Source organism: Actinacidiphila sp. bgisy145, from assembly GCF_057708125.1.
In genome coordinates, this window is sequence record NZ_JBYIRL010000022.1 from 54,896 (window position 1) to 109,678 (window position 54,783).

A 54,783-nucleotide genomic window follows, 5' to 3' on the forward strand; every position below is an offset into this window, starting at 1 on the left:
CAGCAGACGGCACATCGAGGACACGGGAGAGACACGTGGCGAAGATTCTGTTCGTGATGACCGGAGCCGACCGGTGGACGCTGGCCGACGGCACCGCCCACCCCACCGGCTACTGGGCCGAGGAGGCGGCGGTCCCGTACGAGATGTTCCGGGCCGCCGGCCACGAGATCGCCGTCGCCACCCCGGGCGGCGTGGTCCCGCCGGTGGACGGCGCGAGCCTGGCGCCCGCCGTCAACGGCGGCGCGGACAACGCCCGCCGGGTGCGGGACATCCTGGACGGCGCCCCGGAGTTCGCGGCGCCGATCGCCCTGGCCGACGCGGATCTGGAGGGCGTCGACGCGGTCTACGTCCCCGGCGGCCACGGCCCCATGGAGGACCTGGCGGTCGACGCGGACTCCGGGCGGCTGCTGACCCGGGCCCTGGAGCGCGGCCTGCCGGTGGGCGTGGTCTGCCACGGCCCGGCCGCGCTGCTCGCCGCCGTACGGCCGGACGGCACCAACGCCTACGCCGGCCACCGGATCACGGCCTTCACCAACGCCGAGGAACGCCAGGGCGGACTGGCCGACCAGGCCAGGTGGCTGCTGGAGGACCGGCTCAACGCGGCGGGGGTGGAGGTCTCGGTCGGCGAGCCGTGGGCCCCGCACGTCGAGGTCGACCGCAATGTCGTCACCGGCCAGAACCCGGCCTCCTCCGGCCCGCTCGCGGCCGAACTCCTCAAGAAGCTCTGACCGCGCCGCGCCGCGCCGAGAACCGCTGAGCCAGCCGCGCTGACCGAGCCGCCGCCGGCCGAGAACCGCTGACCCACCGCACGACCGCGAAGGACCCCGTCATGACCACGCAGAACGCGATCAACTGGCCCGAGAAGTACCTGCCCGGCACCGGCGACAACTTCGTCTCCAACGAAGTCGTCGTCAGGGGCGTGACCGCCGCGCAGGTGTGGCGCCTGCTCACGGACACCTCCACCTGGGAGTCGTACTACGACAACGTCGCCGACATCTCCTTCCCCGGCGGCGGCGGCCCGGTGCTCGCGGACGGCCGGGACTTCCGCTTCGGCACCTTCGGCTTCCCGCCGCTGGCCGCCCGGGTCGTGGAGTTCGCCGCCCCCGCGGCGGGCACGCCCGGCCGGCTGTCCTGGACCGCCCGGCAGGACGGCGGCCCCGACGAGCGGCTCGACGTGCTGCACGCGTGGCTGGTGGAGGACCTCGACGGCGGGCGGGTCCGCGTCCTGACGCAGGAATCCCAGATCGGCCGGCCCGCCGCGGAACTGGCCGGGCAGGTGCCGAACCCGATGCTCAACGGCCACCAGGCGTGGCTCGACGGACTTCTCCGCGCCGCCGCACGGTGACAGCCCGCCGCACCGGGGCGTACCTTGCCCGGCACGGGGCCGACCGGGGCGCCGCCGGACGGGCAGGGGGAAGCGCCAGGTGGGCACGGTAGCCGTGGGCGGGGTCACCATCGGGTACGACGACAGCGCCGGGGAGGGAGACGCGCCCGGCGGCGGCAGCACCGGGCCGGTGCCGCTGCTGCTCGTCCACGGGCACCCCTTCGACCGCACGATGTGGGCCCCGCAGGCCGCCGCGTTCGGCGCCGCGCGCCGGGTGGTCGTCCCCGACCTGCGCGGCTACGGCGCGAGCACCGTACAGCCCGGCCGCACCGGACTCGACGTGTTCGCGGGCGACCTCGCCGCGCTGCTCGACGCGCTCGGCATCCCGCGGGCCGTGCTGTGCGGGCTGTCCATGGGCGGCCAGGTGGTGCTGGAGTTCCAGCGGCGGTTCGCCGGGCGCGTGGCCGGGCTGGTGCTCGCCGACACCTTCGCGCAGGCCGAGACCGAGGCCGGCCGCAAGGAGCGGTACGACCGGGCCGCGGTGCTGGAACGCGACGGCATGGCGGCCTACGCGCACGGCGTGCTGGACTCGATGGTCGGCCCCGCGACCGTACGCGACCGCCCCGAGGTGGCCGCGCACGTGCTGCGGATGATGCTCGGCGCGCCACCGCTGGGCGCCGCGGCCGCTCTGCGCGGCCGGGCCGAACGCCCCGACTACACCCCGACGCTGGCCCGGATCGCGGTGCCCACGCTGGTGGCCGTCGGGCGCGACGACGTCTTCACACCCGTCTCCGACGCGCGGTTCCTGCACGAACACATCGCCGGCTCGCGGCTGGTGGTCGTCGAGGGCGCCGGGCACCTGCCCAACCTGGAGCAGCCCGCCGCCTTCGACGCCGCGCTGGCCGAACTGCTCGCGGCCGTCGACGCGGCAGCCGACGCGGCAGTCGACGGGGCCGGGCCGGGCGGGAGTTGACGGGCCGCGGCCCGCCGCCGGTGTGAGGAAGGACGGAATCGGCCGCCGCCACTGGCTTTCGGCACCTGCGCGTGCTCGAATCGTTGCATGGACAACCAGACGGCCGGGCCCGCGGCGGACGCCGCGCCCGGCCCCGAGGACGGCCGCGGCACGCCGGTCGGGCGGCGGGTGGTGCTGGGCATGCTCGGCCTCGGCGCCGCGGGCGTCGCGGTCGGCGGCGCCGTGCAGGGCCGGCTCGACTCGATCCTCGCCTCGGTCAGCGCGAAGGACCCGACCGGGGTGACCGGACTGCTGCCCGGCGGTGGCGGTTTCCGGTTCTACTCCGTCTCCGACTCCATCCCGCACCGCGGCGAGAGCGACTACCGGCTGACCGTCGGCGGCCTGGTGGACCACCCCGCCTCCTACGCGCTCGCCGACCTGCGCGCGCTGCCCCAGGTGCGGCTGGTGCGCGACGTGCAGTGCGTCACCGGCTGGCGGGTGCCGAAGACCGCGTTCTCCGGGGTGCGGCTGTCCACCCTGCTCGACGCCGCGGGCGTGAAGTCCCCCGGCGCCGCGGTGCACTTCACCTGCTTCGACGGCGTCTACACCGAGAGCCTCACCCTCGCCCAGGCCCGCCGCAGCGACATGCTGGTGGCCCTGACCATGAACGACAAGCCGGTCACCGCCGCCCACGGCGGCCCGGTGCGCCTCTACGCGGCCCCGATGTACTTCTACAAGTCCGCGAAGTGGCTGTCCGGCATCACCGTCACCGAGCACGTGCAACGCGGCTACTGGGAGCAGTACGGATATGACGTCGACGGATGGGTCGGAAAGTCCAACGGCCGCCATGACGCGCCGACGTCGTGACCGCCCGGCCCCGCCGGGCACGGTACGGCGCTTCACCCGCGCCGAGACCTGGGTGCACCGCACCCTGAACACCCTCATGGCGGTCTGCGTGGCCAGCGCCGCCTGCCTGTACTTTCCGCCGCTCGCCGAGATCGTCGGCCGCCGCCGGCTGGTGGTCACCGTCCACGAGTGGTCCGGCATCCTGCTGCCGGTGCCGCTCCTGCTCGGCCTCGCCTCGCGCGCCTACCGCGCCGACACCCGGCGGCTGGGCCGGTTCTTCCCGCACGACCGGGCCTGGCTGCGCACCGCCCTGCGCGAGCGGCGCCGCGACCGGCTGCACGCGGGCAAGTTCAACGCCGGCCAGAAGCTCTACGCGGCCTTCGCCGTCGGCGCGGTCCTGGTCATGCTGGGCACCGGGCTGCTCATGTGGTTCCCGCGGCTGAGCCCGCTGGTGTGGCGCACCGGCGCCACCTTCGTGCACGACTGGCTCGCGCTGCTGGTGGCCGCCGTCATCACCGGGCACGTCTGGTTCGCCGCCGCCGACCCCGAGGCGCGCCGCGGCCTGCGCACCGGCCGGGTGGAGCGGGCCTGGGCCCGCCGCGAGCACGCCCTGTGGCGCGCACAGCCGCCCGCCCCGGGCGAGGGCGCGCAGGACCGGGCCGAGGACGCCCGCTGACGGTGCTCCCGCCGCACCGCGCGCCCCCAACTGCCCTGGTTCCGCCGCCCGTTCCGTTCCGTTACAGCCAGGACACCGTACGGCCGCCGGACAGCCACCGGGGTTTCGCCGCCCGCACCTAGCGTCACCGCATGACCACGTCGCAGTTGACGAGCCGAGGGGCCGCCGGGCCGGCCGAGCCCGAGGCGCGGTCGACACCGCCCGCCGCCCCGCCCGAGCCCTACCGTGCCCGCCGCCGGCTGCGGCTGCGGCTGACCGGCCCGGGCCTGCTCGGCGCCCGCGCGGCGCTGGCCGTCCTGCTGCTCGCCGCCCTGTGCGCCACCGCCGTGATCGGCGCGGTCACCGTCCGCGGCGACACCTCGCGACTGCGCACGACGGTGTCCGAACGCGCCGCCGTCGCTGCCCAGTTGAGGTTCGCGCTGGCCGACCTCGACGCCCAGCACGCCGACACCCTCGCGCCCGGCATGTCCGCCGACGGCAGCGGCGCCTACGTCGGCAACCAACTCGAAGCGCTCATCACCGCCCAACAGCGGCGCACGGAAGTCAGCGACGCGCTACGGCAGTTGAGCGGCGACAGCGCCCACAGCGACCAGGTGGGCGCACTCCTCGACGGACTGAGCCGCTACGACGACCTCAGCGGCCGCGCCGCCTTCGTCGACGAGCAGTCGCCCGACCGCCTGGCCGGCCACCCGCCCGCCGTCACCGTGGCCATGAACGCCCAAGCCGGCGCCGTCATGACGCAGACCCTGCTGCCGACGGCCGACAAGCTCGCGGCGGACTACCGGCAGCAGGCCGGCCGCGCCGCCGCGAAAGTGCACACCGACACCCGCCGCTGGATCGCCGTGGTCGGCGCGCTCGGCGCCGCCGCCCTGCTCTTCCTGCTGTGGTGGCAGCGCGAACTGGCCCGCGCCTACCGGCGGTTGCTCAGCCCGCCGCTGGTCGCCGCGACCGCCGCGGTGCTCGCGGTGTGCCTGGCCGGCACCGTCGCCCTCAGCTCCGGCGCGGGCGCCGCGGGCACCGCCGACAGCCAGGGGCTGCGGCCCTGGTCCCGGCTGGCCGAGGCGGGGGCGGTGGCCGCGCAGGCGGCCGCGGCCGAGAGCCGCTGGTTCGTGCAGGGCGACGACCTCGGCCGCAGCGACGCGGCCCGCTACACCGCCCTCACCAAGCGCCTCGACACCCTGCTGGCCCCCGACGGCTACGCCACCGCCGCCGAGCGCCCCGCCTACGAGGACGTCCTCACCCGCTACCGCCGCTTCCGCGCCGACGACACCGCGCTGCGCCGCCTGAAGGACGCCGGGCGGACCGACGAGGCGGCGGTGCTGCTGACCACCGTCGGCCGCGGCGACATCGCCTTCGACTTCTGGGACTTCGCGACCACCCTGGACCAGCTCGCCGCCCGCCGCCTCGACGACTTCGCCCACCACGCCGGCGACGCCCGCGGCGCCCTCGGCGGGTGGCCGGCCGTGCCGGCGGGCGCGCTCGGCGCCGCCGCGGCGCTGGTACTGCTGGCGGTCCGGCCGCGGCTGGCCGAGTACCGCTGAGCGACGGCCCCGGGCCCGCCCGGCACCCCGGTTTTCCGGGCCGCTGCCGGAGCCCGCGCCACCGGGCGCCGCACGAACGTATATTGGATCGAAGCCGTACCGCCTGGGGGAGGCGTGCAGCCCGGCACCTCACCCCGGCCGTCCTGGACGAGATGAGAGCCCGCCCGATGACCACAGACTCCGCGCCCACCCCGGAAGGGGAGTCGTCCATCCCGGACGAGGTGTGGGAACAGTTCCTCTCCGACAACGAGCGGGACATCCGCGCGTCCGCGCCCAAGGAGCCGTCCGCGCGCGCCCGGATCGTCGCGCGCCGGCTGCGGGAGCAGCAGGAGCAGGCCGCCGCGCAGGGCGGCCGGCGGCGCCGCGGCCGGCGCAGGACCGCGGCCGCACCGGCCGACACCTCCTGGCGGACCGGCCGCACCGACGAGGGCGACCGGCGGACGCTGCGCCGCGGCCGGCTGCGCGGGGTGGCCGCTGTGCTGCTGCTCGTGGTGGTCCTGCTGGTGGTGCTCTCCCCGAGCCACGCGTGGTCGCTGGTCACCGGCAACGGCTGAACCGGCAACGGCTGGACCGGCAACGGCTGGACCGGCAACGGCTGAACCGGCAGCGGCTGAACCCGCTGCGGCCGCGGCCGGTCCGGCGGCCATCCGGCCCGCGCGCCGCCGCGGTCAGTCGGCGGCGGGCGGGGCGGGCTCGCCGGCCACGATCAGGTCCGGCAGGTGCTCGGCGATCTCCTCGCGCAGCACCTCGGGGATGCCCGCGTCGGTGACCAGGGTGTCCACGTCCTCCAGGGCGGCGAAGGAACTCAGGCCCACCGTGCCCCACTTGGTGTGGTCGGCGATCACCACCACGCGCCGCGCGGAGCGGACGAACTGGCGGTTGGTCTCGGCCTCCGCGAGGTTCGGCGTGGACAGCCCCGCCTCCACCGAGATGCCGTGCACGCCCAGGAAGAGCAGGTCGAAGTGGAGCGACTGGATCGCCCGGTCCGCGACCGGCCCGACCAGCGTCTCGGACAGCGTCCGCATCCCGCCGGTGATCACCACGGTCGCCGCACCGGCGCCGTGGGCGCCGCCGGCCGTGCGCTGCCCGGACTGGAAGACGTCCGCGACCCGCACGGAGTTGGTCACCACCGTCAGGTCCGGCACGTCCAGGAGCTGCTGGGCCAGTGCGTAGGCGGTGGTGCCGCCGGCCAGCGCGATCGCGGCGCCCGGCGGCACCAGGGTGGCGGCCGTCCGCGCGATCGCCTCCTTCGCGCCCAGCTCCAACCCGGACTTCGCCTCGAACCCCGGTTCGTGGCTGCTCGGCTCCACCACCGGCACCGCGCCGCCGTGCACCTTCTCCACCACGCCTTGGCGGGCCAGCGCGTCCAGGTCGCGGCGGACCGTCATGTCGGAGACGTTCAGCCGGCGGGTCAGCTCGTTGACCCGCACACCGCCGCGCCGCCGGACCTCGTCCAGGATCAGGGCCCGGCGCTGCTCCGCGAGCAGGTTCTGGTTGTCGCTCACCCGTGACCTCGTCCCGTCCGTGAGGTTGTCCTATGGGCCGACCGCTTATCTTAGGCCGACTCCACCGCCGGGTCAGCCGTCACGTCAGGTTGGGGAGATCTTCGGGGTACAGCAGCTGGAGTTCGTCGTGGGTGGGATCGTCGACGTGCGCCATACGGACCGCGTGCCGCTCGATCATGCCCTCGAAGGTCTGGCGCGCGGTACGGCCGTTGCCGAAGGCGGGACCCTTGGGGATCGCGCTGAAGTACTTCAGCAGCGCCTCGGCGGCGTCATCGCCGAGCCGGTACTGGTGCTCGGTCGCCTGCGCCTCCACGATCTGCAGCAACTCCTGCGCGGTGTAGTCGCCGAAGGTGATCGTGCGGGAGAAGCGGGACGCCACACCCGGGTTGGAGGCGAGGAACCGCTCCATCTCGGCGGTGTAGCCGGCCACGATCACCACGACCGCCTCGCGGTGGTCCTCCATGAGCTTCACCAGCGTGTCGATCGCCTCGCGCCCGAAGTCACGGCCGGCGTCCTCCGGTGCGAGCGCGTACGCCTCGTCGATGAAGAGCACCCCGCCGCGCGCCCGGTCGAACGCCTCCTGGGTGCGGATCGCGGTCGAGCCGATGTGCTCGCCGACCAGGTCGACCCGGGCGACCTCGACCAGGTGCCCGCGCTCCAGGACGCCGAGCGACGCCAGGATCTCCCCGTACAGCCGCGCCACCGTGGTCTTGCCGGTGCCGGGGGAGCCGGTGAAGACCAGGTGGCGGCGCGGTGAGGGCGCCTTGAGCCCGGCCTGCTCCCGGCGCCGCCCGACCGAGATCAGGTCGATCAGGGTGCGCACCTCGCGCTTGACGCTGTCCAGGCCGACCAGCGCGTCGAGGTCGCCGAGCACCACGTCGCTCTCCCGCGTGGCCACCCGCACCGGCGCGTCCTGCGGCGGCACCTCGGCCGGCCGCTGCGCCGGGACGCCGCCCAGCAGGCCGTACGACTGCGTGCCGGTGCTCAGCGCCCGAGCCGGCGGCGTACCGTCCGCGGCGGACCCGCCGGCGGTGTGCGCCGCGGACGGTACGGGCGCGGGCAGGTCGTCGGTCGCGGCGCGGTCGCTGGTGCAGTCCTCGGTGACCGGGCCCGGCTCGGCGAACTCGTAGCCGCCGCGGGCGCACCGCTCGGTGCGGCAGCGGGTCAGGTGGGAGCGGCAGCCGTCGATGATGTGGAAGCCGAAGCCGCGGCTGCCGACCACCCGGCAGCCGGTGAAGGCGCCGCGCCCGCCGGCCGAGACGTACACCCCGGCCTCGGCGGGGTTGGTGACGGTGCAGCGCTCCAGCGCCGGGTCCGCGCCCTTGGTGACGATCACCCCGGTCGCGGTGTCGTCCACGGTCACCTGGGAGAGGGTGCCGCCGCTGCCGTGGTCGCGGAACCACGCGCCGGTGGCCGCCTCTTTGATCCGGCAGTCGTCCAGCTGCACGCTGGCGCCGTCGCTCACCGACACCGCGGTGTTGCGGATCTGCGTGAAGTCGCTGTCCACGACGTCCGCGCGCGAACCGCGGTCCAGCACGAACAGCGCGTCCGGCACGTCGTGCACCCGGCAGGAGTCCAGTATCGTCACCGCGCCGTCGCTCACCCACACCGCCGGGTAGTCGCCGGTGCTGTCGTGGATCTCGCACTGGTTGGCGTCCGCGCGGGTGCCCGGGTCCCAGACCGACAGGCCGTTGCGGCCGAAGCCGCGGATCGTGCTGCGGGTGAGGGTCAGCACCGAACGGGCCCGCAGGTCCACCGCGTTCTCGGGGATGTCGTGGATGACGCAGTCGGACATCGCCAGCACCGCGTCGGTGTCCAGGGTGATGCCGTCGCCGGTGGTGCGGTGCACCTGGCAGTCGGTGAACTGCCCGCTGCCCTGCGCCGACAACTGCACGCCGGTGCCCCGGACTTCGAAGACCTCGCAGCTCACCGCCTCCAGCGAGCTGCCCTCGCCGGTGACCGACAGGCCCGCGCCGGTGGCGTGGTGGACCCGGCAGCGCTCCAGCCGCGGGGTCGCGCCGCCACGCACCGCGAAGCCGTTCTGCCCGGCGGAGACCACCTCGCACTCCTCGAACAGGCCGCCCGCGCCCTCCAGCAGGCTCACCCCGACCCCGGCCGGGTTGTCCACGGTGCAGCGCCGTACCGTCGGCCGGGCGCCGTCGCGCACCTCCAGGCCGACCGCCGAGCGGGTGCTGATCCGCACCCCCGACAGCTCCGGGGCGCCCGCCTCGACCAGCAGCGCGGCCGACGTGACGTCCTGGCACTCGACCACCAGGTCCTGCACCAGCGCGGCCCCCCGCAGCGTGAGCGCCACCCCCGAGGTGGGGGCGAGCCGCACGGTGCCGGGCCCGTCCGCGCAGCGCAGCGTCACCGCGCGGTCCACCAGGAGGTTCTCCCGGTAGGTGCCGGCACCCACCGAGAGCACGTCGCCGTCGCCGGCCGCGTCCAGCGCGGCAGCAAGGGTCTCGTACTCACCTGTGCGGCGGCGCCACCGAGAACTGCTCGGATTGGTCACCTGCACCACGCCATGTGCCATCGGGCTGCTCAGCCCCCACCCTCTTGCGTCGCCGACCGGGGATCAAACCGTAGCGCGGCCGGAGGCATGCTGGTGACGCGCGGCCACCCGGTGGACATCGTAACGGGCTTGCGGCAGCGCGCCGGTGGGCGGTTTCGCGCCCCCGCGGACGGGTCAGCCGCCGGCGCCGGCGCGGCCCCAGTCCTGGCCGACCCGGGCCCACTCGCGCGCCCAGGACTCCAGCCGGCGCAGCATCAGCCGCCACATCAGCAACTGGCGGGAGAGCACCAGCAGTCCGGCCGCGGCCGACCCGGCGGCGACCCCGGCGAGCACCGCGTGCGTGCCGGCGGTGGCGGAGTCCAGCGGCGGCGGCGCCAACCTGCCGGCGCGGTCGGTCCAGACCTTGATCCGGCCCTGCTGGAGCACCTCGATGTCGGAGGAGACCGTGGCGGTCCGCGTGCTGCCGTCGGGGCCGGTCCAGCGCAACTGCTCGGTGGGACGCGTCTTCGAGCCGGACGCCTTGTCGCGCGCGAGGGTCGCGGTCACCAGGGTGCGCTCGGCGTGCTCGGTGGCGACCTCGTGGCTCAGCACGCGGCCGACCGATCTGTCCGCCCACCAGCCCAGCAGCGGTGTCGCGCACAGGGCGACGGCGAAGAACAGCGCGAGCCATGTCTCGACCACGTCCGTGCGCCGGCGCAGCGGATTGCGCCGCCAGCGCCATCCGCGCACGGTGCCTGTCGTGCGACCCCTCATCGGCGGCCACCCCCTTCACACCCATCAACTACCGCAACCGGCGCGGTTCAATGCACGCCCTTTCCGCGGGGGTGCGGAAAAGGCGGGTGGAACGTCAGTCCACCACGCTCAACGCGTCGCCGACGTGCAGGGTTCCTGACGACTCGGGCACGAGGTTCTGGCCGAAGACCAGCCGGCCGTCGAGGTTGCGGTGCCGGCCCAGGGAGCGCAGCGGCTCGCGGCCGCGGACGCCGGTGCGCTGGTCGGTGGTGGTGATCACGCACCGCCCGCAGGGCTTGGGCACGCGGAAGACGACCTCGCCGATCCGGACCCGCTTCCAGCCGTCCTCGGCCCACGCGGCGGTGCCGTCCACGACGGCGTTCGGCCGGAACCGGTCCATCGGCAGCGGGCCCTCCTTCGCCCGGTCGCCCGCGGCGATCAGCTCGTTGAGCGCGTCGAGCGACGCGGTGGTGGTGACCAGCAGCGGGAAGCCGTCGGCGAGGCTGACGGTCTCGCCGGGCACGGCGTACTCGGGCGCGATCGGCCGGCGCAGGTCGGGCCGGTCGAGGTGGACCAGCCGCACCGGGGTGCCGAGGTAGCCGGTGAACCACCGCGCGGCGGCGTCGCCGGCGGCGCGCACCTCCAGCGATCCGGCGAAGATCCGCGCGGTCTCCAGCGGGCCGGGCGGCGGCACGTCGACATGCAGGGGCGCCCGGCCGGGTGCGGACAGCCGCAGCCCGCCGCGGTCGTCGAGCGCGGTGTCCACCAACGCCAGCCGGGCGTCCTCACGTTGCGTGACCGCCTTGCCGGTGGCGGCGTCGACCAGCATCCAGCGGCGGTCCCCCGCGAGCCCCCACGGCTCCACGACCGCCGCCGGCGTGCTGGTGGCACGCATCGACTTGACCGGGTAGAGGTGCAGCGCGCTGACGGTGGGCATGGTCATGCGACCATCGTGCCATCCGGTCAGCTGCCGCCCGCAGCCCGGCCTGCTGTTGGGCTCAGCCCTGGTAGTAGCCCCCTCCGGGCTGTGCCGGCGGGACGCCGAGGCCGAGGTTGCGGCGCTGGTAGTTCTCCTCCGGGTGCCCGACCGGGCCCTGCCGGGGCGCCATCGGCCGCGGCGGTGCCGGGCGGGCCGCCTGGTAGCCGGACGGCGACGCCTGCTGCGGTTGCGCAGGGTAGCCGCCGTAGCCGTTGGCCGGCGCCGGGCGCTGCATGGCGGCCTGCTGCGGCGCATATGCCGCGGGCTGCTGCTGGTAACCCCCGCCCTGGTACCCGCCCGGCCCCTGCTGGTGCTGCGGCTGGGGCTGCTGGTGTTGCTGGCCCATCTGCCCCGCCGGGGCCGAGGGGCCGGCCGGCAGCGCCGGGAGCGCGGCGGGCAGGGCAGGCAGATTCCCGCTGCTGCCAAAGGAGTTGTAGCCGCCGGAGTCGTACGAGGGGTACGGCGCGGGCACGCGGATGGGGGCGATCTGCGGGGTGCCGCGCTCGGCCACGAGGCTGTCGTAGATCGGGGTGTCCGGGAAGGACGCAGACGAAGGGTAGTAGCTGCCGTAGCCGCCACCGTACGAACCGCGGGGGGTGGTCATGGGCCATAAGTTAAGCCCACGATGTGGTCGTTGGGGAGACCGATTGGATGGTTGTTTTGCGTGCTGTGAGTGACCTTGGTTCATTAATACGAGCGAATCCCCGGAAAACGGTCACCATCTCAGGATGTGATCAGGTAAAAGCCTCGTTTCCCGGGTGTGCCGCGCGGGCGCTCCGCCGCTCCTGACGATACGTCAACAAGCCCGCACGCAGGGCGGAGAGCGCCGGACGGTACGGTTGAGGAGGCGGTCGCGCGGCCGTACGGCCACGCCGTACGCCGCCGGTCCGCCGTGCCCTCACGCCTGCGCCGGTCCACCGCCTCCGCACGCCCGCCCGCCGTCACACGGTCGCGTCGGGCTTCGCGTAGGTGCGGCCCTTCCACGCCGCGCCCCGGCCGCGGTAGTGCTGCACCGCCGAGTCCACCGTCATCAGCAGGTACAGCGCCGCGGTGTACGGCAGCAGCGGGGCCAGCGCCCACCGCTGGCCGTAGTAGCGCAGCATCGGCAGATAGGTCCCCGCCATCACCGCCCACGCCGCCGCGCCCAGCACGCACAGCGGCCACGCGCCCGCGACCGCCCCGCCGACCGCCGCGACCGGCGGCACCAGGTAGATCAGCGCCAGCCCCAGCACGGTCCCCGCCAGCACCAGCGGATTGTGCCGCAGTTGGGCGTACGCGCTGCGCGCCACCATCCGCCACAGCTCGGCCAGGTCCGGGTACGGGCGCACGCTGTCGACCTGCTCGGCGAGCCCGAGCCAGATCCGCCCGCCGGACCGCTTCACCGCGCGGGCCAGCGCCACGTCGTCGATCACCGACTGCCGGATCGCGTCCGGCACGTCCGCCGCCTTCGCCGCGGACGCCCGCAGCAGCACGCACCCGCCGGCCGCGGCCGCGGTCCGCCCGCGCGGGCGGTTGATCCAGCGGAAGGGGTAGAGCTGCGCGAAGAAGTACACGAACGCCGGGACGATCAGCCGCTCCCACCCCGTCTCCACCCGCAGCCGGGCCATCTGGGAGACCATGTCCAGGTCCTCGCCGACCGCCGCCTCCACCAGGGCCCGCAGGCTGCCCGGGCGGTGCGCGATGTCCGCGTCGGTGAGCAGGAAGTACTCCGCGCCGGTGCGCTCACCGGCCAGCGCCATCCCGTGCCGCACCGCCCACAGCTTGCCGGTCCACCCCTGCGGCGGCTCGCCCGGGGAGGTCACCGTCAGCGGCAGCGCGCCCGGCCGCGCGCCCTGCTCCCGGGCCAGCTCGCCGGTGCCGTCCGTGCTGCCGTCGTCCACCAGGAAGACCTCCGCGCGGCCCGGGTACTCCTGGGCGAGCAGCGAGGACAGGCTGACCCCGATCACCTCGGCCTCGTCCCGCGCCGGCACCACCACGGCCACGTCCGGCCACGCCCGCACCGGCGCGCGCCCGCCGCCCCGCGGCAGCCGCACGTCGGTGCGCCAGAACCCTCCCTGCCCCGCCAGCAGCCACACCCACGCCACCAACGACACCCCTGCGATCCCAGTCATCACGCTCACCCCCGCAGTCTGCCCGAGTTCCCGCCCGGCGCCCGCGCGGGGCACCTCCTGCGGCGCGCCCGGGCCCGCGCGGCGGTGCGGGCCGCGGCAGCGGCAGCGTGTCGCGGGGGAGCGCTTAGAGTGGTGGCGTGAAGATCGGCTTGGTGGATTCGGGTGTCGGGCTGCTCGCCGCTGCCGCGGCGGTGCGGCGGGTGCGGGCGGACGCCGACCTGGTCCTCGCGTCGGACCCGGCGGGCATGCCGTGGGGCCCGCGGTCGGCGCAGGACGTCGCGGCGCGGGCCCTGGACTGCGCGCGGGCCGCGGCCGCCTACGGGCTGGACGGCCTGGTCGTGGCGTGCAACACCGCCTCGGTGCACGCGCTGCCCGCGCTGCGGGCGGCGTTCGAGCCCGGGCTGCCGGTCGTGGGCACCGTCCCGGCGATCAAGCCCGCGGCGGCCGCCCACCGCGAGGTGGCGATCTGGGCCACCCCCGCCACGACCGGCAGCAGCTACCAGCGCGGCCTGATCGCCGAGTTCGGCAACGGCGCCCGGATCACCGAGGTGCCCTGCCCCGGGCTGGCCGACGCGGTGCAGCACGCCGACCAGGACGCCGTCGAAGCGGCGATCGCCGCGGCGGCGGCCCTCACCCCGTCGGCGGTAAGCGCCGTCGTCCTGGGATGCACCCATTACGAACTCGTCGCCGACCGCATCTCCGCCGCCCTGCCGGGCGCCGCGCTGTACGGGTCCGCCGACGCCGTGGCTGCCCAGGCCCTGCGCAGGGTGGCCGCCACGCCCGGCGGCGGCACCCTCGAGGTCCTCCTCAACGGCCGCCCCGCGCCCCTGCCCGCCGCCGCCCTCGCCTACCCCCAGGGCGCCGCCCTGGCCGTGACGGCCGCCACGGCCTGACGTCCGGACGGTGCCAGGCGCGCCGCGGGTGGGTACGCTGCGGGCATGACGCACGCTCCCCGGCCGGAGACCGGCGCGTCCCGTGTGTGGACGGGCCGGGCCCGCAACCGTATGCAGTGGGTTCCCGCTGCCGTGGGCGCCGCCTGTGTGGCGCTCGGTATCTCCCTGGCGGTCGAGGGCCCCGGCCCCACCGCCAGCCTCGTCCCGCTCGTGATGTCGGTGGTCGGCTGCCTCGCCGTGGGGCTGCTCGTCCTCTTCGGCACCGTGGCCTTCACCCACGTCCACGTCCGGGTCGACCGCGAGGCGGTCCAGGTGCGCTGCGGGCACATCGGTGTGCCGCGCCGCCGCATCCCCATGGGCGAGGTCAGCGGCGCCCGGCTGGCCCCGGTGATCAGCCCCCGCTCCTGGGGCGGCTGGGGCTACCGCTGGCGACCGGAGAAGGGCACGGCCGTCGTCGTACGGCGCGGGCCGGGCATCGTCATCGACCTCGGCGGCGGCCGCTGGTTCACGGTGACCGTCGACGACGCCGAGGGCGCGGTGCGCGCCATCCGCGAGATGCTCGGCCTCGCCGCGCCCCAGGACCCCGCCGGCCGCTGAGTCAGCCCGCCGGCGCCGGCCAGGGCCGGGAGGTGGCCACGCCCGCCAGGAGGCCCGCTGCCGAGGTGACCGCCGCGTAGCTGAGCACATGGTCCACGGTGGCGAGCAGGCCGAGCCCGGTCAGCGCGGCGGCGGCGGTGAGCACCGCCGGAGTGGAGCGCGGGGAGCGCCACAGCGCGCACAGCGTCCACAGGTACGCGCCGCCGAGCAGGACCACCCCGGGCACGCCCTGCTCCGCGGCGAGTTGGAAGGGCGCGGACTGGGGGGTCTGCGCGGTCGGGGTGTCCGAGGGCAGCGGGGTGCTCTCCTCCGCGAAGCGCCCCGGCCCGACCCCGCGCAGCGGATGCCGTTCGGCCAGCTTTACCGCCTCGTGCCACAGCGCCACTCGCGGCTGGGTGAGCTGCCCGGTCAGCGACTGCGACAGCCCGCCGGGCAGCGCGTCGACCGCGGTCGCGTAGCTGCCGCCGACCGCCAGCGCCGCGGCCAGCGCCAGCCCGGCCAGGCCGGTCAGCCGGTGCCGCATCCGGGCGGCGGCCAGCGAGCACAGCACGACCGCCACGCCCGCCGCGAAGGCCGCGGACGACCCCAGCAGCAGCGCCGAGAGCGCGCAGGTCAGCGCCAGCAGCCGCAGCAGGCTCCGCCACACCACCGCCGGCAGCCGCCAGAGCGGACCGGTGACGCCCCAGGCCGCGCAGCAGGCCGCTCCGGCGGCGAGGACGAGCAGCGCGGCGTCGGCGTTGGCGTAGCCCAGCGGCGGCGCGCTCCCGCCGCGGGAGAGCCGGCCCGCCGGGACCAGCACGAGCGCAGGCACGGTCACCGCGCCCGCGGCGAGCGTCAGCTTCGGCAGCATCGCGCCGAGCACCCGCCCGGCCGCGTATCCGGCGGTGACCGCCAGCAGCGCGAGCAGCGCGCCCTCCGGCCGGGCCGCGCGCCCGCCGGCGCAGACCACCGCCCAGACCGCGCAGCACGCCAGCACGGCCATCCCCGCGGCGTCCACCCCGCTCGCCGACGGCCGCCGCTCCTGCCGGGCCTGCCGCAGCGGCCGCCCGCCGGGGCGCGGCCCCGTGGCGCGGCCCGTGCGGCCGCCGTGCGGCGGCGCGCCGCCGGTCGTCGTGTCCATCCCCGACCCCCTGCCGCCACGCGGACGCGACGGTGCCGCCGCACCCGCGTTCCCCGCGTGGGCGCTGTTGTCCGGATCACCGTAACGGGTGACGGCCCACCCTGTGGACACGTCGCACAGGAAGCTCTTCGAGCGCGTGAAACCTGGTGCTGATGTGGCGTTCACCTGGCATCTCGTAGGCTCGGGGCATGGCGACTCCCAAGTTCATCCAGGACATCCGCGGCAAGGCGGGGAACGTTCTCCTCCTGCTGCCCGGCGTGGTCATGGTGGTGTTCGACGACCGCGGCAGGGTGCTGCTCAACCGGCGTACCGACACCGGCCGCTGGGCGCTGATCAGCGGCATCCCCGACCCGGGCGAGCAGCCGGCCGAGAGCGCGGTACGGGAGATCCAGGAGGAGACCGGTGTCTCCGCGGTGGTCGAGCGGGTGCTGAGCGTCTTCAGCAACGAACCGGTGGTCCACGGCAACGGCGACCGCGCGCAATACATCGACATCGTGCTGCGCTGCCGGGCGGTGGGCGGCGAGGCCCGGGTCAACGACGACGAGTCGCTGGACGTGCGCTGGTTCGCACTGGACGAGCTGCCGCCGCTCGGGCCGATCGCCCGCGGCCGGATCGAGGAGGCGCTGCGCGACGAGCCGACGTGGTTCGCGCCCGCCCCGGCGCCGCCGGTCGACCCGGCCCCCGGGACCGCCGCCGCGGGCCTGCTTCCGTAAGCGCCGAACCCCCGCCCGGCCAGGGGGCTTTGTCAGTGCTTGGCGGTAAAATCGACAGTGTTCGAAAGCGTGGGCCGACGCCTCAGGAGGAAGCCGATGGCCGCTGCCGCACTGCCCCTGGACCACCGCCGACAGACATCCCCGCCGCTGGCCGCACTGCCGAAGAAGCCGCTGCCCGCGGGCCTGCCCCGTGAGTGGTACGTGGCGCACAACCGCCGTCTGAAGACGATGCGCCTGACCATCGCCCTGCTCGACTCGGGGGTCTACGAACCGGCCCAGGCCGGAAACGGGAGGATACGCCGCACCGCCGAGCGGATCGGCGTCCACCCGCCGTCCGACATCACCTGCCGCATGGTCCGCAACCTGCTCCGCTACGGGCGCTGACCGCCCGCGCTGACCCCCGCGCCGACCGGCGTGCCCCGGTGCCCCCGCCGCGTGCGGGGGCACCGGGGAACCGTCACTGCTTGCGGTAGGTGTACGCCTCCGCCGCTGCCGCCGCCACCGCGTCGAGGTCCGCGCCCGTGGACGCGGTGACGACGGCGGCGACCGCCCCTTCCAGGAAGGGGGCGTCCACCAGCCGCGCCCCGGCGGGCAGTTCCTCGTCGGCCAGCAGCGCCTTCACGGTGAGCACCGCGCTGCCGAGGTCGGCGAGCACCGCCACGCCCGCCCCCCGGTCGACGCTGCGCGCCGCCGAGGCGATCAGGTCGGAGCTGGTGCCGAGCCCGCCGTCCGGGCCGCCGCCGGCCGGGGCGAGCGGGACCTCGCCGCCGCCGCTGAGCGCGGACGCCAGATCGGCGACGGCGTTCGCGGCCGCGGCGCTGTGCGAGACCAGCACGATCCCGACCAGCGCCTGCGCGGACTCCCCGCCGGTGCCGGTGCTTGCGCCGGTGTCAGTGCTGCCAGTGCGGTCAGTGCGGTCAGAGGTGTCGGGGCTGCCGGTCATGAGGAGGACGCCTCCCTTGCGGTGTCGGCGAGCGCGGTGAGCAGGAGGGCCGCCGAGGTCGCGCCCGGGTCCTGGTGGCCGATGCTGCGGTCGCCCAGATAACTCGCCCGGCCCTTGCGGGCCCGCAGCGGGGTGGTCGCCACGGCGCCCTCCTCCGCGGCCCGCGCCGCCGCGGTCAGCGCCACCGCGGTGCCGTCACCGGCCGCCAGCGCCGCGCCGAACGCGTCCAGCGCGGGCACCAGCGCGTCCACCATCGTCTTGTCCTGCGGCACCGCGCCGCCGAGCTGGCACAGGGCCTCCACCCCGGCCGCCAGCCCGTCCCTCAGCTGCGCCGCGGTGACCGCCGGCGCCTCGCCCAGCGCCTTCCCGGTCCGCCGCAGCAGCGTCCCGTACAGCGGGCCGGAAGCGCCGCCGACGGTGCTGATCAGCTGGCGGCCCACCGCGACCAGCACCCCGCCGGGCGTGTCCGGCGGCTCCTGCTCGATCGCGGTGCGCGCGGCGAGGAATCCGCGGCGCATGTTGCTGCCGTGGTCGGCGTCGCCGATCGGGGAGTCCAGCTCGGTCAGCTGGGCGGCCTCCCGCTCGATCACGGTCGTCGCCGCGTCGAGCCATCGGCGCAGCAGGGCCGCGTCTATGTCGGCCGGCAGTTCGGGCTGTTCGGGCACGGCGTTCATACGGTGAGCCTTTCCACGGTGGGTCGAACCGGCACGGCGCGCGGTGCGCGCCCGCGGACCCGGCGCCGGCCGGGCACCGCGGTCAGCAGCCCCAGCGCAGCGCCGGGGTCGACACGGGCGCGTCCCACAGCCGCAGCAGCTCCTCGTCGGCCTGGCAGATCGTCACCGAGGCACCCGCCATGTCGAGCGAGGTCACGTAGTTGCCGACGAGGGTACGGGCCACCGCGACCTTGCGGGCGGCCAGTACCCGGTGCACCTCGGCCGCGAAGCCGTACAGCTCCAGCAGCGGCGTCGCCCCCATGCCGTTGACCAGCAGCAGCACCGGCGCGTCCGGGCGCAGGTCCTCCACGACCGCGTCCACCGCCACGTCCGCGATCTCGCCCGAGGTCATCATGGCGCGGCGCTCCCGGCCCGGCTCGCCGTGGATGCCCACGCCCAGCTCCAGCTCGCCCTCGCCCAGGTCGAAGGTGGGGCCGCCCTTCGACGGGGTGCTGCACGCGCTGAGCGCCACCCCGAAGCTGCGGGAGACCTCGTTGACCCGGTGGGCGAGGGCCGCGACGTGGTCCAGCGGGGCGCCCGCGTCGGCCGCCGCGCCGGCCAGCTTCTCCACGAACAGCGTCGCCCCGGTGCCGCGCCGGCCGGCGGTGTAGAGGCTGTCGGTCACCGCCACATCGTCGTTGACCAGCACTTTCGCCACCTGCACGCCTTCGTCCTCGGCGAGCTCGGCGGCCATGTCGAAGTTGAGCACGTCGCCGGTGTAGTTCTTCACGATGAACAGCACGCCCGCGCCGCTGTCCACGGCGGCCGCGGCCCGCACCATCTGGTCCGGCACCGGCGAGGTGAAGACCTCGCCCGGACAGGCCGCGGTGAGCATGCCGCGCCCGACGAAGCCGCCGTGCAGCGGTTCGTGCCCCGACCCGCCGCCTGACACCAGCCCGACCTGCCCGTCGTACGGCGCTCCGCGGCGGACGATCACCCGGCGCTCCACGTCGACGGTCAGGTCGGTGTGCACCGCAGCGAAGCCCCGCAGCGCGTCCGGGACGACGGTCTCCGGTACGTTGATCAGCATCTTCACGGGAATCTCCTCGCCAGGCCGGCAGCCAGGGCAGCCGCCTGTGTCGTAGCAGGTCAGAGGCTGGGTCAAGGGTGCTGGGTGACGGCGTCCCGCGGGTGTGCGCGGTGCTGCGGCGCGGCGGGTCCGGGTACGCCGGGGCCCGGTGCGCAGGTCACTCGTCCGGGCGTGCGATCCATGCCCTCCAGTATCCGCCGGTGATCGGAAAACGTCACGACGTGGAGCGCGGTCCGCATCTCCACCCGATCTCCACCCGGATCTCCACCCGGGGGTGGATCGCCCGGCCGGGAGCCGCGCCTAGCGTGCGGGTGTCGGCGGCATGCCGTGCGGTGTGCCGGTGGAAACGCACGTGGGAGGGCCCGGGATGAGTCCCTTGGACATCGTCTTCCTCGTGTCCGGCGTCGGCTACGTCCTGGCCCGCCGGACGCTCGGCGAGGCGCCGCACGCCGGGCTGCCGCTGGTGGCGCCGGTGGCACTCGCCTGCGAGGGCCTGATCTCGCTGAGCGGCGCCCACCCGACCGGCCCGGCCGCGGCCACGGCCGCACTGGCCGGGGCGGGCTGCCTGCTCAGCGTCGCCGTCGGGCTGGCCCGCGGCGCGGCCGTACGGATCGGCGAGCGGGACGGCGCGCCCTGGCTGCGGTACGGCTCCGGCGCGCTGCTGCTGTGGCTGCTCGACGCGGCGCTGCACACGGCGCTGGCGCTGCTCGGATGGTCCCGGGGCGTGCTGCTCGCGGCCGGGCTCGGCATGGTGGCCGAGACGCTGGTGGCGCTGCACCGGGCCGCGCGCGCCGGCCGTACGGCGCCCGGGGCGCCGCACGATCCGCACGATCCGCACGACCCGCACGACCTGCGCGCCCCGGACGGCGGGAGGGCACCGAGGGCGCCGGTGCCACCGTTCCGTCGGCGCTGGTAGCTTTTCGCAGCAGCCGGCCGACAGGCCGCTCGACCGGCTGATCAGCAGACCGGCCGGCCGGGCGCCCGGCCGACCGCGGGAAGAGAGCTTCAGTTGCACCGACTTCGCGCCACGGCCCACTGGCTCGCGCAGGACAACAACCTCCTCCAGCTCTTCATCAGCGGCACCGGCATCGCGGTGTGCGCGGTGCTGGTCCACCCGCGCGGGACGTCCGGCACCGGCCTGGTGGTGCTGTGCCTGCTCGTGCTCAACTCGCTGCTGCTGACGATGCGGCTGATCCCCGAGGGGGCGCTGTCGCCCGGGCCGCAGACCGCGCTGCTGTGCTTCGGGGGCGTCGCCGCGGCCGCGCTGATGAGCCAGGACCACTCCGGGGCCGCCTCGCTCTTCGCCTTCTACCTCGCCGGCCACGCCGGGTTCCGCCTCGAACGCCGCCGCGCGCTGGCGGTCGCCGCGGTGACCGCCGTGATGTGCGCGGCCGTACGGCTCTTCCCGATCGGCAGCGACCCCGGCGAGGTGCCGTGGTACCTGGGGGTGCTGGCCGGGACCACCGTGCTGGTCGGCATCTCCAACCGGCTGCACGCCGAGTCGCTGCGCTCGGCGCGCTCGGCCGCCGAGCAGGCCGAACTGGCCGCGCGGGCCGAGGCGCGCGCGGAGGCCCTGGCCGAACGCGCCCGGATCGCCCGCGACGTGCACGACGTGCTCGCGCACTCGCTGGCCGGGGTCAACATGCAACTGGAGGTCGCCGACGCGCTGTTGGAGTCCGGCGCCGCCGCCGAGGCCCGGCAGGCCACCCAGCGCGCGCAGAGCCTGGTGCGCGCCGGGCTGACCGAGGTCCAGCGCACCGTCCGCGACCTGCGTGAGGACGCGCTGCCGCTGCTCGACACCCTGCGCTCCATGCTCGGGTCGATCCCCGGCACCGGTACGCTGACCCTCGACGGTCCGCCGCACGAACTGCCGGTCCGGCCCGCCCAGGTGATCGTGCGCTGCGCCCAGGAGGCGCTGACCAACGCGCACAAGTACGCGCCCGGCGCACCGGTCCGGCTGCACCTCGCCTACGGGCCGGAGGCGACCACCTTCGAGGTGGTCAACTCCGCGCCGCCGGACGGCTCCCGGCCGCTGGCCGGCGCCGGCAGCGGCATGGGGCTGGTCGGGATGCGCGAGCGCGTCGAGCTGGTGGGGGGCACGGTGACGGCCGGACCGATCGTGGACGGTGACGACGCGGGAGGTTGGCAGGTGCGTGTGGTGATACCGGCATGAGCGGCCGCGACCCGGGCCGGGTGGGCCCGCAGCCGTACGGGGGCGGGGCGGAGCGCGGCGAGCAGCCGGTGCGGGTGGTCGTCGCCGACGACCAGACCGCGATCCGCGAGGCGCTGGCGGTGGTGCTCGACCTGCAACCGGGCCTCGAGGTGGTCGCCACGGCGCGCGACGGCGGGGAGGCGGTGACCGCCGCGGAGCAGCACGCCCCCGACGTGATCCTGATGGACCTCAACATGCCCCGCACGGACGGCGTGGAGGCGACCCGGCTGATCTCCGAACGCTTCCCGGACGTCGCCGTGGTGGTGCTCACCACGCTCGCCGACGAGCAGTACATCCTCGCCGCGCTGGGCGCCGGGGCGCGCGGCTATCTGACCAAGGAGTCCGGCCGCGAGGACATCGCGCGCGCGGTGCGGGCGGCGGCCGCCGGGCAGGCCGTTCTCGATCCGGCGGTCCAAGAGCGGCTGCTGGCGGCCGCGGTGAAGAGCGCGGCCCCGGTGGAGCAGCCGCTGGCCGGGCTCGCCCCCGACCTCACCCCGCGGGAGGTCGAGGTGCTCACGCTCATCGGCGAGGGGCTGACCAACCGCGGTATCGCCGAGCGGCTGGTGGTCAGCGAGGCGACGGTGAAGACCCACGTCAACAACCTGTTCGCGAAGGCGCATCTGCGCGACCGGGCGCACGCGGTCAAGTACGCGTTCGTCCACGGGCTGGTGAAGGCCCGTGGATGAGGTCGGGGACCAGGCGGCGAAGGGCGGCGGGCGCGCGAAGGGGCCGGGGACACGCGGTACGTGTCCCCGGCCCCGTCAGGCCGCTGCTGCCGGTGGCGGCGTCAGCTCGTGCCGACCGGTGCCATCTGGTCGACGATGTCGGGGTTGTCCTTCACCCACTTCTTCACGCCGTCGGTGGTCCCGCCCTGGCCGGCGGCCTGGATGTCGGCTTCGAGCGAGCTGAGTTGGGACTCGCTCATCTTGAAGTTCTTCATCCAGGTGGTGACCTGGGGGATCTTGGTGGCGCTGTTCTTGTTCGCGACGTTGTGGATGGAGTCGCTGGCGCCCCACAGGCCCTTGGGGTCGGTGAGCTTGGTCAGCTTGTAGGTGCTGTAGGCCCAGTGCGGCGACCACAGCACGACCGCGACGGGCTTCTTCTGGTCGTAGTCCCGCTTGAGTTCGGCGAGCATGCCCGCGGTGGAGCTGGCGACGAGCTTGTACTCCTTGTCGAGCCCGTAGCCGGGCAGGACCTTGGTGCTGAGCAGCTTCATCTCGCCCGCGCCGGGCTCGATGCCGATGATCTTGCCGCCGAACTGCGAGGACTTGCCCTTGAGGTCCGCCATGGACGTGACGCCCTTGACGTAGGACGGCACGGCGATCTCCAGGGACGTCTGGTCGTACCACTTGCCCAGGTCCGACAGCTGACTGCCGTACTGCTTCATGTAGGAGGCGTGGGTCGTCGGTAGCCAGGTGTCGGTCAGGTAGTCGAAGTTGCCGTTGGCCAGGCCGGTGTAGGCGGCGCCGGGATCATAGGTGTTGACCTGCGTCTTGTAGCCGCGCTCGTCGAGGACCTCCTTCCAGAGGTTCGCCGAGGCGATCGACTCGTCCCAGTTGAAGTCGCCGATCTTGACCGTCTGGCCCTTGCCCACGTTCGTGGCGCTCGACCCGGCGACCGGTGCCATCTTGTCCACGATGCCGGGGTTGTCCTTCATCCACTTCTTCACGCCGTCGGCGGTCCCGCCCTGGCCGGCGGCCTGGATGTCGGCTTCGAGCGAGCTGAGTTGGGACTCGCTCATCGTGAAGTTCTTCATCCAGCTGCTGACCTGGGGGAGCTTGGCCGCGCTGTTCTTGTTGGCGATGTTGTGGATGGAGTCGCTGGCGCCCCACAGCCCCTTGGGGTCGCTGAGCTTGGTCAGCTTGTAGGTGCTGTAGGCCCAGTGCGGCGACCACAGGACGACCGCGACGGGCTTCTTCTGCTCGTAGTCGCGCTTCAGCTCCGACAGCATGGCCGCGGTGGAGCTGGCGACGAGCTTGTACTCCTTGTCGAGCCCGTAGCCGGGCAGGACCTTGGAGCTGAGCAGCTTCATCTCACCGGCGCCCGGCTCGATGCCGATGATCTTGCCGCCGAACTCCGAGGACTTGCCCTTGAGGTCCGCCATGGACGTGACGCCCTTGACGTAGGACGGCACCGCGACTTCCAGCGACGTCTGGTCGTACCACTTGCCGAGGTCGGTGTAGCTGCCGGCGTACTGCTTCATGTACGAGGCGTGCGTGGTGGGCAGCCAGGCGTCCGTGAGGTAGTCGAAGTTGCCGTTGGCCAGGCCGGTGAAGGCGGCGCCGGGGTCGTAGGTGTTGACCTGGGCCTTGTAGCCGCGCGCGTCCAGGACTTCCTTCCAGAGGTTCGCCGAGGCCACGGACTCGTCCCAGTTGAAGTCGCCGATCTTGACCGTCTGGCCCTTGCCCACGTTCGTGGACGCGGTCGTCGGCGAGGAGCTGTCGCTGGTGCCGGAGAAGGCGCCGATGCCGCCCGCGACCAGTGCGAGGACGACCACCGCGGACAGGCCGATCGCCGGGCGCGGCCGGTAGTTCAGCACCTTCAGGCCGTGGGTGGCGCTGCGGGCGCGGGCCAGGGCGCGGCGGCCCAGCGGCGAGACCTGGTCGCCGAGCGCGCCGGTGATCCGGTCCAGGTAGATGGCGAGCACCACCACGGAGATGCCGCCCTCGAAGCCCAGGCCGATGTCCACCTGGCTGATCGCGCCGAAGACGGTGGAGCCCAGGCCCTCCGCGCCGACCATGCCGCCGATGACGACCATGGACAGCGCCAGCATGATGACCTGGTTGACGCCGGCCATGATGGTCGGCAGGGCCAGCGGCAGCTGGACGCGCAGCAGGGTGCGGGACGGCGGGGTGCCGAACGCCTCGGCCGCCTCGACCAGTTCGGGATCGACCTGCCGGATGCCCAGCTCGGTCATGCGCACGCCGACCGGCATCGCGAAGACGATGGTGGCGATGACGGCGGGCACCGTGCCCAGGCTGAAGAAGATGATCGCCGGAATCAGGTACACGAACGCGGGCAGCGTCTGCATCACGTCGAGCACCGGGCGGATCAGCACGCTCGCGGCGCGCCGCCGCGCGGCCCAGACACCCAGGGGCACCGCGATCACCAGCGCGATCACCGCGGAGACGACCACCAGGGACAGCGACTGCATCGCCTCGTCCCACTGCGCGACGGAGTCGATGAGCGCGAAGCCCACGAAGGCCAGCACACCCGCGGTCAGCCCGCGCATCCACAGCGCGAGCACCGCGAGGATCGCGGCCATCAGCAGCGGTGACGGGCCGCCGAGCGCCCACTCCACGCCGTTGTACATGCCGTTGACGATGTGGCTGACGAAGTCGAAGAGCCAGGACAGGTGGTGGGTGAGCCAGTGGACGACGTCCTCGGCCCAGTTGCCGAAGTGGAGCCTAGGCATGGGTGGCCTCCTTGCCCTCGGCGTCGTCACCGTCGTCGGGGCTGCCGCTGCTGCCGCTGTCGCCGCCGTCCGGTCTGTCCGGGCCGTCCGGCGCGGAAGTGCCGTCCGGGCCGTCCGGCGCGGGGCTGTCGTCCAGCGCCACGAAGTCCGGCAGCCGGTGGCTGCCGGTGTCCTCCTGGCCCTCGCCGAGCGCGGCGAGCAGCGTCACCCGGGGGATGACGCCGGTCAGCCGGCCGTTGTCGTCGAGCACCGCGAGCGGCAGCTTCGACTGCGAGGCGGGGGTGAGCAGCTCCGACAGCGGAGCGTCGGCGTGCGTGGTGACGCAGTCCGTGTCCATCAGGTCGCGTACGGTGCCCTCGGCCTTGCGCAGCGCCTCGGTCACCCGGCCCTCGGTCACCGTGCCGACCAGCCGGCGCCCGCGCTCGACCACGAAGGCGGCGGACGCCTGGTCGGTGCGCAGCGCGCGCATCGCGGCGCGCGGCCCGTCGTTGGGGCTGACCATCACCCGCGGCTCCTCCATGATCGAGGCCGCGGTGAGCACCCGGGAGCGGTCGACGTCCTGTACGAAGCTGGCGACGTAGTCGTTGGCCGGGTCGGTGAGGATGTCCTCGGCCGTGCCGATCTGGACGATCCGGCCGTCGCGCATCACCGCGATCCGGTCGCCCAGGCGCATCGCCTCGTTGAGGTCGTGGGTGATGAAGACGATCGTCTTGTGCAGCCGCTGCTGGAGCTCCAGCAGCTGGTCCTGCATGTCGCGGCGGATCAGCGGGTCCAGCGCGGAGAACGACTCGTCCATCAGCAGCAGGTCGGCGTCGGTGGCGAGCGCGCGGGCCAGGCCGACGCGCTGCTGCATGCCGCCGGACAGCTCGTCGGGCCAGGACTGCTCCCAGCCCTCCAGGCCGACGAGGGACAGCGCCTCGGCCGCCTTCGACTCGCGCTCCTGGGCCGGGCGGCCCTGGACCTCCAGGCCGTAGGCGGCGTTCTCCAGCACGCTGCGGTGCGGGAAGAGCGCGAAGTGCTGGAAGACCATGCTGATCTTGCGGGAGCGCAGGTCGCGCAGGGCCTTCGCGGACAGGCCGGTGAGGTCCTGGCCGTCGAACATCACCCTGCCCGAGGTGGGCTCCAGCAGGCCGTTCAGCATGCGCAGCAGGGTGGACTTGCCCGAGCCGGACAGGCCCATGACGACGAAGATCTCGCCCTGCTCCACTGCGAAGGAGGCGTCGATCACCGCCGCGGTCGTGCCCTCCTCTCTCAGTTCCGCACGGTCGGCTCCCTCCTGAAGCCGCCGGATACCTTCCTTCGGCTTGCGGCCGAAGACCTTGAATACGTGCTCGATGACGAGCTGTGACACGTTTGCCTCTCGGGGCAGGGGACAGGCCGAACCCGAGGGCCGTCGGAGCGCGGCCGGCGGGTTCCTCACGAAACTAACCGGCGGCGAACCGGGTGTCCTGGGGCGGCGACCGCCCCCTGGATGCGGACCCTCTGGTTCGCGTCGCCGCCTACCCCGTGCCGTGCACAGTGCAAACAACTTCGGAAAAGCCGGTGGCTTTTGTCCTCTTGTGTCCAGATATGAAGACCCGTTTATCGTGACCGGATCGTGCTTCTTATGACATCGATCCGCAGGCTGGCAACTGTTGACCCGGCCTTGACCAAGTGTTAACGATTTCTGTGGCAATTCTGTGGGCGTAGAGTGCGTGAGGGTGAACGTTCAGCCATTGCACGGGCATGGACACGGGCATGGACATGGACGCGGGCAGGGGCACCGGAGCGCACGGAGGCGGCCGATGGCGGACAGCGCGGACACGGCGGACAGCGCGGGCACCGCGGACACGGCGGGCGGCGTGAGCGGTACGGGGCGGGGCGGCTCGCCGCGGCGGGCGCTGTGGATCACGGCCGCGGCCGGGCTCGCGGTGGACCAGGTGACGAAGGCCGTCGCCGCGGTCACCGTGGAGGGCCGGCAGCCGGTGCACGTGCTCGGCGGCGGCGTGACCCTCACCGCCTTCCGCAACCCCGGCGCCGCCGGGTCCTTCGCGCCGCACGCCACCGTGGTCTTCACGGTGCTGGCCGCCTGCGTGCTCGCCTTCATCGCCTGGGCGTCGTCGTCGGTACGCTCGACCGGCTGGGCGGTCGGCCTCGGCCTGCTCTTCGCCGGGGCCGGCGGCAACCTCACCGACCGGCTCTTCCGGCACCCCGGCTTCGGCCGCGGCGCGGTGCTCGACTTCCTCCAGGTCGGCCACTCCGGCATCTTCAACCTCGCCGACCAGTGCGTGACGTTCGGCGCGCTGACGATCCTGGTGCAGACGTTCCGCGGCGTGCCGATGCGGGCGGACAGCCCCGCGCACTGAGCGCCGTCGGGAGGCATCGTCAGGAGGCGTCGTCCGGCACGGTCCACACCTCCGGGCCGCCGCCGTGCCAGACGAACAGCTCGGGGTCGTCGAGGCTCACCTGGTCCGGGTCCAGGCCCGCCCGGCGCAGGAACTCCAGCAGGTCACGCGGTCCGCGGGCCACCCCCAGGGACTCCCGGCCGACCCGTATCCGCCGGCCGCCGGGGGTCGGCGGCTCCACGATCACCTGCGTTCCGTGTTCCGCGTCCATGCCCTCCAGCCTGCCCACCCGCTCCCGTCTTCGCACATCGGTACGTTCGCACATCGGTACGAGGGAAAAGGCCGGGCGCCGCGGGCGGTGTCAGCGCCGGGCACCGAAGGCGCGCCGGTACGCCTGGGGGCTGACGCCGGTGGTGCGCTTGAAGCGGTCGCGGAAGGCGGTGGGGGAGCCGAAGCCGACCTGCGCGCCGATCCGCTCGACGGTGTGCGGGGTGGTCTCCAGCAGGTGCTGGGCCTGCCGGACCCGGGCGCGGTGCAGCCACTGGAGCGGGGTGACCCCGGTCTGGTCGCGGAACCGCCGGATGAGGGTGCGGGTGCTCATGCCGGCCCGGGCGGCCATGTCGGCGAGGGTCAGCTCGCGTCCGAGGTCCTCCTGGAGCCAGGCGAGCAGTGGTTCCAGCGCGGCGCCCTGCGGGCTGGGCGGGTAGGGGCGGGTGATGAACTGGGCCTGGCCGCCCTCGCGTTCGAGCGGGACCACGGACAGCCGTGCGGCGTCGGCGGCGACCGCCGAACCGTGGTCGGACCGGATCATGTGCAGGCACAGGTCGAGACCGGCGGCCGCGCCCGCGGAGGTGAGGATCTGGCCGTTGTCGACGTACAGCACGTCGGGGTCGACCTCGACCTGCGGGTAGGTGGCGGCCAGCAGGTCGGTCACCAGCCAGTGCGTGGTCGCGCGCAGGCCGTCCAGCAGGCCGGTGGCCGCGAGCGGGAACGCGCCGGTGCAGATGGAGGCGATGCGGGTGCCGCTCGCGGCGGCGGCGCGCAGCGCGTCGCGGACGGCGGGGCTGATCGGCGCGGTCGGCACGGCCGTACCCGGCACGACGACCGTGTCCGCGCCGGCGAGCGCGTCCAGGCCCCAGCGCGCGGTGAGGGTGAAGGCGCCCGCGTCGACCTGGGGCCCTTCCGCGCAGACGCGGACCCGGTACGGCGTCCGCCCGTCCGGCAGCCGGGTGCGGGCGAACGACTCCAGCGGCGTGGACAGGTCGAACGGAATCACCTGGTCCAGCGCGAGTACGGCGACGGTGTGCATGGCGCGAACATACCCCGTCGAATCACTGGCCGACGGGGCCGGACGCCCTTTGACGCGTGCAGATACCCAGCTCAGGCAGTACAGGATGCCGGAGCGCGGGTGTTGGCGAGATCCCGTTGGAAGGTGGCATTGGTGCCACTGGAGCGGCGCCGGCCGGCGCCTTAGCGTCAGGGGCGAACCGGCCCGACCGGCCCCCGCACCCGAAGGAAGCTCCATGCGCGTCCCGTCCGCCCTGCCGTACCCCCTCGCCGCCCCCGCCCCGACACCGGGCGGCGCCGACCCGGGCGGCGCTGACCCGGGCGGCGCGGCGGCCGCGCGTCGCCCGGCGGCCGGGAGCGCGGGGCGCCGGCCGTGACCAAGTTCCTCCTCTCCCTGCACGTCCTCGCGGCGCTGCTGAGCATCGGCCCGGTCGCGGTGGCCGCGAGCATGTTCCCCAGGACCCTGCGCGCCGCCCGGCCCGCTGCCGACGGCACGGCCCCCTCCGACGGCGACCGGTCCGTCACGACCCTGCGGCTGCTGCACCGTATCTGCCGCGTCTACGCGGGGATCGGCGTCGCCGTGCCCGTGCTGGGCTTCGCCACCGCGAGCAGCCTGGGCGTGCTGGGCAGCGGCTGGCTCATCGCGTCGATCGTGCTGACCGCGGTGGCCGCGGCCCTGCTGGCGCTGCTGATCCTGCCGGCCCAGGAGCGTGCCCTCGAGGCCGTGCCGTCGGCCGGGGCGGCTCCGCTCGGATCGCTCGCCGGGCAACTCGCCTCGCTCACCGGCGTGTTCAACCTGCTGTGGGCGGCGGTCACGGTGCTGATGATCGTCCGCCCCGGCTCGACGACGGGAGCGTGAGCATGCGGACGCCCGCCCTGCGCGTCGCCGCGCGCGTCGAACTCCTCTCGCTCCTCGTCCTGCTGGCGAACCTCGCCACGGTGCACCTCAAGGCGGTCTCGTCGCTGGTCGGCCCCGCGCACGGCTGCGCGTACCTCTTCGTGGCCGTGGCGACCTGGCGGCTGCGCGCGGCCGACCGCGGCATCAGGGCCGTGGCGTTCGTACCCGGCGTGGGCGGGCTGCTCGCGCTGCGCCGGCTCGCGGCGGCGGACGGTGCGCACCAGGGTGAGGGGGCGCACGGTGCGGCCGGGGTCAGCTCTCCGTGAGGGTCCTGGCGTAGACCGAGCAGCTGCGCCGCACCCGCATGCCGAGGTGCTCGTACAGCGACAGGGCGCCGGTCGCGGAGTGGGTCCACAGGGTGCAGCCGCGGCGCCCGCGCCTGTGGAAGGCGCGGAACGCCTCCCGCAGCAGCACCCCGGCGATGCCCCGGCCGCGGTGGTCGGCGCGTACCGCGAGCCGGTCGACGTAGCCCTCGGCCGATCCGGGTACGTCCAGGGCCACCAGCGCGCCGACCATCTCTCCGCCCGCGAACGCCACCGGTGACATCGCGGGCGCGAACGCCGCCTGCTCCACGGTGAGCCGGGCCCACTCCGGATACGGCAGCCGACGCCGCTGCCAGCTCTGGAACGCGTCCTCCACCAGCCGGTGCGCGGCCTGCCCGTCCCCGGCGTGGAACGGCCGTACGGTGACGCCCGCCGGCGGATCGGGCACCTGCGGCTCGTCGGGCACCTCGATGCCCAGCAGCCACTGCGTCACGAACGGCGCGTACCCGCGCGAGCGCAGCAGGGCGACGGCCGCCGTGTCGCCGTCCTCGGCCGGCTGCGCCAGCCGCACCCCGCCCGCCCGGCGGGCCCGCGCCTCGGTCCAGTCGAGCAGCGCGGTGCCCAACCCCCGCCCGCGGTGGGCGGGATGGACGTCCACCTCGCTGCGCCGCCCGGCGTGCACCCACGCCCGGGCCACCAGGCGGGGCCCGGGAGCGGACGGGGGCGCGTGGACCAGCAGCGTGTCGAGCTCGGGGTCGAGGCCGGGCAGCGCCAGGCGCGCGGCGACGGCCTCGGGGCCGGTCTCCGCCCGGCCGAGCAGGTCCCGCTCGCAGGCGGCGACCAGTCCGTGGATCGCGTCCGCGTCGGCGCGCGTGGCCGGGCGGGCGCGATACGGCGCGGGGAGCCGGGGGACCAGGGGCCGCGCGGCGCCGCCGGGGGCCTCAGGCACCGGCGCCGCCCGGCAGCTCGGACCCGGGCTCGCCCGCCTCGCCCCCGCTGCCCTCCGACCCGTCCCCGACCGTGTAGCGGACGAAGAGCACCGCCTCCACGTCGCCCCGCGGCGCGCTGTACAGGTGCGGGCGGTCGGCGTGCCAGTGCGCGTACTGCCCGGGGCCCGCGGTGACCGGCGCGGCGGGCTCGCCGACCACCGCGGTCCCGTCGAGGACGTACAAGTGCTCCTGGACGCCCGGCAGATGGGCCTGCGAGTGCTGGACGGCGCCGGCCCGGATACGGAGCCGGAAGACGTCGGTGACGGCGCCGGGGCTCTCGTGCCGCTCGGTGAGCAGCGCCGTGACGACCTGCTCGGCGCCGCCGACGGGCGCCGCGCCCGGCGGCTGCGGCGCGGGCGGGCCGAGCGGATCGGCGAGCACCGAACTGAGCGGGGTGCCGAGCGCGGTGGTGAGCGCGTACAGCGTCTCCAGGGTGGGGTTGCGGCGGCCGCCCTCCAGCTCCGACAGCGTCGCCTTGCCCACGCCCGACCGCCGGGCCAGCTCCGACAGCGACAGCCGCCGCTCCTCGCGCAGGGCCCGCAGGCGCCGCCCCACCTGCTCGTTCAGCTCCATCGACCTTCCCAGCGCCGCCAGGCCGCGGCCGTAACCGATTGACGGCCGCGCTGCGCCCACTCTAGCGTTCCGTTCGCGGAACGTTCCGTACGTGGAACGGTCGCGTCCCCGCATGTTCCGACCTCCCCGGGAAGTACGCCATGTCCACCTCCGTGCCCCGCCGCGCCACGGCCCTCATACGCGCCGCCGCGCCCCCGTCCGCGGTCACCGCCGGCCTGGTCACGGTGCTGGTCGGCACCACCAGCTCGGCCGCCGTCGTCCTCGCCGCGGCCCGCGCCGCCGGCGCCGACTCCGCCGAACTCGCCTCCTGGATGCTCGCCCTGGGCGTCGGCCTCGGCGCCACCTGCATCGGCCTGTCCCTGCGCTACCGCGCGCCCGTGGTCACCGCCTGGTCCACCCCCGGCGCGGCGCTGCTGGCCACCGGCCTGACCGGCGCGTCGATGGGGGAGGCGGTCGGCGCGTTCCTGCTGTCCTCGGTGCTCATCCTCCTCAGCGGCGTGACCGGCTGGTTCGCCCGGGCGATGGCCTCGATCCCGGTGCCGATCGCCTCGGCGCTGCTGGCCGGGGTGCTGATGGAGTTCGGCACCGGGCTGTTCCGCGCCATGCACGGCAGCTTCGGCGTCGTCTTCCCGATGTTCGCCGCCTACCTGCTCGTACGCCGCTTCCAGCCGCGCTACGCGGTGCTCGCCGCCCTCCTCGTCGGCATCGCCGCGACCACCGCCGCCGGGGACTGGGGCGGCGCGGCGGGCCACATCCGCCTCACCCCCGCCGCACCCGTCTTCACCGCGCCGCGCTTCGACTGGCACACCCTGATCGGCGCCGGGGTGCCGCTGTTCGTGGTCACCATGGCCTCGCAGAACCTGCCGGGCGTCGCGGTCCTGCGCGGCGACGGGTACGACGTGCCCGTCTCGCCGCTGATCGGCTGGACCGGCGCGGCCGGCGCCGTCCTCGCGCCCTTCGGCGCCTTCGCGCTCAACCTCGCCGCGATCTCCGCGGCCATCTGCACCGGCCCCGACGCCCACCCCGACCACGAGCGGCGCTACCTCGCGGCGGTGTGGGCGGGCGTGTTCTACCTGTGCGTCGCGGTCTTCGGCGGCACCATCGGCGACCTGCTCACCGCGATGCCGCAGGAGTTGGTGCTCGGCACCGCGGGGGTCGGGCTGCTCGGCACCGTCGCGAGCTCCCTGTCCAGCGCGCTGGCGGACGGCGGGGACCGCGAAGCCGCGGTCGTGACCTTCCTCGCGACGGCCTCCGGGGTCACCCTGCTCGGCATCGGCTCCGCGTTCTGGGGGCTGCTCGCGGGGGTGTTCACCATGGCCGTCGCCCGGGTGCGCCTGCCCGCGAGAGCGGAGCGCGCCGCCGGGTGAGGCGGCCGCTGCCGGCGGTGGCGGCCCCCGCGGCGCGCGGGCAGGCCGCTACCATGGTCGTTGCGGACCTCCTTTGGGCCGCACGGCGGTGGGGCCCGCCGTACCCGAACCGCGGCGAGGACGCCGCCAACGGTCCCTGCTTGCGAAGCGCATCCGCGTGCCCGCGCCCGGCGAGGCGCGGCCCGGTGCGCCGTACCGATGCGAGTAGGAGACGCACATGGCAGAACCGCGCCCCGCCCTCTTCGAGGAGCCGGTCGACCCCGACATCGACCTGCACATCCCCGATCAGCGCACCGAACTCGGCAAGCACCCGGCCGTCGTGCTGTCGGTGATCGCGGTCGGCGGCGCGATCGGCGCGTGCGGCCGCTACGGCGCCGCGCTGCTGTGGCCGACCGCGCACGACGCCTTCCCCTGGACCACGTTCGGGGTCAACGTGGCGGGCTGCGCGGTCATCGGCGTGTTCATGGTGCTGATCACCGACGTGTGGGCCGCGCACCCCCTGGTCCGGCCGTTCTTCGGCACCGGGGTGCTCGGCGGCTTCACCACCTTCTCCACCTACGCCACCGACGTCCGCGGGCTGGCCGACCACGGCCATCCGCGGCCCGCGCTGGCCTACCTGGCGCTGACCGTGGCGGCCGCGCTGTGCTCGGTGTGGGCGGGGGCGAACGCGACCCGGCGGGTCGTGGCCGCGGTGACCGGCCGGGAGGTCCGGTGAACTGGCTGCTCGTGATCGCCGGCGCGATGATCGGCGCCCCGGCGCGCTACCTCACCGACCGCGCGGTGCAGGCCAGACACGACACGGTCTTCCCCTGGGGCACCTTCGTGGTGAACGTCAGCGGGTCGGCGATCCTCGGCCTGGTCGTCGGCGCCGCCGCCGAGGGCGCCCTGTCCGCCCACGTCCAACTCCTGCTCGGCACCGGCTTCTGCGGCGCCCTCACCACCTACTCGACGTTCTCCTACGAGACGTTGCGGCTGGTGGAGAACCGCGGCCGGTTCTACGCGGCGGCGAACATCGCGGGCAGCCTGACCGCGGGGCTGGGCGCCGCGTTCATCGGGAGCGCGCTGGCCCAGGCGATCTGGGGCTGACCGGTCCGCGCCCTTCGCCCGCCCGACCGCGCCGACTACCGTGGACGGGGAAAGGTGAAAAGCGAACGGTGAGCGGTGAGCGGTGTACCTTGCCGCGGTCGGGCACGGCGGAGGAGGCGGCCATGCACGGTGCGGACCCGAAGGTGGACCCGAATCCGAATTCGTACCCGAGCCCGGCACCGGGCCCCGACCCCGGCCCCGGGCTCTTCGGCCCGGACTCGGTGACCTGGCAACTGCACGCCGACCCGATCATGTGGATCGCCGGTATCCGCGCGCTCTACCTCCAGGCGCTGCACCCGCGCGCGGTGCGCGGCGTCGCGCAGAACTCCGACTTCCGCCGCGACGCGTGGGGCCGCCTGCTGCGCACCGCGTCCTTCGTCGGCCGCATCACCTACGGGACCGCGCCGGACGCGGAGGCGGCCGGGGCCCGTATCCGCGGCATCCACCGCCGGCTCTCCGCCGTCGACCCCGCGACCGGGGAGCGGTTCGGCGTCGACGACCCGGAACTGCTGCTGTGGGTGCACTGCGCGGAGATCGACTCCTACCTGCACGTCGCGCGCCGCTCCGGCTTCCCGCTGACCGACGCGCAGGCGGACGCCTACGTCGGTGAGCAGCGCGAGGCCGCGCGGCTGGTGGGCCTGGACCCGGTCGGCGTGCCCGGCGACACCGCGCGGCTGGCCCGCTACTTCGCCGAGGTCCGCCCCGAACTGGCCGCCACACCCGAGGCGTTCGACGTGGTGCGGTTCCTGACGGCGCCGCCGGTGCCCGCAGTGCTGCGCCCGCTGCGGGCGCTGGTGTGGCCGGCGGTCGCGGGCACGGCGTTCGGGGCGCTGCCGCCGTACGCCCACGCGCTGTACGGGCGCGACGCGCCGCCGCGGGCGGCGGCCGACCGCCGGCTGCGGGTCGCGGGGCGGCTGCTGCGGGCGGTGCCGGCCGCCGTGCGCTGGCGGCTGCCGCCCGGCCACATCCCCAGGGCGGTCGCCCGGCTCGGCCCCGACACGCGCCCCTCGGTCCGGCGTCTGCCGTCCGGCGAGCCCGAAGTGCCCTGACGCGCTGTCCCCCTTTGTCGCCCCTCCCGGCCATACTGGGGGCGGGGAAGCACCGAAGAGCACCGACAGGCACGGGGGCACGGCGCTGATGGAGGCTGGACACCGCAACGGCCAGTACGGACCCGGCGGCGCGGCACCGCCCGCCGACCGGTCCGCCGGCATGACCACCGGGATGACCACCGGTACGGACACGAGAACGGCGACAGGGACGGCGGGCGTGGGCACTGCGGAGCCGAGAGGCGGCCGCGACGACAGCATGCTGATCCAGAGCCGCTACCGGCTGCACGAACTGATCGGCCGCGGCGGCATGGGCGAGGTGTGGCGCGCGCTCGACGAGTCGCTGGGCCGCCGGGTCGCCGTCAAGTGCCTCAAGCCCATGGGGCACTCCGGGGACGCCGGGTTCACCCGTGTCCTCCAGGAGCGGTTCCGGCGCGAGGCGCGGGTGGCCGCCGCCCTCCAGCACCGCGGCATCACCGTGGTGCACGACTTCGGCGAGCACGACGGGCTGCTCTTCCTGGTGATGGAGTTGCTCGACGGCCGCAACCTGCTCCAGGTCCTCGACGACGCCGGGCGGCGCCCGCTGCCGGTGCCCGACATCAGCGACATCGCGGAGCAGGTCGCCGCGGCCCTGGCCTACACGCACGCCCAGGGCGTGGTGCACCGCGACCTGAAACCGGCCAACATCATGCGGCTGACCGACGGCACCGTGAAGATCTGCGACTTCGGCATCGCCCGGCTCGGCCACGACATCGGCTTCACCTCGCGCCTGACCGGCACCGGCGTGGCCATGGGCACCCCGCACTACATGTCGCCCGAGCAGATCGGGAACTCCGCCGTCGACCAGCGCAGCGACCTGTACTCGCTGGGCTGCGTGCTGTACGAACTGGCCACCGGGCACCCGCCGTTCGACCTCGGCGACGCCTGGTCGATCCTGGTCGGGCACCGCGACAACACGCCCGAGCCGCCGCGCACGGAGCGGCCCGAGCTGCCGGTGGAGCTGGAGCGGCTGATCCTCGACCTGCTCGCCAAGGACCCCGACGACCGCCCGCAGGACGCCGCCGACGTCGCCGGGCGGCTCAAGGCGATGAACGCGGCGGAGAAGGCCGCGCTGCCGCCCGGCGGCGCGGTGCCCGACTGGGCGCGGGGGCTGACCACCGGACCGCAGGCCCGCTCCACCCGGCCCCGTACGGCCGCCGCCGGCGCCCGGCACGAGCTGACCGGTGCCTGGTCCACCCGCACCGTCACCGCCTCCGCCGACCCGACCGCGCTGGCCGAACTCGCCGCCCGCCAGGCCGAGGCCGACGACCTGGGCCGGATCGGCAACTGGCAGCAGGCGTACGAACTGCACACCGCCGTCGCCACCGCCCGCGACCGCGCCCAGGGCACCGAGCACCCCGACACCCTCGCCAGCCGCCACGAAGCGGCCTACTGCCTGACGCAGCTCGGCCGGGCCGAGGAGGCGCTGCGGCTGTACGCGTACGTCGCCGAGGTGCGCCGCCGGGTGCTCGGCCCCGACCACGGCGACACGCTCGCCGCGCGGCACGAAGCGGCGTACGCGCTCGGCTCGCTCGGCCGGCACCTGGAGGCCCACCAGGAGTTCTCCGAGGTGCTCGACGCCCGCGAGCGCACCGTGGGCGCAGAGCACCCCGACACGCTGCGGTGCAAGCACAACCTCGCCTACAACCTGGCGCAGTTGGGCCGCACCCAGGAGGCGTACACCACCGCGGTGGAGGTCGCCGACGCCCGGTCGCGGGTGCTCGGCCCGGAGGACCCCGAGACGCTGGGCACCCGGTTCGAGGTCGGTTTCACCCTCGGCCGCTCCGGGCGCTGGGCCGACGCGCTGGAGGTCTACCAGGAGGTCGGCGCGGTCCGCGCCCGCGTGCTCGGCCCCGAGCACCCCGCCACGCTCGCGGTGCGCTACGAGACGGGCATCTGCCTGACCCGGCTGGGCCGGGCGTCCGACGCGCTCGCGCTCTTCGAGGAGCTGGTCGCCGACCTCACCCGGACCGTCGGCTCCGGCGACGAGGAGACGCTGCGGGCCCGGCAGGCGCTCGGCGTCAACCTCGGCCGCCTCGGCCAGTGGGACCGCGCGCTGGCCGAGGCGCGCGACGTGGCCGCCGTCCGGCAGCGGGTGCTGGGTGCCGACCACGCCGACACCCTCGTCAGCAAGCGGGAGATCGCCGTCTGCCTGGGGTGGCTCGGCCGCTGGGGCGACGCGCTGGGCGTCTACCGCGAGGTCGCCGACGCGCGCGAGGCCCTGCTCGGCCCGGCCCACCCCGACACCCTCACCAGCCGCAACGACGAGGCGCGCTGCCTGGAGCACCTCGGCCGCACCGAGGAGGCCCAGGCCCTCTACCGCCAGGTCGCCGCGCACGGCGACGGGCCCGAACGCCTTTAGGCCGTGTCCCAGTGGCCCCGCCGGTTCACGTCTCACGGCACGACGTGGGACGCGATCGTACGGGCGCAGGCCGCCGGGCCGGTGCGGGTGGTGTCGACCTCCAGGTCGTAGTCGACGCCGGTGTGGACGACGGCCGCCTGCCGGGCTGCCATGCCGGGCGTGCGGTCGCCGCGGGCGGCCTCGCGGGCGGCGGCGACCGCGGGCGCGCAGCGCACCCCGACCCACAGCACCCCGAGCCCGGCGGTCGCCTCGCGCCAGCGGGCCTGGGAGGCGGCGCCGCCGAGGAAGACCTCGTCGATGACCAGGTGCGCGCCGACGCGGGCGGTCGCGGCCATGCCCAGCGCCCAGGCGTCGTCGAGCCGGCGGAACTCCTCGCCCGGCACCACCTCGCCGTCCGGCCCGAACGCGATGCCCCCGCTGCTCGCCGCCGTGCCCTCCCCGCGCATCCGGGCCGGCAGTGCCGCGACGAGCGTGTCGGTGCCGAACGTCAGCCACGGCGGGCCCGGCAGCACCTCCTGGAGGGCGCGGGCGATGCTGGTCTTCCCCGCGCTGGAACCGCCGTTGAGAATGATCACCTGAGTCGACATCCCGCCACCGTAGGCGGACCGGAAGGACGGGCCCAGTGAATTCCGACGGCACCGCAGCGATAAGGGTCATGACCTGGAACCTCTGGTGGCGGTTCTCCGGCTGGCGCGAGCGGCGCGAGGCGATCCTGCACACGCTTCAGGCCGAACGGCCGGACGTGCTCGGCGTGCAGGAGGTGTGGGCGGACAGCGGCCCGGGCGGCGAGAACCTGGCCGGGTGGCTGGCCGAGCGCCTCGGCATGCACTGGACCTGGTCACGCGCCACGGCGCAGGAGCGCTGGCACGCCCGCAACGGCGGCGACACCGGTGTCGACGTCGGCGTGGCCGTGCTGAGCCGGTATCCGTTCCTGGCGGTGGCCGAGCGCGCGCTGCCCACGCCGCCCGGCCACCGCGACGACGGCAAGACCGCGCTGCACACCCTCCTGGACGCCCCCGGCGGGCCGCTGCCCTTCTTCACCACCCACCTCGACTCCGGCCTCGCCGCGTCCGAGGTGCGCTGCGCGCAGGTCCGGGAGCTGGCCGCGTTCGTCGCCGAGCACGCCCGCGGGCCCTACCCGCCGGTCGTCACCGGCGACTTCAACGCCGAACCCGACTTCGACGAGATGCGGCTGATCCGCGGCTACCAGACCGCGCCCGCCGTCCCCGGCCAGGTGCTGCTGGACGCGTGGCGGTTCGCCGATCCGGCGCTGCCGCAGGGCACCTGGGACATCCGCACCCCGGAGGCGGTGAACTTCGGCGGCCGCCCGAGCTGCGTCGACCACATCCTCGTCGGCCCGCCGGGGCCGGACAGCCGCGGCTGGGTCCGCACCGTCCGCCGCACCGGGGACCGGCCGGTCGCCGGGGTGTGGCCCTCCGACCACGCCGCCGTCCTCGCCGAACTCAGCCCGCCGGACCCGTCGTTGCGGCTGAGCGGCGCCTGACCGGGCCCGCCCGCCACCATGCGTACGGCAGCCCTCAGGCGGGGCCGGCACCGGTGTCGATGGTGTCGAGCCCGGGGCGGGAGAGGTGCAGCACCTGGAAGCGTTCGGCGCCGGGCTCCTCGGGGGCCGCGTCCCGCCAGAGCGTGAAGCGCAGCAACTCCCAGTGCCGCGGGTCGAGCAGCAGCGCCGCGCAGTGCACGCCGGGCCGCGCCGCGTCCTTGCGCAACTGGGCGGACGCGCGGGCCGCGACCTCTTCGAGCGGTTCGTCCGCGCGCAGCGGCCGGGCCGCGCGGGTGGCGGCCGCGGGCACCTCGGCGGCGGCCGGGCCGCGGGCGAAGGCGAGTCCGGTCCAGTGCTCGACGGCCGGGCGGCCGAAGTCCGCGACCAGGCCGCGGAATCCGGGGCCGCACAGGAAGCTGTTCATCCCGTGGGCGGTGTTCCACAGGTAGAACGGGGCGTACTCGTTCACGGGCGATCCGTCGGTGCCGCGCTCCCGGATCAGGTACGCCTTCAGCCCCAACCCCGGGAAGGCGTCCAGCAGATGGCCCCGGGTCTCGACGCGGTGGCGGATGACGCCCATGTCGTAGTCGGCGGGCAGGACGATGCGGTAGTTCATGCCGTGCACGGGCGGCTGCTCCTGGGGTTCGGTTCCAGCGGGCGGTCGGGGCGGTCAGGCGAAGCACACGTCGGCGCAGGCGACCACCGTGCCGAAGCGGGGGAAGTCCAGGGTCACAGAGGCGTCGTGCTCGGCCGCGGTCATGCCGGACATCGCGTCGTGGGCGAAGACCAGCCGGTAGCCGAGGTCGGCGGCGGTGCGGGCGGTGGACTCCACGCCGACGTTGGTGGCGATCCCGGCCAGCACCAGGGTGTCGATGCCGTGCGTCCGCAGCAGCGCGTCCAACTCGGTGCCGTGGAACGCCCCGATGGAGCGCTTGACCACCAGCGCGTCCGCGAGCGCGGCGACCTCCGGCACCAGGTCGCTGCCGGGCGGCTGCTCGGCCGCCCCCGAGCGCTGCGCGCGGACCGCCACCACCGGCGCGCCCGCCGCGCGGAAGGCCGCCGCCAGCCGCACCGCCGCGGTGACCACCTCCGGCCCCGGGTACGGGGCGAGCGGCAGCGCGACGAGCCGGTCCATGAGGTCGACGAGCACGAGTGCGGTACGGGCGGGGTCCAGACCCGGCGCGAGCGGGGACTCGCGCTCGGGGACGCCGCCGGCCGCGCGGTAACCGTGATCATGTGCGGTCATGATCGCGACCATACCGGCCGCGTCCGGCGTGCGGGCGGGATTCGAACAGCCATGTACGGCACGGGAGTTGGTCCGCGGGGATGGGTCAGCGGGTGCGTTCGTAGTGGCGGCGCGCCTTTGCGCGGTTGCCGCAGACGGCCATCGAGCACCAGCGGGCGCGGTTGGCGCGGCTGCGGTCGAGCAGGAACAGCCGGCACTCGTCGTTGGCGCACGGGCGGAGCCGGCCGGGCATGTGCTTCTCGGTGGCGGCCCAGGCAAGCACTGCCTCGACGGCCAGCCGGGCATGCGGCGGGGTCTCGACCGTCCACTCGAGACCGTCGGACGTGATGACCGGGGTCCGGCGGACCCCTTCGAGCAGCGGGCCCAACGCGGCTGGTGGGCGTTCCCGGAGCACGACGTCCCGCAGGACGTCCCGTGCTCCGCGCAGCAGCGCGAGTTCCGCCGGGCTGCCGTCGCCGCCGTGCTCCCGCGCCCAGCGCCGTCCTCCGGCCGGGTCGCCGAGCGCGTCCTGCTCCTCGCCGTTGACCAGCGGCCTGCTGTTGAGCAGGTCCAGCAGCGTGTCCATCCGGCGCCACTCCTCTCTAACCCCTTCACGTCGTTTGACAGGTTAGCTCACCACGTGCTTGCATCGCGAAGGACTAACCAGTTCAAAGACGCAAAGGGGTTAGGCATGAGCTCGGTGCACCACCGGACCGCCACCATCGACGGCCGCCGGATCTTCTACCGCGAAGCCGGCCCCACCGGCGCCCCCGCGGTGGTCCTGCTGCACGGCTACCCGACCAGCTCGTTCATGTTCCGCGCCCTCGTCCCGCTGCTGGCCGACGACTACCACGTCATCGCGCCGGACCACCTCGGCTTCGGCCACTCCGACGCCCCCCTTGTGGGCGAGTTCGCCTACACCTTCGACGCCCTCGCCGACCTCACCTCCCACCTGCTCGACCACCTGGGCCTGGACCGCTACGCCCTCTACGTCCAGGACTACGGTGCCCCCATCGGGTGGCGCCTGGCGCTCCGGCACCCCGAACGGATCTCGGCCCTTGTCACCCAGAACGGCAACGGCTACGAGGACGGTTTCGTCGAGTCGTTCTGGGCCGACGTCTGGGCCTACGGGGCGAACCCCGGTCCTGACACCGAGCCCGCCGTCCGCGCCGCGCTGGGCGTCGACGCCATCCGCTGGCAGTACCTGCACGGCGTGCCCGATCCGAGCCTGGTCAGCCCGGACACCTGGGAGCACGACGCCGCGCTCGTCTCCCGGGAGGGCAACGACGAGGTCCAGCTGGCACTGTTCCGCGACTACCGGAACAACCGCGCGCTCTACCCGCTGCTGCACGAGTTCCTGCGCACCAGCGAGGTTCCGGTGCTCGCGGTGTGGGGCCGCAACGACGAGATCTTCGGACCGGCGGGCGCGCGGGCCTTCGCTCGCGACGCCAAGGACGCGGAGGTGCACCTGGTCGACGGCGGTCACTTCCTGCTGGAGAGCCACCTTGACGTCGTTGCGGGACATCTGCGCGGCTTCCTCGGGCGGGTGCTGGGATGAGCCGGGAGCGCCATACCGTATCGGGGCGGGGGCACGTGCGGGTTCCGGTATGTTCCGCAGGTCCCGGGCGACCCCGATAGTGTGGGGGCGGACGTCGATGCGGGAGATGTGGGAGGAGTCGGGACGTGGCCGAGAGCACTGCCGGACAGCCGTTGGCCAACGGGAAGAAGCCGCAGGTGGATCTGACCGGGGCGGAGTGGCTGTCCAGCAGCCAGGGCACCGGGGACGTGCAGATCGCCTTCGTGGAGGGCTATATCGCGATGCGGGACGGCCGCAACCCCGACGGCCCCGCGCTGATCTTCACCCCCGCGGAGTGGCGGGCGTTCGTGCTGGGCGCGCGCGACGGCGAGTTCGACCTGACGTGACCCCGACCGGCGGCGCCGCCCCGGGCCCCCTGATGCGGGGAACGCGGGGCGGCGCCGCCGGGTCCGTCAGGGCCAGGTGCCCAGACGCGGCAACTCCGGTGCGGTCAGCGGGAGTTCCGGATGGCGGCCGGCGAGCCAGGCCGCGAGGTCGGTCAGGCGGCCCGCGACGGGCAGCGGTGTCCCGGAGCCGTACGTCCGGGTGAACTCCGCGTCGGTGGCGGTGAACGTCACTTCGTACCCGGCCGGGACGCGTGACGCGAGGAAGCCGATCAGGTGGACGCACAGGGGCGCCGGCCACTCGTGGGTGCCGTAGCCGAGGTCGGCGTCGGCGGTGTGGATCTCCAACTCCCGCCACCAGGCGAGCCCGGCGTCCCGCAGGGTGCCGTCGCGGTAGCGCACCGGCCGATCCCAGTCGTCCGGCCCGACCGCGGACCAGGACGCCTCCACCTCGTCCAGCGCGTCCGCCAGCGCGGGCGCGAGCTGCTGCACCGGGCGCCGGTGCCCGGCCTCGATGGCGGCGTCCCGCGCGGCGCGGCCCCCGTCGTAGACCTCGATGAGCTTGCCGCGCAGGGCGTAGCGGGCCTGCCGGGCCAGGGCGAGGCCGACCCCTTCGAGGTGGGTGAGCACATGGCCGCGGGTCCAGCCGGGCAGCGGGGTGGGCCCGCGCAGTATCCCGTCGGTCAGACCCGGCAGCAGGGCGCGCAGCCGCGACTGCCCCGCGGCGAGTGCCGTGGGGAGTGCGGTGGGCAGTTCGGCGGGCGAGATCCCGGTCACGGCCACAGCAGTCCACGCTCCCAACCGGCGTCCGTACGGCGGTAGTCGACGCGGGTGTGCCGCCGCTGCTTGTCGCCCTGCCAGAACTCGACCTGCTCGGCGCGCAGGGTGTACAGCGTCCAGCCGGGTGCGACCGCCCTCGGTTCGGCGGCGAGGCGTTCGGCGGCGGCGCGCACCTCGGCGTCGCGGAGCGCGAGGTCGCTCAGCGGGGTGCTCTGCCGGCCGAGCAGCGCCTCGGCGCGCGCGCCGGGGGAGCGGGCGAGGAAGTCGGCGGCGGACTCCTCGGGGCCGCCGGGGCGCACCGTGCCGCGTACCCGCACCTGGCGGGCGAGCGGCGACCAGTAGAAGGTGAGCGCCGCGGCCGGGTGGCTCGCGAGCTCCCGGCCCTTGCGGCTGCCCGCGTCGGCGGCGAACTGCCAGCCGTCGGCGGTGACGTCCTTGCAGATCAGCACGCGGGCGGACGGGTGGCCGTCCAGGCCGGTGGTGGACACGGTCACCGCGTGCGGTTCGCGCACGCCGGACCGGATGGCGGTCAGCAGCCACTCGACGAACAACTCGTGCGGGTCCGCGGGCAGTTCCGAGACGTCGAAGTCCGGCAGCTCCCCCTCGAACACCTCGATCTCGCGCAGTACCTCGCGCAGGTCGGACACGAATACCCCCTCTGCGTTTAATGGTGTGTGGCGACGATACCATTAGCCCATGCCGGTTGATCATCTTGCCCTCGCCCTCGCGGTCACCGTCCGCCACGACGGGCACGGCGGCGTCGCGGACGACCTCGCCGACCCCGACGGCCTGACCGCCTGGCTGCGGCAGCACACGGGGGCCCTGGCGGAGTACGGCTTCGCGGACGGCGGCGCCGCGGCCGACCCGGCGATGCTCGCCGCCGCCGTCGCGGTACGCACCGCCCTGCGCGCCCTGTTCGCCCGGGCGGTGCTGCCCGGGGCGCCCAGCAAGGCCGACGCCGGGCGGCTGCCCGACGCCGGCGCGGCCCTGGACGGGCTCAACACGGCCGCCGCCCGGGTGCCGGTCACCCACCGCCTGCTGTGGCCGGCCGGCGGCGCACCGCTGGGCGGCTACCGCGTGGCCCGCGACCACACCCGCGCCGACCTGCTCGCCGCCGCCCTGGCCCGGGCCGGCATGGCCTTCCTCACCAGCCCCGACCGCACCCGGCTGCGCGCCTGCCCTGCCCCCCGCTGCGTGCGCTACTTCGTCCAGGCGCACGCCCGCCAGGAGTGGTGCAAGCCCTCCTGCGGCAACCGCGCCCGCGTCGCCCGCCACCACGCCCGCCACCGCGACCAGCCCACCGACAGCCCCGGTTGACCTCCCCCGCGCGGAGCAGCGGCAGGCCGCCTCGGCGGCACGGGGGCGCGCCTTCGTTACGGCGGGTAACGGGGGCGCGTGCGGGGCGCACAGGAGCTTTGGCGGGGAGTGGGGCCCGGCCGCGGTGGTGGCGGGCCCGGCCCCCGTGGGAGGGTCGCGGCGGGCCGACCGGGAGGCACCGCCTCCCCGGGAACCGCGGGGCTCCACCTCGCCGGTACGCCTCCTGCCAGTGGCGTACCGGCACCGTCGTACCCCCTTACCCCACGCATCCGACGGCGTACGCTGTGAACCCACCGGACTGAGTGCGCCGGGCGCGCGCCCCGCCGGTCGGCCAGGGGAGAGACCATGGTGGGACGGACGGTCGGCGGCGCCCGCACGCTGTTCGAGCGCGACGCCGAACTGTCCGCCGTCGAGGAGGGGTTGGCCGCGCTCTGCGACCCGGCGCCCGGCCGGCGGCGAGGCGGCCTGCTGGCGTTCGCCGCCCCGGCCGGCCTCGGCAAGACGACCCTGCTCGCCGAAGTGCGCTCCCGGGCCGCGGACCGCGGCTGCACCGTGCTGTCCGCCCGCGGCGGCGACCAGGAGCAGCAGGTCGCCTTCCACGTCGCCCGGCAACTCCTGCAACCGCCGCTGGCCGGCGCCACCGAGGCCGACGTCCGGGCGGCGCTGGGCAGTTGGTACGGCATCGTGGGCCCGGCGCTCGGCCTGTGCACCGCGCAGGCCGCCGGCCAGGGCGCCGCCCCCGACCCGCAGGGCCTGCGCGACGGCCTGGATTGGGTGCTGACCCATGTCGCGGTCCAGCACGCCCCGGTGGTGCTGGTCCTCGACGACGCGCACTGGGCCGACCCGCAGTCGCTGAACTGGCTGGCCGCCTTCGCGCCCCGCACCGACGACCTCGCGCTGCTCGTCGTGGTCGCCTACCGCCCGGACGAACTGCCGCCGTCCGCCGAGGCGTTCCGCGGCCTGCCCGGCCGCGCGGGCCACCGCCCGCTGGGCCTGGAGCCGCTGACCGCGGACGCCATCGGCCGGCTGGTACGCGACCGGGTCGGCGCGCACGCCGACGAGGAGTTCTGCCGGGAGTGCTGGGCGGTCACCGCCGGAAACCCCTTCGAGGCGGTCGAGTTGGCCGTCAAGGTCCGCGACCGCGGGCTGCCGCCCGACGGCGGCAGCGTGCACCTGCTGCGGGACCTGGCGGCCGCCGCCAAGGGCAGCGGGCTCGTCGCCCGGCTGGAGCGCCTGGGCCCCTCGACGGTCCGGCTGGCCTGGGCCGCCGCCGTGCTCGGCACCGAGATCCAGCCCGCGCTGGCCGCCACCGTGGCTGGCCTGGGCAGCCAGGAGGCGGCCGACTGCGCGGACCGGCTGCGCGCCGCCCGCGTCCTGACCGGCGGCCGCACCCTGGAGTTCGTCCACCCGCTGATCGCCACCGCCGTCTACCGCGCGATACCCGGCGCGATCCGCGTCGCCCTGCACGGCAAGGCCGCCTTCGCGGTGCTCGACGCGGGGCTCGGCCCCACCGCCGCCGCCCGGCACCTGCTGGAGACCCACCCGGAGGAGGACCCGTGGGTGGTGCACCAGCTGCGCGCCGCCGCCCGGGAGATCCTGCGGGCCGGCGCCCCCGAGGCGGCCCGCGACTGCCTGGCCCGGGCGCTGCGCGAACCCCCGCCGCCCGGCGAGCGCGCCGCCGTGCGCTACGAACTCGGCTGCGCCACCCAGCTGCTGGAACCGGCGACCACCGCCAACCACCTGCGGGCCGCCCTGGAAGAGCCGATCGACGACCCCGAACTGCGCGACGGCATCATCTTCCTGCTCTCCCAGTCCCTCGCCCACTCCGACCTGCTCAGCGAGGCCGCCGAGGTGGTGGCCGCCGCCGCCCGCACCGCCACCGCGCCGCGCACCCGGCTGCGGATGCAGGCCGAGCAGTTCATGTGGGACGCCTTCCGCGCCGACGAGCCCGACTCGCCCGGCCGCTCCCGCCGGCTGGCCCGCCTCGCCGACCGCCTCACCGGCCGCGACCTCACCGAGCGGTACATCATCGGCCTGCGCGCCTGGGACGCCACCTTGCGCGGCGAGCCCACCGGCACCGTCCTGCGCCACGCCGCCCGGGCGCTGCACGGCGGCCTGCCCTGGGTCGAGGAGGGCCGCGGCTTCGAGGTGCCGGTGCTCGTGGCGATGACCTACGCCTACGCCGACCGTCCCGAGCGCGCCGAGGAGCTGTTCGCCGAGGGCATCGCCGACTTCGAACGCCACGGCTGGCGCGGCGCGCACCTGTCCTTCGGGTACGTCCTGCTCGGCTACGTCCGCCACCGCTGCGGACGGCTCGCCGAGGCCGAGGAACTGGCCCGCGACGGGCTGCGGCTGGCCGAGCGGGTCGGCCGCGGCACCCCCGTGCAGTGGTACGCCGTCGCGGTGCTCGCCGGGGTGCTCGTCGCCCGCGGCCGCGCCGCCGAGGCGGCCGAACTCGCCGCCGGCTACGCCTTCGCCGCGCCCTTCCCGGCCGCCGTGACCTTCCCCGACGCCCAGGCCGTGCACGGCGAGATCCTGCTCGCCCTGGGCCGCCGCGAGGAGGCCGCCGCGGAACTGGCCGCCGTCGGGCGGCGGCTCGACGCGCGCGGCATGCGCAACCCCGGCTGGTGCCCCTGGCAGCTGCACCTCGCCCTCGCGCAGGCGCCGGACGACCCCGGGCAGGCGGCGCGCACCGCGCTCGACGCGGTCGCCAGAGCCCGGCAGTTCGGCGCGCCGTCGGCGATCGGGAGCGCGCTGCGGGTGGCCGCCGAGGTGATCGGCGGCCCGCGCGGCCTGGACCTGCTCGCCGAGGCCATCGCCCACCTGGAGGCGTCGCCGGCCGCCCACGAGCTGGCGGCGGCGCTGGTCGCCCAGGGAACCGCGCTGCGCGCGGCCGGCCGGGGCGGCGCCGCGCAGGCCCTGCGGCGCGGTCTGGACGGCGCGGTGCGCTGCGGCGCCGACGGCCTGGCCGGTACCGCCAGGACCGAACTCGCCCGGGTGCCCGCGCCGCGCCGCCCGTCCGAGGCGGGACCGCAGGCCGCGCCGTTCGCGGCACCGCGGGAGACCTGAAACGGGCTCCCGTCAAGACCCCGCCACCACGTACGATGGCAGCATGTCCTTCCTCCGCCGCCGTAGCGCAGCCACGCCCACCGGGCCGGACTTCGATGTCCTCGCGATGGACCCGGGGGACTGGCCCGGCGACCTGGGCGCGGGGCTGCTGCCCGGCGCCGACGGCAGCTGCCAGGGCATCTACCTGCGGTACGACCTGTTCGGCGGCCGCGGCCCCTCGATGCTGATCGGGAACCTCCCCGAGGGCTCGCCGGCCCGCGAGCTGGAGGAGGGCCAGGTGCCCTTCGAGGTGGCGCAGCTGCTGGCCGCGCTCGGCAACGACGAACCGGCCGAGGTCGTCGACATCGAGGGCACCCCGGTGATGCTCGCCGACGGGCCGCTCATCGTGCGCCGGATCAAGATCTCCGAATCCCGGGTGGCCTGCGTGCAGTTCGACCGCAGCGACGGCGTCCAGGTCACCATCGCCACCTGGGACCGGCCGATCACCGAGGACCTGTACCAGCTGCTCAAGCCGCTGCCGGCGGAGATGTTCCAGGCCGGCTGAGCCGTCGAACGGGGCAGGCGCTCCGGGCAAGGGCGCTGCGTAAGGGGCGCCATCCCGGGATGGCGCCCCTTACGCGTGCCGGTCACCGAACAGGCCCGCCGCCCGGTGAAGCCGCGCGGCTACGACAGCGCGGACGGCAGCAGCGTCACGTCCGAGGCGAGGACGTACTCCACTCGGTGCCCGAGCTGGATCTCGTAGTACACGTTCGTGCCCCGCACCACCTGGTGGCTCGCGGTGTCGAAGGTGACCGAGTAGTCGTACTCGCCGTGCACCCGGCCCCCGACCACGTACCGCTGGCCGGCCGGGATCGTGTACGGCATCGGGGTCAGCGCCTGCACCGGCACCCCCGCCGGATAGGCGCTCGCCTCCGGGTAGGCGCGGCCGTAGACCGGGACGCTCGCCAGGCCCTTCTTCGGGGTGACGACCAGGCCCGTGGCGTCCACCGCCGTCGGCGCCGACGCCGGGTTGCGGAACCACGCCTTCTGGCCGAGGTACCAGATCGCCGTCCAGTCGCCCTGGCGGCCGGCGACCGCGTACTGCTGGCCGGTGGAGGCCCGGGCGCCCACGTCGTTGACGTCCGTGGTGCTCGCGCCGCCCGCGCCGTGCAGCGCGACGTCCCGCACCAGCGGGGCGTCCTGACTCGGCGCGGTGTACAGCCGCACCGCCTCGGAGCCGTGCGCCGGGCACGCCGCGCCCGCCGTGGCGCAGCCGGTGTAGGCCGGCTGGTTCGCCGCGTAGTCCGGGTCGATCGTCACCTCACCGCCCCACGGGCCCGCCGTCGGCACCACCGGCGCGCCGAGCAGCGCCATGTAGTGGCCCCAGTCCCAGTACGGTCCCGGGTCGGTGTGCATGCCCGGCACGTAGGCGCCCGTGGGGCCCGGCACGTTGTCGTGGCCGAGGATGTGCTGCCGGTTCAGCGGCACGTCGTACTTCTGCGCCAGGTAGCGCACCAGCCGCGCCGAGGAGCGGTACATCGCCTCCGTGTACCAGGCGTCCGGGTCGGTGAGGAACCCCTCGTGCTCGATGCCGATCGACTTCGCGTTGGTGTACCAGTTGCCCGCGTGCCAGCCGACGTCCTTGACCGGCACGTGCTGCGCCACGTGCCCGTCGGAGGAGCGGACCGTGTAGTGCCAGGCCAGGTACGTCGGGTCCTGCACCAGCTTCAGCGAGGTGTCCCACGAACCCTCGGTGTCGTGGATGACGATCGTGTCGATCTTGATGTCCTGCGGCCGGTCGGCGAGGTCGTGGTTGCCGTAGTCCCCGCCGCCGGTCTCCTGGTAGGGCGCCGGCACCCACTCGCAGCCCAGGCCCGGCGGGCACTCGGCAGGCCCGGTGTCGTCCGCGCGAAGCCCGACCCTAGCCGCCTGACCGGCCGCCGGTGCCAGGCCCGGCCGCGCGGCGAGCACCACCCGCTGGCCGCTGTCGGTGGTACGCGCCTGGCCCTGCCGGATCACGTCGAACACGTCGTCGGCGAAGGAGTCCGCGGTGCCCCGGTCGTCCGCGCCGGAGTAGCGCGCGACGGCCGCGTACCAGTCGGCCGGGTCGGCGCTCAGCGGCTCGCCGAGCCGGCGCTGCTCCGCGGCCAGCAGGGCCGCGCCGCCCGCCACGTTGGCCGCCGGCCGCTCGCGCAGGTCGGCCGCCGCAAGACCGGTCAGCGCCGCCGCGCGGTCCACCGTGGTCAGGTTCGCCGGGAAGGACGCCGTGGCCGGCGCCGCCGCCTGCGTGCGGGTGATCAGCGGGCGCGAGGTGTCCCCGCGGCCGTCGTCGCCCCCGTCGCCGGCCTGCCGCACCGGATGGTCGGTGAGCGCGGTCCGCGCGTCGGTCAGGTGCATCGGCCCGTAGCCGCCGGTGACGCTCGGCACGCCCTGGTGGCCGTCCCACCGCGACTCCATGTACGACACGCCCAGCAGCACGCTGCGCGGCACGCCGTACTTCCCGGCGGCGTCGGCGAACGCCCGCTGGAGCGCGCCCGAGGCGTCGGCGTGCGCCGCGGTGCCCGTGCCGAACAGCGGCAGCAGGGCCGCCGCCGCGGCGACCGCCACCGCGGCGCGGGCCCGGCGCGCAGGTGCCGGGGGTCTTCCGGAGACGGGTGGGGGCGGGGGAGCGGAACGCGGCACGACGGCCTCCTCGAAGCGGGGTGGCGGATCACAGCTTCCCCACAGCTACCGGCCGCTCCGACGCTCCGTCAACCACCCGTATACGGCGCGTCCCGCCGCCCCGCTCCCCGCCTTGACCGCCTTTCCGGCCCGCGCCCCCACCGACCTGCCCCGCGCCACTGGCCTACACCTCTGCCCCCGCCCCGCCTCCGCCTGCCACGTTTCCCCGCCCTGTCGACAATGCGCGGGCACCCACTGCGCGGCGGGGGCGAGGCAGCCGGGGAGGGGCGGCGACGGGGAGCGTCCCGCCGGCCGGCGCGGGGCCACGGCGCTCCGACCGCTCACTGCGTGCCGACCGCCGCCCGCACCGCGCCCCGCGCCATCCCGCAGTCGTCGTGCAGCCGGCGCAGCAGCAGCCGCTGCTCCTCTCCCGCCTCGGCGGCACCCGGCGCGGCCGGACCGGTCGCCCGCATCGTCCGCTGCACGGCCGTCTCGTAGGTCCGGATCTCCCGGGTCAGCACCAGCATCAGGTTCACCAGGAAGCCGTCCCGGGCCTCCGCGCCCTGCGCCTGCGCCTGCTGGCTGATCTGCCGGCGCGCCGCTGGGTCGTCCCCGAGCACCGACCACAGCACCGCCAGGTCGTACCCGGGCAGATACCAGCCCGCGTGCTCCCAGTCGACCAGCGCCGGGCCGGCCGGCGACAGCAGCACGTTCGACAGCAGGGCGTCGCCGTGGCAGAACTGGCCCTGCGTGTGCGCCAGTCCGCGCATCAGCTTCTGCAGGTCGCCCAGGTCCCGGTCGGTGAGCAGGCCCAGTTCGTGATAGCGCCCGATCCGCGCCGCGTAGTCGATCGGCGCGTCGAACGACCCCGGGGCCGGCCGCCAGGCGTTAATCCGCGCGTACGCCGTCAGCGCCGCGCGCACATCCGTGCGGGCCGGGGTCTGCACCGGGTGGCGCTGCGGCGCGACCACCCGCCCGGGCACCCGCTCGATCACCAGGACGCAGCTGTCCGGATCGGCGGCGATCAGCCGCGGCACCCGCACCGGCGGGCGCTGCCGGACGAACGTGCGGTAGGCCGCTATCTCGTGGCGGAAACGTTCCGCCCAGGCCGGTGAGTGGTCCAGCAGGCACTTGGCGACGGCCGGCGCCCGGCCGGAGGTACCGATCAGCAGCGCGGTACGCCCGCCGCGCCGCAGCAGCTGCACGGGCGCGAACTCGGGACAGATCCGCTGCACCGCGGCCACCGCGGTCCGCAGCTGCGCCCCCTGAGGGCCGGTCAAGTCGATTCTCCCGCCGATCGGACGGGGCCCGCCGGCCACGGTCCGCCGCAGGGCGGCCGGACGCGGGCGCAGCACCGGCTCGCCGACCGAGGGGTACGCGGGCCGGGGCGGGGCGGACACGGAGGACGATGCCGAATACATGAGTGGAAGCAGATCCCTTCGTGTGCCAACGAGTTGCCAGGGGCGCCGCCCCCGCCCCGGTACCGCACCCTGGGGAATGCGGAACCGGGGCGGGGTGGCGCGTTCCTACCTGACACCCTGGCGCGGGTGGCAGACCATCTGGCGGACCGTGGCGAACCCTGGCGAATAGTCGCGGGGCCTTTGTCACCGGGATTAGTGTCAAGGTGCCGAGGAACCTGGGGGCTTGACGTGGGCAGCGAAGCCAACACCCGACTCGCGGACCTGTTCGGTCTCACCGGATGGTCCAAGGGCGAACTCGCACGGCTGGTCAACCGGCATGCGGCGGCCATGGGCCATCCGCAGCTGGCGACCGACACCTCGCGGGTGCGCCGCTGGATCGAAACCGGCGAGTCGCCGCGCGAACCCGTGCCGCGGGTGCTGGCCGCCCTGTTCACCGAGCGCCTCGGTCGTGTCGTGACCATCGAGGACCTCGGGTTCGACCGGCGCCGGCAGGGGGGGAAGAAGAAAACCGGGGACGGCCTGCCGTGGCCGCCGGAGCGAACCGCCGCGGTCCTCACCGAATTCACGGGAATGGACCTCATGCTCAACCGACGCGGACTGGTGGGCGCAAGCGCAGCGCTCACCGCAGGTACCGTACTCAGCGCGGCCATGTACGACTGGCTGCACACCGACCCGGCCCTCGCGGCCGACGCACCCGTCCTCGACGACCCGCTCAGCGCCGATCCGGCCGCCCAGGACCTCTACGAGGCGGTCCCGGTCGGCGCCCAGGAGATCGAGTCGCTGGAGCACTCGGTGGAGGTGTTCCGCGCGTGGGACGCCTCCCGCGGCGGCGGCCTCCAGCGTAAGGCGGTCGTCGGCCAGCTCAACGAGGTCGGCGGGATGCTCTCCTACCGCCACCCCGCGCACCTGCAACGCCGGTTGTGGGGCGTGGCCGCCAACCTCGCGGTGCTCGCCGGCTGGATGTCCCACGACGTCGGCCTGGAGCCCACCGCCCAGAAGTACTTCGTGATCGCCGCGCACGCCGCGCGCGAGGGCGGCGACCGGCCGCGGGCCGGCGAGGCGCTGTCCAGGGCGGCCCGCCAGATGGTGCACCTGGACCGCCCGGCCGACGCGCTCGACCTGATGCGGCTGGCCGCGTCCGGCTCCGGCGAGCAGGCCCTGCCCCGTACGCAGTCGATGCTGCGCACCATCGAGGCGTGGGCGCAGGCGGCCATGGGGCGCGACCAGGAGATGCGCCGGACCCTCGGCGAGGCCGAGGAGCTGTTCGCCGCCGACCACGGCGACCTGCCGACGCCCAGCTGGATGCAGAACTTCGACGAGGCCGACCTGCACGGCATGCAGGCGCTCGCCTACCGCACGCTGGCCGAGCACGACCCGTCGGCCGCCGTCCACGCCCAGGCACACGCCAGACGGGCGCTGGAACTGCGCGGCGGCGGCCACGAGCGGTCGGTGATCTTCGACCACCTCTCGCTCGCCTCCGCCTGCTTCATCGCCGACGACCCCGAACAGGCCGACAGCCACGCCCGCAAGGCGCTGACGACCATCGGGCAGACCTCCTCGCACCGCACCTGGGACCGGCTGCGCCAGATGCACAAACTCACCGACCGGTACGCCGCCCTGGCGGACATCCAGGAGCTGCGCCGGGAGATCGAGGCGGTGCTGCCCAAGCAGAAGCCGGCCAAGGGGGAGGTGAAGAGCGCCCCGGCGACCACCGCGCCGCAGGACATCGCGGTGCCGAAGTCCCGTTCAGCGCGCACCCGTTCGGTGTGACGACGCCGACACGTCACACCGGGCCGCGCGCGGACCGGAGTGCTCGGGCCATGCTGCTGCCGGGGCAGGCGACCCGTCAGGCGATCCGTCAGGCGATCCGGGCGATCAGCACGCAGGCGTCGTCCGGCCGGTCGGGGAGGTCGAACTCCTCCGCCACCATGCGCAGGCAGTCCTGCGCGGAGCGGGCACCGTTGAGCAACGGCGCGATGGCGAGCAGGCGTTCGGCGCTGCCGCCGCTGGTCGGGTGGTGCGGCGCACGCTGCGGCACCAGGCCGTCGGTGTAGAGCAGCAGTATGTCGCCGGGGAACAACTGCTCGCTCGCCTGGGCGTACCGGGCGCCCGAGGAGGCGCCGAGCAGCATGCCCTCCGGTGCGTCGAGCACGCGCCCCGTCCCGTTGCGGAACAGCAGCGGGGCGGGGTGCCCGGCCTGCGCCCAGTGCAGGACCCGCTCGGCCGGTTCGTACCGGCAGCACAGGGCGCTGCCCAGGGCCGGTTGGGCGGCGGTGTCCAACAGGTCGTTGAGCGAGGACATCAGCGCGCCGGGCGCCAGCCCGGCGACGGCCATCCCGCGCAGCGCGCCGAGCAGCATCGCCATGCCCGACGTGGCTGCCACACCGTGCCCGGTGAGGTCGCCGACCGTCAGCAGCGAGGAGCCGTCGGGCAGTTGCATCGCGTCGTACCAGTCGCCGCCGATCAGACCGCTGGTCGACGCCGGGAGGTAGCGCGCGGCCAGGTCCATCGCGGTGGCGCCGCCCTCCTGCGGGAAGCGCAGGCCGCCGCGCCACGGCGGGAGGACGGCCTCCTGGAGCTCCACCGCGAGCCGGCGCTCGGTCTGGGCGATCTGCCGGTGCCGCTCCAGGGAGTCACGGGTCTCCCGTAGCACGCGCTGGCTGCGCCGCAGGTCGCTGACGTCGCGGATCACGGCCCACATCGAGATGGTGCCGCCGTCGGCGTCGAAGACCGGCTCGCCGACCATGTGCACGGTGCGCACCGTGCCGTCGGCGCGCACGATCCGGAACTCGCCGTCGATCGGCCGCCCGTCGACCAGGCAGCCCGTCACCATCTCGGTGAGCAGCTGCTGGTCCTCGGAGAACAGCCACGACGGCAGCTCGTCCAGGGTCAGCGGGCCGTCCTGCGGGGAGCGGCCGAAAATGCGGTACAGCTCGTCGGACCACTGCGCCCCGTCGGTGAGCAGGTCCCACTCGGCGCTCCCGGCCCGGCCGAGCGCGCCGACCGCGGCCGCGTCGGGCAGCTCGGCCCCGGCGAACCGCCGGTCCGCCTCCCGAGCCCCCGCCGACCCGTGCGGCAGCGCCGCGACGGGCGTGTCGAGGGCGAACCCCTCGCGCAACTGCCCAAGATGCGTGCCCAGATCGTCGAGCTGGTGCACCGCCAGGTCGCACAGCGCCCGCTGCCAGCGCAGCCGCGGGTCCTCGGCGTCCGACACGCTCTCGCCGAGCACCGCGTCCACCCGGCTGCGCAACTGGCGCGCCTGGCTGATCAGTGCATCCACGGCCCCGGGGCCTGGTGGCTGTGCTGTGGGGGAATCCGCGTGCGCGGGGGACGGCATGACGCACTCCGAGGGATGTCTGCGGGCAGCCGCGGTGACGGCCGTGGCGGACGGCGGGACAGATGGACCAGTTACGACTGTTGCACAGCGAGCGATGGCTCGTAAGGGTTTCGGCGATACCCGATCCGGTGGTGCTCCTGACATATGCCCCCCGCCCACCAATCCCACCCGCCCCAACAGCGCCGCCAACCCCCCAACCACAACGCCCCCGCACCCGGACAACGCCCCGCCAGGGCCCCTCACCCGCCGGCGCGCGGAACTGGGCGAGGTGCCCCTCTGAGACACACCGTTCTACCGGGAGACCGGTCGGCCGACGCGCCTCCAGCGCGGAGTCAGTCAAAGGGAGCGAGGGCGTCTACCAGTTGTCGTCCCTCTTTGGCGCCCGCGCGCATGAGCACTGCCGCCGTGCGGTGGAGCTCGTTCCAGGAGTGCGGGCGCCCGATGACGGCTGCGTCCGCGAGCAGTGGCAGGGCGACCGTCAGTGCCTGGGCGGTTTCCCCAGCCGCCGCGTATGCGTGG

The 54,783-nt window shown here is 75.0% G+C and carries 55 protein-coding genes (1 of these 55 running past the window's edge); 29 read left to right on the plus strand and 26 right to left on the minus strand.

Features of this window, described 5'->3' with window-relative positions:
• Positions 1-35: 35 nt before the first annotated feature.
• The 7 genes from AC3ERT_RS20650 to AC3ERT_RS20680 all read left to right on the plus strand — a co-directional run bounded on the left by AC3ERT_RS20650 (position 36) and on the right by AC3ERT_RS20680 (position 5,893).
• Positions 36-728: a type 1 glutamine amidotransferase domain-containing protein gene (locus AC3ERT_RS20650; RefSeq protein WP_335980006.1), complete on the plus strand. Its 693-nt coding sequence runs from the start codon at positions 36-38 to the stop codon at positions 726-728.
• A gap of 101 nt (positions 729-829) precedes the next feature.
• Complete coding sequence (locus AC3ERT_RS20655; RefSeq protein ID WP_435175910.1) at positions 830-1,345, plus strand: SRPBCC family protein; 516 nt, start codon at positions 830-832, stop codon at positions 1,343-1,345.
• A gap of 79 nt (positions 1,346-1,424) precedes the next feature.
• Complete coding sequence (locus AC3ERT_RS20660; RefSeq protein WP_435175912.1) at positions 1,425-2,297, plus strand: alpha/beta fold hydrolase; 873 nt, start codon at positions 1,425-1,427, stop codon at positions 2,295-2,297.
• A gap of 87 nt (positions 2,298-2,384) precedes the next feature.
• The gene (locus tag AC3ERT_RS20665; protein WP_335980001.1) at positions 2,385-3,143 is read left to right on the plus strand and encodes a molybdopterin-dependent oxidoreductase; all 759 of its coding nucleotides are present in this window, start codon (positions 2,385-2,387) and stop codon (positions 3,141-3,143) included.
• Positions 3,124-3,798: a cytochrome b/b6 domain-containing protein gene (locus AC3ERT_RS20670; protein WP_435175914.1), complete on the plus strand. Its 675-nt coding sequence runs from the start codon at positions 3,124-3,126 to the stop codon at positions 3,796-3,798. The genes AC3ERT_RS20665 and AC3ERT_RS20670 overlap by 20 nt, the downstream gene beginning before the upstream one ends.
• Positions 3,799-3,929: 131 nt before the next feature.
• Positions 3,930-5,339: a hypothetical protein gene (locus AC3ERT_RS20675; RefSeq protein ID WP_435175916.1), complete on the plus strand. Its 1,410-nt coding sequence runs from the start codon at positions 3,930-3,932 to the stop codon at positions 5,337-5,339.
• 167 nt (positions 5,340-5,506) lie between these two features.
• Complete coding sequence (locus tag AC3ERT_RS20680; RefSeq protein ID WP_335979995.1) at positions 5,507-5,893, plus strand: hypothetical protein; 387 nt, start codon at positions 5,507-5,509, stop codon at positions 5,891-5,893.
• 114 nt (positions 5,894-6,007) lie between these two features.
• On the opposite strand, the gene AC3ERT_RS20685 is transcribed toward AC3ERT_RS20680, so the two are convergent.
• The 6 genes from AC3ERT_RS20685 to AC3ERT_RS20710 all read right to left on the minus strand — a co-directional run bounded on the left by AC3ERT_RS20685 (position 6,008) and on the right by AC3ERT_RS20710 (position 13,181).
• Entirely contained in the window at positions 6,008-6,844 is an 837-nt protein-coding gene (locus AC3ERT_RS20685; RefSeq protein WP_335979994.1) for a DeoR/GlpR family DNA-binding transcription regulator, read from the minus strand.
• A 79-nt stretch (positions 6,845-6,923) separates the two neighbouring features.
• On the minus strand, positions 6,924-9,380 hold the full coding sequence (locus AC3ERT_RS20690) for a right-handed parallel beta-helix repeat-containing protein (RefSeq protein ID WP_435175919.1): 2,457 nt from the start codon (positions 9,378-9,380) through the stop codon (positions 6,924-6,926).
• Positions 9,381-9,533: 153 nt separating this feature from the next.
• The gene (locus tag AC3ERT_RS20695) at positions 9,534-10,112 is read right to left on the minus strand and encodes an Rv1733c family protein (RefSeq protein WP_435175921.1); all 579 of its coding nucleotides are present in this window, start codon (positions 10,110-10,112) and stop codon (positions 9,534-9,536) included.
• A 94-nt stretch (positions 10,113-10,206) separates the two neighbouring features.
• Positions 10,207-11,034: an MOSC domain-containing protein gene (locus tag AC3ERT_RS20700; protein ID WP_335979989.1), complete on the minus strand. Its 828-nt coding sequence runs from the start codon at positions 11,032-11,034 to the stop codon at positions 10,207-10,209.
• A gap of 55 nt (positions 11,035-11,089) precedes the next feature.
• Positions 11,090-11,674 (minus strand): DUF6643 family protein, encoded by a 585-nt coding sequence (locus AC3ERT_RS20705; protein WP_335979988.1) that lies wholly within the window; start codon positions 11,672-11,674, stop codon positions 11,090-11,092.
• A gap of 337 nt (positions 11,675-12,011) precedes the next feature.
• Positions 12,012-13,181: a glycosyltransferase gene (locus AC3ERT_RS20710; protein WP_435175923.1), complete on the minus strand. Its 1,170-nt coding sequence runs from the start codon at positions 13,179-13,181 to the stop codon at positions 12,012-12,014.
• Between the two features lie 137 nt (positions 13,182-13,318).
• Here AC3ERT_RS20710 and AC3ERT_RS20715 point away from each other — a divergent pair, with 137 nt between their 5' ends.
• A complete protein-coding gene (locus AC3ERT_RS20715) occupies positions 13,319-14,074 on the plus strand; it encodes a glutamate racemase (protein WP_435175925.1) in 756 nt (251 codons plus the stop codon).
• Positions 14,075-14,119: 45 nt separating this feature from the next.
• On the plus strand, positions 14,120-14,671 hold the full coding sequence (locus tag AC3ERT_RS20720; protein WP_335979984.1) for a hypothetical protein: 552 nt from the start codon (positions 14,120-14,122) through the stop codon (positions 14,669-14,671).
• Position 14,672: 1 nt separating this feature from the next.
• Here AC3ERT_RS20720 and AC3ERT_RS20725 read toward each other — a convergent pair whose 3' ends face one another.
• Positions 14,673-15,791, minus strand: a complete 1,119-nt coding sequence (locus AC3ERT_RS20725) for an O-antigen ligase family protein (protein WP_335979983.1) — start codon at positions 15,789-15,791, stop codon at positions 14,673-14,675.
• A gap of 188 nt (positions 15,792-15,979) precedes the next feature.
• Here AC3ERT_RS20725 and AC3ERT_RS20730 point away from each other — a divergent pair, with 188 nt between their 5' ends.
• On the plus strand, positions 15,980-16,504 hold the full coding sequence (locus tag AC3ERT_RS20730; RefSeq protein WP_335979981.1) for an NUDIX hydrolase: 525 nt from the start codon (positions 15,980-15,982) through the stop codon (positions 16,502-16,504).
• Positions 16,505-16,600: 96 nt separating this feature from the next.
• On the plus strand, positions 16,601-16,888 hold the full coding sequence (locus tag AC3ERT_RS20735) for a hypothetical protein (protein WP_335979979.1): 288 nt from the start codon (positions 16,601-16,603) through the stop codon (positions 16,886-16,888).
• A 73-nt stretch (positions 16,889-16,961) separates the two neighbouring features.
• Here the strand turns inward: AC3ERT_RS20735 and AC3ERT_RS20740 are convergent, their stop codons facing one another.
• The 3 genes from AC3ERT_RS20740 to dhaK form a co-directional block, all read right to left on the minus strand.
• Positions 16,962-17,447 carry a PTS-dependent dihydroxyacetone kinase phosphotransferase subunit DhaM gene (locus tag AC3ERT_RS20740; RefSeq protein ID WP_335979978.1) on the minus strand — a complete coding sequence of 162 codons (486 nt, stop codon included), beginning with the start codon at positions 17,445-17,447 and terminating at the stop codon, positions 16,962-16,964.
• Positions 17,444-18,121: a dihydroxyacetone kinase subunit DhaL gene (gene dhaL / locus AC3ERT_RS20745; RefSeq protein ID WP_335979976.1), complete on the minus strand. Its 678-nt coding sequence runs from the start codon at positions 18,119-18,121 to the stop codon at positions 17,444-17,446. The genes AC3ERT_RS20740 and dhaL overlap by 4 nt, the downstream gene beginning before the upstream one ends.
• Positions 18,122-18,203: 82 nt before the next feature.
• Positions 18,204-19,196 (minus strand): dihydroxyacetone kinase subunit DhaK, encoded by a 993-nt coding sequence (gene dhaK, locus AC3ERT_RS20750; protein ID WP_435175928.1) that lies wholly within the window; start codon positions 19,194-19,196, stop codon positions 18,204-18,206.
• A gap of 361 nt (positions 19,197-19,557) precedes the next feature.
• Here dhaK and AC3ERT_RS20755 point away from each other — a divergent pair, with 361 nt between their 5' ends.
• The 3 genes from AC3ERT_RS20755 (at position 19,558) to AC3ERT_RS20765 (ending at position 22,088) form a co-directional block, all read left to right on the plus strand.
• Positions 19,558-20,106, plus strand: a complete 549-nt coding sequence (locus tag AC3ERT_RS20755) for a hypothetical protein (RefSeq protein ID WP_435175930.1) — start codon at positions 19,558-19,560, stop codon at positions 20,104-20,106.
• A 93-nt stretch (positions 20,107-20,199) separates the two neighbouring features.
• Positions 20,200-21,363 carry a sensor histidine kinase gene (locus AC3ERT_RS20760; RefSeq protein WP_435175932.1) on the plus strand — a complete coding sequence of 388 codons (1,164 nt, stop codon included), beginning with the start codon at positions 20,200-20,202 and terminating at the stop codon, positions 21,361-21,363.
• The gene (locus AC3ERT_RS20765; RefSeq protein WP_335979969.1) at positions 21,360-22,088 is read left to right on the plus strand and encodes a response regulator transcription factor; all 729 of its coding nucleotides are present in this window, start codon (positions 21,360-21,362) and stop codon (positions 22,086-22,088) included. The genes AC3ERT_RS20760 and AC3ERT_RS20765 overlap by 4 nt, the downstream gene beginning before the upstream one ends.
• A 101-nt stretch (positions 22,089-22,189) precedes the next feature.
• Here the strand turns inward: AC3ERT_RS20765 and AC3ERT_RS20770 are convergent, their stop codons facing one another.
• Positions 22,190-24,817, minus strand: a complete 2,628-nt coding sequence (locus tag AC3ERT_RS20770; protein ID WP_435175934.1) for an ABC transporter permease/substrate binding protein — start codon at positions 24,815-24,817, stop codon at positions 22,190-22,192.
• A complete protein-coding gene (locus AC3ERT_RS20775; RefSeq protein ID WP_435175936.1) occupies positions 24,810-26,168 on the minus strand; it encodes a quaternary amine ABC transporter ATP-binding protein in 1,359 nt (452 codons plus the stop codon). Before AC3ERT_RS20775 ends, AC3ERT_RS20770 begins: the two co-directional genes overlap by 8 nt.
• 433 nt (positions 26,169-26,601) lie before the next feature.
• Between AC3ERT_RS20775 and AC3ERT_RS20780 the strand changes: the two genes are divergently transcribed.
• Entirely contained in the window at positions 26,602-27,162 is a 561-nt protein-coding gene (locus tag AC3ERT_RS20780) for a signal peptidase II (RefSeq protein ID WP_335979963.1), read from the plus strand.
• Positions 27,163-27,181: 19 nt separating this feature from the next.
• Here AC3ERT_RS20780 and AC3ERT_RS20785 read toward each other — a convergent pair whose 3' ends face one another.
• Both AC3ERT_RS20785 and AC3ERT_RS20790 read right to left on the minus strand, forming a co-directional pair.
• Positions 27,182-27,412 (minus strand): hypothetical protein, encoded by a 231-nt coding sequence (locus AC3ERT_RS20785; RefSeq protein ID WP_335979961.1) that lies wholly within the window; start codon positions 27,410-27,412, stop codon positions 27,182-27,184.
• Positions 27,413-27,502: 90 nt separating this feature from the next.
• A complete protein-coding gene (locus AC3ERT_RS20790; RefSeq protein ID WP_335979959.1) occupies positions 27,503-28,450 on the minus strand; it encodes a GlxA family transcriptional regulator in 948 nt (315 codons plus the stop codon).
• 351 nt (positions 28,451-28,801) lie between these two features.
• Between AC3ERT_RS20790 and AC3ERT_RS20795 the strand changes: the two genes are divergently transcribed.
• Positions 28,802-29,287: a hypothetical protein gene (locus AC3ERT_RS20795; protein WP_435134473.1), complete on the plus strand. Its 486-nt coding sequence runs from the start codon at positions 28,802-28,804 to the stop codon at positions 29,285-29,287.
• Between the two features lie 2 nt (positions 29,288-29,289).
• A complete protein-coding gene (locus tag AC3ERT_RS20800) occupies positions 29,290-29,592 on the plus strand; it encodes a DUF3817 domain-containing protein (RefSeq protein ID WP_435175939.1) in 303 nt (100 codons plus the stop codon).
• Here AC3ERT_RS20800 and AC3ERT_RS20805 read toward each other — a convergent pair.
• Entirely contained in the window at positions 29,579-30,538 is a 960-nt protein-coding gene (locus tag AC3ERT_RS20805) for a GNAT family N-acetyltransferase (protein WP_435175941.1), read from the minus strand. The genes AC3ERT_RS20800 and AC3ERT_RS20805 overlap by 14 nt on opposite strands.
• Positions 30,531-31,151 carry a helix-turn-helix domain-containing protein gene (locus AC3ERT_RS20810; RefSeq protein ID WP_435175943.1) on the minus strand — a complete coding sequence of 207 codons (621 nt, stop codon included), beginning with the start codon at positions 31,149-31,151 and terminating at the stop codon, positions 30,531-30,533. The genes AC3ERT_RS20805 and AC3ERT_RS20810 overlap by 8 nt, the downstream gene beginning before the upstream one ends.
• Before the next feature lie 140 nt (positions 31,152-31,291).
• Here AC3ERT_RS20810 and AC3ERT_RS20815 point away from each other — a divergent pair, with 140 nt between their 5' ends.
• The 5 genes from AC3ERT_RS20815 (at position 31,292) to AC3ERT_RS20835 (ending at position 37,051) form a co-directional block, all read left to right on the plus strand.
• Positions 31,292-32,518: a benzoate/H(+) symporter BenE family transporter gene (locus AC3ERT_RS20815; protein ID WP_435175945.1), complete on the plus strand. Its 1,227-nt coding sequence runs from the start codon at positions 31,292-31,294 to the stop codon at positions 32,516-32,518.
• A gap of 217 nt (positions 32,519-32,735) precedes the next feature.
• Positions 32,736-33,233, plus strand: coding sequence for a fluoride efflux transporter FluC (locus AC3ERT_RS20820; RefSeq protein WP_435175947.1), 498 nt, complete (start codon positions 32,736-32,738; stop codon positions 33,231-33,233).
• The gene (gene crcB, locus AC3ERT_RS20825; protein WP_435175949.1) at positions 33,230-33,604 is read left to right on the plus strand and encodes a fluoride efflux transporter CrcB; all 375 of its coding nucleotides are present in this window, start codon (positions 33,230-33,232) and stop codon (positions 33,602-33,604) included. Before AC3ERT_RS20820 ends, crcB begins: the two co-directional genes overlap by 4 nt.
• Positions 33,605-33,726: 122 nt before the next feature.
• Positions 33,727-34,653, plus strand: a complete 927-nt coding sequence (locus AC3ERT_RS20830; RefSeq protein ID WP_435175951.1) for an oxygenase MpaB family protein — start codon at positions 33,727-33,729, stop codon at positions 34,651-34,653.
• 256 nt (positions 34,654-34,909) lie between these two features.
• Positions 34,910-37,051, plus strand: coding sequence for a serine/threonine-protein kinase (locus AC3ERT_RS20835; RefSeq protein ID WP_435134662.1), 2,142 nt, complete (start codon positions 34,910-34,912; stop codon positions 37,049-37,051).
• 32 nt (positions 37,052-37,083) lie between these two features.
• Here the strand turns inward: AC3ERT_RS20835 and cpt are convergent, their stop codons facing one another.
• Positions 37,084-37,638, minus strand: a complete 555-nt coding sequence (cpt, locus tag AC3ERT_RS20840) for a chloramphenicol phosphotransferase CPT (RefSeq protein WP_435175953.1) — start codon at positions 37,636-37,638, stop codon at positions 37,084-37,086.
• 68 nt (positions 37,639-37,706) lie between these two features.
• Between cpt and AC3ERT_RS20845 the strand changes: the two genes are divergently transcribed.
• Positions 37,707-38,555 (plus strand): endonuclease/exonuclease/phosphatase family protein, encoded by an 849-nt coding sequence (locus AC3ERT_RS20845; protein ID WP_435175955.1) that lies wholly within the window; start codon positions 37,707-37,709, stop codon positions 38,553-38,555.
• Positions 38,556-38,589: 34 nt separating this feature from the next.
• Here the strand turns inward: AC3ERT_RS20845 and AC3ERT_RS20850 are convergent, their stop codons facing one another.
• From AC3ERT_RS20850 to AC3ERT_RS20860, 3 genes are all read right to left on the minus strand, one after another.
• On the minus strand, positions 38,590-39,180 hold the full coding sequence (locus AC3ERT_RS20850) for a DUF4865 family protein (protein WP_435175957.1): 591 nt from the start codon (positions 39,178-39,180) through the stop codon (positions 38,590-38,592).
• A gap of 45 nt (positions 39,181-39,225) precedes the next feature.
• Positions 39,226-39,801, minus strand: a complete 576-nt coding sequence (locus tag AC3ERT_RS20855; RefSeq protein WP_335979936.1) for an isochorismatase family protein — start codon at positions 39,799-39,801, stop codon at positions 39,226-39,228.
• Positions 39,802-39,886: 85 nt separating this feature from the next.
• The gene (locus AC3ERT_RS20860) at positions 39,887-40,366 is read right to left on the minus strand and encodes a CGNR zinc finger domain-containing protein (protein ID WP_435175959.1); all 480 of its coding nucleotides are present in this window, start codon (positions 40,364-40,366) and stop codon (positions 39,887-39,889) included.
• Between the two features lie 105 nt (positions 40,367-40,471).
• Here AC3ERT_RS20860 and AC3ERT_RS20865 point away from each other — a divergent pair, with 105 nt between their 5' ends.
• Both AC3ERT_RS20865 and AC3ERT_RS20870 read left to right on the plus strand, forming a co-directional pair.
• A complete protein-coding gene (locus AC3ERT_RS20865; RefSeq protein ID WP_435175961.1) occupies positions 40,472-41,338 on the plus strand; it encodes an alpha/beta fold hydrolase in 867 nt (288 codons plus the stop codon).
• 125 nt (positions 41,339-41,463) lie between these two features.
• A complete protein-coding gene (locus AC3ERT_RS20870; RefSeq protein ID WP_335979934.1) occupies positions 41,464-41,703 on the plus strand; it encodes a DUF397 domain-containing protein in 240 nt (79 codons plus the stop codon).
• Positions 41,704-41,769: 66 nt separating this feature from the next.
• On the opposite strand, the gene AC3ERT_RS20875 is transcribed toward AC3ERT_RS20870, so the two are convergent.
• Both AC3ERT_RS20875 and AC3ERT_RS20880 read right to left on the minus strand, forming a co-directional pair.
• The gene (locus tag AC3ERT_RS20875; RefSeq protein ID WP_435175963.1) at positions 41,770-42,477 is read right to left on the minus strand and encodes a maleylpyruvate isomerase family mycothiol-dependent enzyme; all 708 of its coding nucleotides are present in this window, start codon (positions 42,475-42,477) and stop codon (positions 41,770-41,772) included.
• Complete coding sequence (locus AC3ERT_RS20880; protein ID WP_435136924.1) at positions 42,474-43,127, minus strand: pyridoxine/pyridoxamine 5'-phosphate oxidase; 654 nt, start codon at positions 43,125-43,127, stop codon at positions 42,474-42,476. Before AC3ERT_RS20880 ends, AC3ERT_RS20875 begins: the two co-directional genes overlap by 4 nt.
• Before the next feature lie 49 nt (positions 43,128-43,176).
• On the opposite strand from AC3ERT_RS20880, the gene AC3ERT_RS20885 reads away from it, so the two are divergent.
• From AC3ERT_RS20885 to AC3ERT_RS20895, 3 genes are all read left to right on the plus strand, one after another.
• Positions 43,177-43,797: a CGNR zinc finger domain-containing protein gene (locus AC3ERT_RS20885; protein WP_435175965.1), complete on the plus strand. Its 621-nt coding sequence runs from the start codon at positions 43,177-43,179 to the stop codon at positions 43,795-43,797.
• Between the two features lie 345 nt (positions 43,798-44,142).
• Positions 44,143-46,866, plus strand: a complete 2,724-nt coding sequence (locus AC3ERT_RS20890; protein WP_435175967.1) for an ATP-binding protein — start codon at positions 44,143-44,145, stop codon at positions 46,864-46,866.
• 43 nt (positions 46,867-46,909) lie between these two features.
• Positions 46,910-47,410 carry a hypothetical protein gene (locus AC3ERT_RS20895; protein WP_335979921.1) on the plus strand — a complete coding sequence of 167 codons (501 nt, stop codon included), beginning with the start codon at positions 46,910-46,912 and terminating at the stop codon, positions 47,408-47,410.
• A 119-nt stretch (positions 47,411-47,529) separates the two neighbouring features.
• Here AC3ERT_RS20895 and AC3ERT_RS20900 read toward each other — a convergent pair whose 3' ends face one another.
• The gene (locus AC3ERT_RS20900; protein WP_435175969.1) at positions 47,530-49,527 is read right to left on the minus strand and encodes an N-acetylmuramoyl-L-alanine amidase; all 1,998 of its coding nucleotides are present in this window, start codon (positions 49,525-49,527) and stop codon (positions 47,530-47,532) included.
• 320 nt (positions 49,528-49,847) lie between these two features.
• Complete coding sequence (locus AC3ERT_RS20905) at positions 49,848-50,927, minus strand: aminoglycoside phosphotransferase family protein (protein ID WP_335979920.1); 1,080 nt, start codon at positions 50,925-50,927, stop codon at positions 49,848-49,850.
• Between the two features lie 228 nt (positions 50,928-51,155).
• Here AC3ERT_RS20905 and AC3ERT_RS20910 point away from each other — a divergent pair, with 228 nt between their 5' ends.
• Positions 51,156-52,697 (plus strand): DNA-binding protein NsdB, encoded by a 1,542-nt coding sequence (locus AC3ERT_RS20910; protein WP_435136911.1) that lies wholly within the window; start codon positions 51,156-51,158, stop codon positions 52,695-52,697.
• Between the two features lie 88 nt (positions 52,698-52,785).
• Here the strand turns inward: AC3ERT_RS20910 and AC3ERT_RS20915 are convergent, their stop codons facing one another.
• Both AC3ERT_RS20915 and AC3ERT_RS20920 read right to left on the minus strand, forming a co-directional pair.
• The gene (locus AC3ERT_RS20915; RefSeq protein ID WP_435175971.1) at positions 52,786-54,264 is read right to left on the minus strand and encodes a PP2C family protein-serine/threonine phosphatase; all 1,479 of its coding nucleotides are present in this window, start codon (positions 54,262-54,264) and stop codon (positions 52,786-52,788) included.
• Between the two features lie 332 nt (positions 54,265-54,596).
• Positions 54,597-54,783: the 3' portion of a helix-turn-helix domain-containing protein gene (locus AC3ERT_RS20920; protein WP_435175973.1), read on the minus strand. It continues 1,064 nt past the right edge of the window; 187 of the gene's 1,251 nt are visible here — the last part of the coding sequence; its start codon lies off the right edge, out of view; the stop codon is at positions 54,597-54,599.

Bases quoted from the DNA above. Each gene is read 5' to 3' on its own strand.
- AC3ERT_RS20655 (WP_435175910.1), top strand. From the start codon at position 830: ATGACCACGCAGAACGCGATCAACTGGCCCGAGAAGTACCTGCCCGGC.
- AC3ERT_RS20665 (WP_335980001.1), top strand. From the start codon at position 2,385: ATGGACAACCAGACGGCCGGGCCCGCGGCGGACGCCGCGCCCGGCCCC.
- AC3ERT_RS20670 (WP_435175914.1), top strand. From the start codon at position 3,124: ATGACGCGCCGACGTCGTGACCGCCCGGCCCCGCCGGGCACGGTACGG.
- AC3ERT_RS20675 (WP_435175916.1), top strand. From the start codon at position 3,930: ATGACCACGTCGCAGTTGACGAGCCGAGGGGCCGCCGGGCCGGCCGAG.
- AC3ERT_RS20680 (WP_335979995.1), top strand. From the start codon at position 5,507: ATGACCACAGACTCCGCGCCCACCCCGGAAGGGGAGTCGTCCATCCCG.
- AC3ERT_RS20690 (WP_435175919.1), bottom strand. From the start codon at position 9,380: ATGGCACATGGCGTGGTGCAGGTGACCAATCCGAGCAGTTCTCGGTGG.
- AC3ERT_RS20695 (WP_435175921.1), bottom strand. From the start codon at position 10,112: ATGAGGGGTCGCACGACAGGCACCGTGCGCGGATGGCGCTGGCGGCGC.
- AC3ERT_RS20700 (WP_335979989.1), bottom strand. From the start codon at position 11,034: ATGACCATGCCCACCGTCAGCGCGCTGCACCTCTACCCGGTCAAGTCG.
- AC3ERT_RS20705 (WP_335979988.1), bottom strand. From the start codon at position 11,674: ATGACCACCCCCCGCGGTTCGTACGGTGGCGGCTACGGCAGCTACTAC.
- AC3ERT_RS20710 (WP_435175923.1), bottom strand. From the start codon at position 13,181: ATGACTGGGATCGCAGGGGTGTCGTTGGTGGCGTGGGTGTGGCTGCTG.
- AC3ERT_RS20720 (WP_335979984.1), top strand. From the start codon at position 14,120: ATGACGCACGCTCCCCGGCCGGAGACCGGCGCGTCCCGTGTGTGGACG.
- AC3ERT_RS20725 (WP_335979983.1), bottom strand. From the start codon at position 15,791: ATGGACACGACGACCGGCGGCGCGCCGCCGCACGGCGGCCGCACGGGC.
- AC3ERT_RS20730 (WP_335979981.1), top strand. From the start codon at position 15,980: ATGGCGACTCCCAAGTTCATCCAGGACATCCGCGGCAAGGCGGGGAAC.
- AC3ERT_RS20735 (WP_335979979.1), top strand. From the start codon at position 16,601: ATGGCCGCTGCCGCACTGCCCCTGGACCACCGCCGACAGACATCCCCG.
- AC3ERT_RS20740 (WP_335979978.1), bottom strand. From the start codon at position 17,447: ATGACCGGCAGCCCCGACACCTCTGACCGCACTGACCGCACTGGCAGC.
- dhaL (WP_335979976.1), bottom strand. From the start codon at position 18,121: ATGAACGCCGTGCCCGAACAGCCCGAACTGCCGGCCGACATAGACGCG.
- AC3ERT_RS20755 (WP_435175930.1), top strand. From the start codon at position 19,558: ATGAGTCCCTTGGACATCGTCTTCCTCGTGTCCGGCGTCGGCTACGTC.
- AC3ERT_RS20765 (WP_335979969.1), top strand. From the start codon at position 21,360: ATGAGCGGCCGCGACCCGGGCCGGGTGGGCCCGCAGCCGTACGGGGGC.
- AC3ERT_RS20770 (WP_435175934.1), bottom strand. From the start codon at position 24,817: ATGCCTAGGCTCCACTTCGGCAACTGGGCCGAGGACGTCGTCCACTGG.
- AC3ERT_RS20780 (WP_335979963.1), top strand. From the start codon at position 26,602: ATGGCGGACAGCGCGGACACGGCGGACAGCGCGGGCACCGCGGACACG.
- AC3ERT_RS20785 (WP_335979961.1), bottom strand. From the start codon at position 27,412: ATGGACGCGGAACACGGAACGCAGGTGATCGTGGAGCCGCCGACCCCC.
- AC3ERT_RS20790 (WP_335979959.1), bottom strand. From the start codon at position 28,450: ATGCACACCGTCGCCGTACTCGCGCTGGACCAGGTGATTCCGTTCGAC.
- AC3ERT_RS20800 (WP_435175939.1), top strand. From the start codon at position 29,290: ATGCGGACGCCCGCCCTGCGCGTCGCCGCGCGCGTCGAACTCCTCTCG.
- AC3ERT_RS20810 (WP_435175943.1), bottom strand. From the start codon at position 31,151: ATGGAGCTGAACGAGCAGGTGGGGCGGCGCCTGCGGGCCCTGCGCGAG.
- AC3ERT_RS20815 (WP_435175945.1), top strand. From the start codon at position 31,292: ATGTCCACCTCCGTGCCCCGCCGCGCCACGGCCCTCATACGCGCCGCC.
- AC3ERT_RS20820 (WP_435175947.1), top strand. From the start codon at position 32,736: ATGGCAGAACCGCGCCCCGCCCTCTTCGAGGAGCCGGTCGACCCCGAC.
- AC3ERT_RS20830 (WP_435175951.1), top strand. From the start codon at position 33,727: ATGCACGGTGCGGACCCGAAGGTGGACCCGAATCCGAATTCGTACCCG.
- AC3ERT_RS20835 (WP_435134662.1), top strand. From the start codon at position 34,910: ATGCTGATCCAGAGCCGCTACCGGCTGCACGAACTGATCGGCCGCGGC.
- cpt (WP_435175953.1), bottom strand. From the start codon at position 37,638: ATGTCGACTCAGGTGATCATTCTCAACGGCGGTTCCAGCGCGGGGAAG.
- AC3ERT_RS20845 (WP_435175955.1), top strand. From the start codon at position 37,707: ATGACCTGGAACCTCTGGTGGCGGTTCTCCGGCTGGCGCGAGCGGCGC.
- AC3ERT_RS20855 (WP_335979936.1), bottom strand. From the start codon at position 39,801: ATGACCGCACATGATCACGGTTACCGCGCGGCCGGCGGCGTCCCCGAG.
- AC3ERT_RS20860 (WP_435175959.1), bottom strand. From the start codon at position 40,366: ATGGACACGCTGCTGGACCTGCTCAACAGCAGGCCGCTGGTCAACGGC.
- AC3ERT_RS20865 (WP_435175961.1), top strand. From the start codon at position 40,472: ATGAGCTCGGTGCACCACCGGACCGCCACCATCGACGGCCGCCGGATC.
- AC3ERT_RS20885 (WP_435175965.1), top strand. From the start codon at position 43,177: ATGCCGGTTGATCATCTTGCCCTCGCCCTCGCGGTCACCGTCCGCCAC.
- AC3ERT_RS20890 (WP_435175967.1), top strand. From the start codon at position 44,143: ATGGTGGGACGGACGGTCGGCGGCGCCCGCACGCTGTTCGAGCGCGAC.
- AC3ERT_RS20895 (WP_335979921.1), top strand. From the start codon at position 46,910: ATGTCCTTCCTCCGCCGCCGTAGCGCAGCCACGCCCACCGGGCCGGAC.
- AC3ERT_RS20905 (WP_335979920.1), bottom strand. From the start codon at position 50,927: ATGTATTCGGCATCGTCCTCCGTGTCCGCCCCGCCCCGGCCCGCGTAC.
- AC3ERT_RS20915 (WP_435175971.1), bottom strand. From the start codon at position 54,264: ATGCCGTCCCCCGCGCACGCGGATTCCCCCACAGCACAGCCACCAGGC.